Here is a 57,671-nt window from a genome sequence, read left to right on the forward strand (position 1 = left end):
GGGGCACGGGCGCCGGGCTGTCGCGTGCGGAAGGCGGCCCCCGCCGAGGCGACACGGCCTCCTGTGAGCCCGACGCCCCCGGCGGCATCCCGCTTCCGCGCTCCTGCGGCAGATACACCGGCAGTACCGCACCCCGACCGGCAGCGCGCCACCGGACGGACGCCGCGCAGCTGCCCCGGTGACTGCCGCTGCCGCGCCCCCGGCGTCCCTAGCGTGGGAGCACACCAGCCACCCGCTCCTCCCCGACCCTTCGCCTGGAGGCTCCGCGATGCCCTCGACCGCCCCCACCGCGTCCGCCGTCCTGGACGGCGGCCCGGCGCCCCTCCCGGCGCCCCGCGTCCTGGACCGGATCGCCGGGCAGGACGCCGAGCGGATCGCCCTCGTACACGGCGAACGCCGCCTGACCTACGGCCAGTTGGCCCTCGCCGTCGCGTTCCGCGCCGACGAGCTGGCCGCGCAGGGGGCCGGGCCGGGACGCCTGGTGGCCGTCTGCCGGCCGCGCGGCATCGACGCCGTCGTGGGGCTGCTCGCCGCCCTGCGGACGGGAGCCGCCTACCTGCCGCTGGACCCCGCCGCCCCCGCCGCCCGGACCGCCGCCGTCCTCACCGACTGCACGGGAACGGACCTCGCGACCGTCGACGGCGAATGTGTGCTGCCCGGCCCGGGCGTCGACCCGGACGCCGCGTACGTCATCTACACCTCGGGCTCCACCGGCACCCCGAACGGCGTGGTCGTCGGGCAGGACGCGCTCGCCCGTTTCACCGCCGCCGCGACCGCCGTGTACGGCATCACCGCCGACGACGTCGTGCTCCAGTTCGCCCCGCTGCACTTCGACGCGAGCGTGGAGGAGGTGTTCTGCGCCCTGGGCGCGGGCGCCACGCTCGTCCTGCGGGACGAGGAGATGCTCGACGTGCCGGGGCTGCTGGCCGGCTGTGCCGCCCACGGCGTCAGCGTGCTCGACCTGCCCACCGCGTACTGGCACGAGCTGGCGCACGCGCTGGCCGCCGGGGTCGCCGAACTGCCGCCCGCCCTGCGGACCGTGATCATCGGCGGCGAGGCCGCGCTGCCCGAGCGCGTGGCCCAGTGGTGCGCGGCCGTCGACCCGGACCGGGTGCGGCTGCTGAACACCTACGGGCCCACCGAGGCGACCGTCGTCGCCACCGTCGCGGACCTGTCCCGGCACACGGGCGGCCCGGTGCCCATCGGCACGCCCCTGCCCGGCGTTCGCGCCGCCGTGGTGGACGGCGAACTGTGGCTGCTGGGCGGCGGACTGGCCCACGGCTACCTCGGGCGACCGGACCTGACCGAACGCCGCTTCACCCGGCTCGGCACGGAACGCGCCTACCGCACCGGCGACTTGGCGCGCCTACGGGAGGACGGGCAGCTCGGCTTCGTGGGCCGCGCCGACGACGAGGTGAAGATCAACGGCCACCGCGTCGACCCGGCGTCCGTGGAGTCGGTGCTCTCCGGCCACCCGGACGTCCGCGAGGCCGCCGTCGTCGCCGTGGACGCGCCCGGCGGCGGCAAGCAGCTCGCCGCCTACGTCGTCGCCGGCACCGGCCCGGACGCCCTGCGCGAACACACCCGGCGCTCGCTGCCCGCCGCCGCCGTGCCCGCGACGTTCACCACGGTGGACGCGCTGCCCCGCACCTCGTCCGGCAAGATCGACCGCAAGGCGCTCAGAGCCCGTGCCGCGCGGCCGGCGCCGCCCGCCCCGTCCGCCGCGCCCGACCCGGCGTACGACGTGTTCGCGGGGGACCCGCCGACCGCCGAGGACCGGGTGCCGCTGTCCTACGCGCAGCGCCGGCTGTGGTTCCTCGCCGCCCTGGAAGGGCCGTCGACCACCTACCACCTGCCGGTGGTGCTGCGGCTGGACGAGGTGCCCGACACGACGGCACTGGCGGCGGCCCTCGGCGACCTGGTGGAGCGGCACGAGGTGCTGCGGACCGTGTACCCGGCCGTCGACGGGGAGCCGTACCAGCACGTCCTCGACGCGCCCCCGGTCCCGCTGGACGTGCGGACCTGCGCCGCACCGGACGTCGCGACCGCCGTGGCCCGGTTCACCTCCGGCACCTTCGACCTGGCGTGCCAACTGCCGCTGCGCGCCGCCCTGTTCCTGACCGGAACGGAGGAGGACGCCGACCGGCGGGCGACGCTCGTGCTGCTCACCCACCACATCGCCACCGACGGCTGGTCCGTCGGCCCTCTGCTGCACGACCTGGGCACCGCCTACGCGGCCCGCCGCGCGGGTGGGACGCCCGACTGGGAGCCCCTGCCGGTGCAGTACGCGGACTACACCCTGTGGCAGCGCGACCTGCTGGCCGACCCGGCCGCACTGCTGGCGCACTGGCGGGCCGCTCTCGACGGCATGCCCACCGTGCTGGACCTGCCCGCTGACCGCCCCCGCCCGGCCGAGCCCACCGGCGCCGGCGCCACCCTGACCGCCACCCTCGGCCCCGACGTGCTGCGGCGGCTGACCGCCCTGGGGGAGGAGCGGGGGGCGAGTCTGCTGATGGTGCTGCAACCGGCCCTGGCACTGGCCCTGGCCGCGGCCGGGGCGGGGGAGGACATCGCGATCGGCACCCCGGTCGCGGGCCGGGGCGACGAGGCCCTGGACGGTCTCGTGGGCTTCTTCGTCAACACCCTGGTGCTGCGCACCGACGTGTCGGGGCCGCTCTCGTACGCCGAGCTGGTGGACCGGACCCGGGACGCGGACCTGGCCGCCTACGCCCACCAGGACCTCCCGTTCGACCTGCTGGTGGAGCACCTGGCACCCGAGCGCGCCCTGGCCGTGAACCCGTTCTTCCAGGTGATGCTCACCGCCGAGACGGACGACGGCTCCGCCACCGCGGCCGGCGGCCCGCTGGCCGGGCGGTTCGCCGAACCGGGCCTGGAGGCGGCCAAGTTCGACCTCAGCGCCTCCTGCGTGGCCCTGCCCGACGGCGGTCTGAAGGTGTGGTGGCAGTACGCGGCCGACCTGTTCGAACCCGGGACGGCGCAGCTGCTGCTCGACCTGTTCGTCCGGGCCCTGGAACGCGGCGCCGCCGACCCGGCCGCCCCCGCGGCCGGACACCGGCTGCCCACCCCCGCGGAACAGGCCCGGATCACCGCCCTGCGCAACGGACTTGAGCACGCCCGACGGCAGGAGGAGACGGCCCGGTCCCGCACCGCCGCCACCGCCGGGCGGCCGGAGGCCGAGGAGGCACTGCGCGCCCTGTTCGCCGAGGTGATCGGCCGCGGCAAGGTCGGCCCGGACGACAACTTCTTCTCGGTGGGCGGGCATTCGATGCACGGCGTCCGCCTGGTGAACCGCATCCGCGCCACCTGGGGCGTCCAGGCCCGCATCCGGGACCTGTTCCTCGCCCCCACCCCCCGCCGACTCGCGGCACGCCTGGCCGGCCAGGGCCTGCCGTCCGGGCGCCCCGGACCGGTGCCCGTGCCGGACCGTTTGCGGCCCGCGCGGGTGCCGTTGTCGTACGCGCAGCGCCGGCTGTGGTTCGTGGACCAGATGGAGGGCCCGAGCCGCTCCTACACCATCCCCTTCGCCCTGCGCCTGGACCGGACGCTGGACGCGGCCGTGCTCGCCGAGGCGCTGGCCGACGTGACCGCACGGCACGAGGTCCTGCGCACCGTGTACCCGGCCGTGGACGGCGAACCCTTCCAGCGTGTGCTGACCGGCGACGCCGCCCGCCCCGTGCTGGACCTCGTGGACTGCCCGGCCGGCGGCGCGGCGGACGCCGTGGACGCCGCCGCCGGCCACGTCTTCGACCTGGCCGCCGACCTGCCGCTGCGGGCCACCCTGGTCACCGAGGAGGGCGCCGGGCAGATCCTGGTGCTCCAGGTCCACCACATCGCCGCCGACGGCTGGTCCACCGGACCCCTCCTCGCGGACCTCGCCGCCGCCTACGAGGCACGCGAGGCCGGACGGGCACCGGCGTGGCGACCGCTGCCGGTGCAGTACACGGACTACACGCTGTGGGAACGCGCCGCCCTGGACGGCACGGCCGCCGACGAGCACGTGGCCTTCTGGCGGGACACCCTCGCGGGCGCCCCCGAGGCACTGACACCCACCCCGGCGAAGATCCGTCCGGCCGAGGCGTCGATGCGCGGCGCGTACGTGCCCGTCCACCTCGACGCGGACGTGCACGCCCGGCTGGAGCGGCTCGCCCTGGACCACGGGGCCACCCTGTTCATGGTGGTGCAGGCGGCGCTGGCGTCACTGCTCACCCGGCACGGAGCGGGCACCGACCTGCCGCTGGGCACGGTGGTCGCCGGCCGCGACGACGAGGTCCTCGACGACCTGGTCGGGTTCTTCGTCAACACCCTCGTCCTGCGCTGCGACACCTCCGGCAACCCGCGGTTCGCCGAACTGCTCGACCGGGTGCGCGCCACCGACCTGGCCGCCTTCGCGCACCAGGAACTCCCCTTCGACCTCGTCGTGGAACGCCTCAACCCGCGCCGGTCCACCGACCGCCACCCGCTCGTGCAGACGATCGTTCAGGTGGAGCCGGCCGAACCGGCGACGGCCGCGGGCACCGCGCTGTCCGGCACCCCGCTGGGCACCGACTCCGGATTCACCAAGTTCGACCTGACCGTGTCCCTCAAGGAGACCCGGAGCACCGACGGAAGGGCCGCCGGACTCGTCGGCGTACTGGAGTACGCCACGGACCTCTACGACGCCGCTACGGCACGCATGCTCACCGCCCACCTGGAGCGGACCCTGCGGGCGGTCGCCGAGGACCCGGCGCAGCGCATCGCCGACATCGCGCTGCTGACTGCCGAGGAGGAGTTCCGGCTGCTGACCGACTACAACGACACGGCCACCCCCCGCGCCGCCTGCGGCCTGGTGCACGAGCGGTTCGCCGCCCAGGCCCGGCGCACCCCCGACCGGATCGCCCTGCGCCACGGCGACGAACAGGTCACCTACGCCGAACTGGACGCCCGCGCCAACGCCCTGGCGCACACCCTGCTCGCCGCAGGCGTCGGCCGGGACGCGGCGGTCGGCGTCCTGATGGACCGCACACCGCTGCTGCTGGTGGCCGCGCTGGCCGTGCTCAAGTGCGGGGCGGCGTACGTGCCGATGGACCCGCGGCTGCCCACGGCGCGGGTGCGGATGATGACCGAGGACACCGGAGCCACGGTCCTGCTCACCCAACGGGCGCACCTCGCCGCGCCGTCGGTGGCCGCGGAGGCGGCGGCCGGGGTGCGCGTGCTGGCGGTGGACGCCCCCGGCACCGTGGACGCGGCCCGCGCGGACGCACCGGACGCGGCGGTCGGCGAGGACGCGCTGGCGTACATCATGTTCACCTCCGGCTCCACGGGCCGGCCCAAGGGCGTCGGCGTGACCCACCGCAACGTCGTGGAACTCGTCACCGACCGGTGCTGGAACCGGCGGCACCACCGCCGCATGCTGGTGCACTCCGCGATCGGCTTCGACGCCTCCACCTACGAACTGTGGGTGCCGCTGCTCGGCGGCGGGCAGCTGGTGATCTGCCCCGGGGACGGCACCGACCTCGCGGAGATCGACCACACCGTCCGCACGCACGGCGTGACGGCCGCCTACTTCACGATGGGCCTGTTCCACATACTCGCCGACGAGGGCCTGGACACCCTCAAACTGCTCGACGAGGTGTGGACCGGCGGCGACGTCGCCTCCCCGGAGGCACTCCAGCGGGTGCTGACGCACTGCCCGGACACCGTCCTGGTGCACAGCTACGGCCCGACCGAGACCACCTTCGCCTCGCACCACCAGCGCTTCACCGTCACCGAGCGCACCCTGCACGGCGTCCACCTCGGCGTGCCCCTCGACAACACCCGCGTCTACGTCCTGGACGAACGGCTGCGGCCCGTGCCGGTCGGAGTGCCGGGCGAGATGTACATCGCCGGCACCCAGGTGGCGCGCGGCTACGTCGGCCGGCCGGGGCTGACCGCCGAGCGGTTCGTGGCCGACCCGTTCGGCGCGGACGGCGGGCGGATGTACCGCACCGGCGACCTCGTGCAGTGGACGCCCGACGGCGAACTGCGCTTCCTCGGCCGGGCCGACGGCCAGGTCAAGCTGCGCGGCTTCCGCATCGAACCCGGCGAGATCGAGGCGTCCCTCGCCCGGCACCCGGCAGTCGGGCAGGCCGCCGTGGTGGTCCTCGACGACGGTCCGGGCGGCAAACGGCTGGTCGCCTACGCCGTGCCGCGCACCGGCCACGACCTGACCGGCCCGGACCTGCTGCGGTGGGCGGCCGGCGAACTGCCCGAACACATGGTGCCCTCGGCGGCGGTGCTGCTCGACGCGATCCCGCTGACCGTCAACGGCAAACCCGACCGCAAGGCCCTGCCCGCCCCCGAACCGGCCGTCCGCACCAGCGGCCGGGCACCGCGCACCCCGCGCGAGGAGCTGCTGTGCGGCCTCTTCTCCGAAGTGCTCGGCGTCGAGGACGTGGGCATCGACGACAACTTCTTCACCCTGGGCGGCCACTCACTGCTCGGCGTGCGGCTGATCAGCCGGATGCGGGCGGTCCTCGGCCTCGAACTGGGCGTACGGGACCTGTTCCGCACCCCGACGGTGGCGGGGCTGCTGGCCGACGAGCCGAGCGGCTTCGACCCGATGGGCGTCCTGCTTCCCCTCCAGACCAAGGGCGGCCGGCCACCGCTGTTCTGCGTCCACCCGGGCACCGGCGTCGGCTGGACGTACGCCGGCCTCACCCGGCACCTCGGCCCCGACCAGCCGCTCTACGCCGTCCAGGCACGGGCCCTGGGCGAACTCGGCCACTCCCCGCAGTCGGTGGAGGAAATGGCCGAGGACTACCTGCCGCTGATCCGTGAGATCCAGCCGCACGGCCCCTACCGCTTCCTCGGCTGGTCCTTCGGCGGCACCGTCGCCCACGCACTGGCCACACGCCTGGCCGACCTCGGCGAGCGCACCGACCTGCTGGCCATGATGGACGTCCATCTGCTGCCGACCGAGCCGGAACGGCGCCGGATGACCCCGGCGCAGAAACGCGACATGCTCGTCGGCGACGCCTCCGACGAACCCGAGGACGCCCCCTTCGACGTGGCGGCCCTCATCGAACTGGTCCGCCTCAAGGACCCCGTGCTCGGCGCCTTCTCCGACGACGAGATCCGCTCGGTGATCGACGCCTCCATCAATCACGCCGAAATCATGAACCTGTATTCCCCGCGCCCGGTGGAAACCGACCTCGTATTCCTGGGGGCGCTGGAGGAAGGAGAAACGGAGAACACCCTCGTCCACAACTGGATGCCCTATATCGACGGCACTGTCGAAAATCATCTGATCGGGGTTCCCCACACCAGAATGGGAGAACCCGAACCGCTCGCCCTGATCGGCCGAATCCTTTCCGAGAAATTGAGGAGCCTGTCATGACCAACCCCTTCGACGACGCCGAGGGCACCTTCCACGTCGTGGTCAACGCGGAGGGCCAGCACGCCCTGTGGCCCGTCTTCGCGGACGTTCCCGCAGGCTGGGACACCGCCTGGGGGCCGGGTACGCGTGACGGCGCCCTGGAGTACGTGGCGGCGAACTGGACCGACATCCGCCCGCGCAGCCTGGTCGCGCAGTATTCCTGAACCCCGGCATTCCCGAACCCGGCCCGAAGGACTGCGACCTCGGAAAACCCTTCGCGCCGCCGGCCGCGCCCCGTGACATCACGGGGCGCGGCCTTTTTCGCGTCCGGTCGCCGCCCCTTTCATCTGCCGTCGGACTGCCGCCGAAACTTCCCCTCGGGCATCCTCCGGGAACCTAGATTTCTCACCATGCGACGACGGAATGTGCAGACCCTGCTGACCGGGACGGCCTCGGATTCCCACACCTGGAACCTCGTCTATCTCCAGCTGTTCCTGGAGGAGCTGGGACACCAGGTGCGCAACCTGGGGCCCTGCGTCACCGACGAGCAGCTGACCGCCGCCTGCGCGGCCGAGCGGCCCGACCTGGTGGTCATCAGCAGCGTGAACGGGCACGGGTACCGCGACGGACTGAACGCCGTGCGCGCCCTGCGCGCGGCCGGCCCGCACCCGCCCGTCGTCATCGGCGGCAAGCTGGGCGTCGCCGGGCAGGCCGACCCCGAGCGCCGCCGCCGGCTGCTGGACGCCGGGTGCGCGGCCGTCTTCGACGACGGGGACACCGCGGCACTGCGGAGCTGGCTGGACGAGGCGTTCGACCGACGGGCCGCCGCGTGAACACCGCCGCCGGGCTCGCCGCACCGGGCGCGGCCCCACCGCCCGCGCCCGCCGACCGGAGCCCGGCCGCACCGGCCGACGCCACGTCCTTCGGACGGTTCGTCGCCGCCGCGGCCGCCGCCGGCCGGCTCGTCGTCCAGCCCCGCATGGGTTTCAGCGACCCCCGCGCGATGCGCGCCGGACTGGAACGGACCCGCCGCGCCGCCGCCACCACCGTCGGCACCCTCACCATCGACAGCTACACCCGGGTCGGCGACCTCGCCGGGGCGCGGGCCGCGCTCGCCGAGGGCCTCCCGCTCAACGGCTACCCCATCGCCACCCACCCCGCCGACGTCACCCGCGAACTGCTGCACGGCACACCGGCCTTCGGCTTCCCCGTCCAGGTCCGGCACGGCTCCTCCCGGCCCGAGCCGATCATCCGCGCCCTGACCGCCGCCGGACTGGACGCCACCGAGGGCGGCCCCGTCTCCTACTGCCTGCCCTACGGCCGCACGCCGCTCGCCGAGTCCGTGGACAACTGGTCCCGCGCCTGCGAACTGCTGGCCGCCCTGGTGCCCGCGCCCCGCGTCCCGCACCTGGAGAGCTTCGGCGGCTGCATGCTCGGCCAGCTGTGCCCGCCGGGCCTGCTGGTCGCGCTCAGCCTGCTGGAGGGACTGTTCTTCGTCCGGCACGGCATCCGCAGCGTCTCCCTCAGCTACGCCCAGCAGACCGACACCACGCAGGACGCGGAGGCGGTACGGGCGCTGCGCCGGCTGGCCGAGGAGTTCCTGCCCCCCGACGCCGACCGGCACGTGGTGCTCTACACCTACATGGGCGTCTTCCCCCGCACCCGGCACGGCGCCACCGGGCTCCTGGAGGACTCGGCGCGACTCGCGGTCCGCGCCGGGGCACGGCGGCTCATCGTCAAGACGGCCGCCGAGGCCCACCGCATCCCGACCGTCGCGGAGAACGTCCGGGCGCTGGAGACGGCGGCCGCCGCCGCCCTCGCGGAGCGCGGGGACGACCACCGGGGCCGCCCCGCCGCCCCGGACCACCGGGAGCCCGACGGCACCGACAGCCAGGTCTACCGGGAGGCCCGCGCCTTCCTGGAGGCCGTGCTGGAACTCTCCGACGACCCGGGACGAGCGCTGCGGACCGCGTTCGCGCGAGGCGTGCTGGACGTCCCGTACTGCCTGCACCCGGACAACGCGGGCCGCAGCCGCAGCTTCCTCGGCCCCGACGGACGGCTGCACTGGTCCGACGTCGGGCGGATGCCCGTGGCACCGCGCACACCACCCGGCGCCCGCGTCCCCATGACCTCCCACGCACTGCTGCGGGCCCTGGACGCGGTCGCCGACCGCTACGACGGGCCGCCCCGCCCCCTCCCGGACATCGCGCACGTCCGGCCCGCCCCCTCACCCACAGGACAAGGAGACGACATGGACCTCACCACCCCACCCGCACTGGGCGAACACCTGGCATCACCGACCCTGCGGTCCGCGATGCTGGTGCAGCAGGAAGCCCTGTACGCGGCGCGGGAGTTCCTGCGCGGCGAGGGCTTCGTCGAGCTGCTGCCCCCGCTCGTCGGACCGGTGACCGACCCCGGCGGCCGAGGCGCCAAAGCCCTCGACGTCGACTACTACGGTCACCCGTACAAGCTGATGACCAGCGCCATCCTGTACAAGCAGGCCTCCCTGAAGGGCTTCCCGCGCCTGTTCTACGTCGCGCCGAACGTCCGCGTGGAACCGCCGGAGACCGCCGGCACCGGCCGGCACCTCGTCGAGTTCCACCAGATCGACGTCGAGCTGGCGTCGGGCACCCGCGAGGACGTACAGGAGATCGCCGCCGGTCTGCTGACCCACGTCGTGGAGCACGTCTGGGCGGCCCTGCCCGACGTGCTGCGCGATCTGGGCCGCGACGAAATGGACTTCGCGGAGCTGCGGTCCGGCAAGTTCGACGTCCGCACCCATGAGGAGGCGGTGGCCCGGCTGGTGGCGAACGGCCACCCGCAGAGCCACGACGCGGAGATCGACTGGGCCGGCGAGCGACTGCTGTCCCTGGAGGCCGACCGGCCGTTCTTCGTCGACGACTACCCCAAGGGCTCACGCGGCTTCTACGACCGCGAGGACCCCGACCGCCCCGGCGTGCTGCGCAACTTCGACCTGATCGCGCACGGCGGCTACGGCGAACTGGTCAGCGGCAGCGAGCGCGAGTCCGACTACGCGACCCTCGTGACGCGGATGCGCGAGAGCGGCGAGAACCCCGCCAAGTACGCCTGGTACCTGGAACTGGCCCGCGAAGGCATCAGCCCCAGCGCCGGCTTCGGCATGGGGCTGCAACGACTGGTCCGCTTCCTGACCGGCCTCGACGCCCTGTGGCAGGTCAGCGCCTACCCGAAGCTGCCGGGGGTGATCGCGCCGTGAGCGGCCTGCACGCGACCGGGTTCCCCGAGGAGCAGGTACGGGCACGGGCCAGGAACGGCACGGCGACGGTCTTCCCGGCGGCGGACACGTACGGCGGCGAACTGTTCGGAGCCGCGCACCCCGCCCCGCCGGACACCCCCGGCACCCCGGACGACCTGGACGGGCTGCGGATCGTCCCGCCGGTGTTCATGCCGCGCCGCCTGGAGAAACTGATCGACCTCGGCCGCGAACCCTCCCACGACGACGTGGACCTGACCGGACGGACCGGCGGGTTCACCACCCGACTGCCCCTCTACCTCTCGGCGTTCGGCTCCACCCGGGCCGGCAACGGCGACCTGGGTCCGGCCTCCGCCCGGCAGGCGGCCCGGCTCGGGATACCGATGGTGATCGGCGAGAACATGGTGCCGGTGCACGGCTACCGGCGCGGCGCGGACGCCGGCACGACACGCTCGGCCCTGCTGGAGCGGATCGCCGCCTACGCGGACGCCGTACCCGACGGCATCGGCGGAGTCGTGGTCCAGCAGTCCACCGAGGACGCCGACTCCGAGGTGTGGAACCTCCTCTACAGCGACCCCGGCACCCGCTCCCTGCGCGACTCCGGCCGGCTCGGCTTCGAACTCAAGGTCGGCCAGGGCGCCAAGCCCGGCCTCGGCGGCATGACCGTCGTCGACGCCGACGAAGCGCGGCGCCTCGCCGGGCAGTTCGGCGTGCACGACGTGCTGGACGACCCGGAGCGACGGCTGCGGTGCGCCACCCCGGGCACGTTCACCGAGGAGATCGTCCGCCAGCAACTGCGCTTCATGCGGAACAACTTCCCCCTCGCCCGCACCTGGGTGAAGTTCCACCCGGGGCGCGACATCGCGCGGGCCACCGCCGTCGCGTGGGCCGCCGGGGCCGACGCGGTCACCGTGGACGGCGCGGAGGGCGGCACCGGCTGGGCACCCCGCGTCTTCCTCGACCACGTGGGCCTGCCGCTCGGCGAGTGCCTGCGCCGCATCGGCCCGCCCGTCGGCGATCTGCTGGTCACCGGCCGGATCTGGGAGGGCGGCCGGACGATGCGTGCCCTCGCCCTGGGCGCCGCCGCGGTCGGCCTCGGCCGCGCGGCCCTGCTCGCCGTGGACGAGGACCCCGAAGAGGGCCTGATCCGGCTCGTCGACGCGCTCGACCTGGAACTGCGGCTGCTGATCAGCGCGGTGGGGAAGTACCGGCCCGCCGACCTGGACCCGGCCGACCTGTGGGACCCGGCGACGCCACCCGCCCACCACCCCGCCGAACCGTCCGCCACCCACACCGGAGACCTGCGGTGACCGGCCCCGGCCGAACGGCGGACGACCGCGAAAGCCCGGCGGACACGGAACGCGACGCCCTGGCGGGTTGTGACGTGGATGGTCCTGTCCGCGCGGCCCGTGACGCGGAACGCTCCGCCGGCCGTACGGGGCGCGGCGCGGCGCGTGGCGTCCGTGCGGTGCGCGGTCGGCGTCGCGGAGTCCTCCGCGGGGCCCGGAGGCGGAGGCCCATGAGCCGGTCGGGCGCCGGGCGGAGCCTGGTGCGGGCCCGGTTCCGGCTGGCCGGCCCCGACGCGCTGCCGGGTGTCGTCGTCGAGCCGGCTGCCGGCCGCCCCGGTCACGTCGGCGCGGTGGCGACCCGCACCCTCGCCGAAGCGGGGCTCGGTCACCTCGGCGGTCATCTCCGCCTGCGCACGTACGGACGGCCGCCCGGCGCCGCCGCCACGGCACGCGCCGTCCGCCGGGCCGTGCACCGCGCCCTCGCCGCCGCACGCCGTCCCTGAAGCGGCCCCTGTCCCGAACCACACCCCCGATTCCACGCTCACTCCCTCCCACCCCCTCCGCTCCCTCCCACTCCTTCCACTCACTCCCACAGAACGGTTACGTCCATGGACACCACCGAGCGCCCTCCGGTCCCCTGGGGACGGGTCGCCTCCCTGGTCGGCGGCCAAGCCGCCGTCCAATTCGGCAGCTTCGCCCTGCTCATCGCCATGAACTGGACCGCCGTCGAGCTCGGTGGCACAGGGGCGGTCACGCTGCTCACGCTCGCCGCCACCGTGCCGCGTGCGCTGATGCTCATCTTCGGCGGCGCGGTCGCCGACACCCTGGGCCCGCGTTTCGTCCTGCTGCGCACCACCGGCGCCCGCGTGGCGCTACTGGCCGTGGGCGCCGTGATCACCGCCACCGCCCAGTCGCTCTGGCCCCTGGTCGCGATCGCCCTGATCGAGGGGGTGCTGCTGGGCCTGGCCGGACCCGCCTCCGGCGTCCTGCTGCCCATGCTCGCCCGCGGCGACCAGTTGACCCGCGCCAACTCCCTGTACGCCATGGTGCTCCGCGTGGCCCCGATCCTCGGCGCCCCCGCCGGGGCGTTCCTCATCGCGGCGGGGGAGCTGTGGGTCGCGATGGCCGCCGCCGCGGTGACCGGCGCGATCTGGTTCGGCTGCCTGCTGCACGTCACCCACGGCTTCGCCCGCCCGAAGCCGGAACCCGGCGTCTCCCTCGTCCGGCGCTCCGGCGACGGTTTCCGGCTGCTGGCCGGGCACCCGCGGCTGCGCTGGATGTTCATCGCCGCCCTCTCGCTGGACATGGCCTTCAGCTGGCCCGCCGAGGTCGCCCTGCCGCTGCTGGTCTCCGAACGCGGCTGGGGCGTCGGCACGGTCGGCGTGGTGCTGGCCGCCTTCAGCGCCGGCGCCCTCGGCTCCAGCGCGCTCGGCGCGGTCCTGGCGCACCGCATCCCGATGTACGTCCGTCTGGTCGTGACCGGTGCCGGACTGGCCGCGGGCATCCTGGTCATGGCGCTGATGCCGTCGGCGCTCTCGCTCACCGCGGTCGCCGCCGCCGTGGGTCTGCTCTCCGGGCTCAACGGACCGGCGATCGTCACCCTTTACCAGCAGGCCGCGCCCGAGAAGCGGATGGGCGCCGCCATGTCCACGCTGTCACTGGCGGGCATCGGCACCGCCCCGATCTCCATCGCCGTGTTCAGTTCCCTGTCCCTCGTCCTCGGCGTGCAGACCACGTGGCTGCTGTGCGGGACGATCGCCTTCGTCTCCCCCCTGGCCGCCGTCATCGCCCTGCGCCACCCCGCCCGGGTGGAGGAGCCGGCGACGGCCGCCACCGATGTGCCCGTGCCCGTCGCCTGAAGGAGGGTCATGACCACCCTGACCGTTCCCCGACTGCTGCTGCCGCGACGGCTGACCGGTCCGGGGCCGGGCCCCGGGCGCACCCCGGCACCCGCCCCCGGCCCGGAGGTGTGGCTGGTGGACACCACCGCGTACCGGTCGCACGCCCACCGGCAGGCGCCGCACACCCTGGACGCCCAGGAGCTGGCCCGGGCCGCGGAGTTCGTCCGGGCCGCCGACCGTGACTCCTACGTCTGCGCGCACGTCGCCCTGCGCCGGCTGCTCGGCGCGTACCTGGACATCGCCCCGGGCGACGTCACCGTCGAACGGGCACCGTGCCTGCACTGCGACGAGCCCCATGGCAGACCCGTACTGCCGGACGGCGCGCTGCACTTCTCGCTCTCGCACTGCACCGGCCTGAGCCTGCTGGCCTTCGCCACCGCGCCGGTCGGCGTGGACGTGGAGGAACTGGTGACGCCCGCGACCGTCCTGGAGGCCTCCGACGTCCTGCATCCCAGGGAGGCCGCGGAACTGGCGCTCCTCCCCGCGGCGGAGCGGCCCGCCGCCTTCACCCGGGTGTGGACCCGCAAGGAGGCCTACCTGAAGGGCCTCGGCGTGGGTCTGTCCGCCGACCCGGCGGCCGACTACGTCGGCTCCGGACACGACCCGGCTCTCGTGCCCGGATGGCTCCTCACCGACGTCGTCGTCCCCGAGGGCCACTGTGCCGCGGTGGCCCTGCGCACTCCGTGAACGCGTCAGCGACAGGGGGCGGCGGGACCGGCACCCGGTGCGGTAGCGGTGCGGTGTGGTGTGGTGTGGTGCGGTGTGGTGTGGTGCGGTGTGGTGCGGGAGGGGGCCGACGTGGCTGCTGCCGGAGCCTCGCCGGCCGCGTCCCGGCCCGCGTCCCCGAAGCCCTGGCCCCGTCCCGCCGGGACTTGGCCACCGGTCCCGCCTGCCTCGGCCACCGGTTCCTCTGGGCCCGGCCTCCGTCCCGCCTGCCTCGGAGACCGGCCCCTGCCGGGCCCTGGCCGGCGGCACGGCGGGTCGGGGGCCAGGGCGGCCCAGCAGCGGGCGCGCGGCCGGCCGGACCCACGTCGGTGCCGCCGGGCGCGCTCGCCGATCCCACCGTCCGCGAGCGCCCCTCACAGCCGCTCGCCCGCGACCTCGTCCTCGCTGGGCTCCCGTCTCGTCCGGCTGCCGAACCGCGCCCGCAGTGCGCGAAGCCGGTCGAGCCGGGAGATGACGGGGGAGGCGGTCACTCCGTGCAGGGCGACCGAGACGAGCAGGGTGAAGCCCACCACGGCCCACAGCTCGCCGGCCGCGACGTGGAAACTCTCGATGCCGAGCGCGTAGGCGAGATAGAACAGCGAGCCGATGCCGCGGATCCCGAAGAAGGCGATCACGACGCGTTCCCGGGGCCCGGCGGCGGTGCGGAACTGGGCGAGCCAGCCGGTCAGCGGCCGGATCACCAGCAGCAGGAGCAGACCGACGGCCGCGCCCGCCGGGGAGAGCGGGGCCAGACCGCCCTGGGCGACGAACACACCGAGCAGGAAGAGCAGCGTCGCGGTCAGCAGCCGCTCCACCTGCTCCACGAAGTCGTGCAGCACCATGTGGTAGCCGTGAGCCCGTTCCGCGGAGCGGATGCGGCAGGCGGTGATGAACACGGCCAGAAACCCGTAGCCGTGCGCCAGCTCGGTGACCCCGTAGGCGAGGAACGTGGCGCCCAGCGCGACGAAGCCCTCCCGGTGCTCGGAGAGCCGCATCGCACGCCGGCCGGCACGGAAGAACAGCCAGCCGAGCAGCGCGCCGACACCGAGACCCGCGACCACGCCGACCAGGCACTTGTACGCCAGGTCGACCAGCGCCCAGTGTCCGATCCAGCCGCCGGACAGGCCCGCGCCCGCGGCCGACGCCAGCGCGATCGCCGCCGCGACGACGGGAAAGGCGAGGCCGTCGTTGAGCCCGGCCTCGCTGGTCAGGGCGAAGCGCACCTCGTCCTCGTCGTGCTCGGAGTCGGTCGGTGCCCCCACCCGCACCTCCGAGGCCAGCACCGGATCGGTGGGCGCGAGCACGGCCGCCAGCAGCAGTGCCGCGGCCGGCGGCCAGCCCAGTACGGCCCAGGCGAGTACTGCCACCGCCGCGACGGTCAGCGGCATGGTGACGCCGAGCAGCCGCCAGGTGGCGCGCCAGTGACGACGGCCGAACGGACGGTTCAGCGCCAGCCCGGCGCCCATGAGCGAGATGATCACGCACACCTCGGTGAGGTGTTCCACCCACGCCCGGTCGGCCACGGGATCGATGTCAGGCAGCGGTGCCCCCAGCAACTGGACGAGGACTCCGCAGCCGAGGAAGACAAGCGGCAGGGACAGCGGCCTTCCGGCCACGACACGGGGCAGTACGGCCGCGCAGAGCGCGCCGGCACCGAGCAGAGTGAAGACGAAGTCAGCCGAGGTCACCGATGACGTGTGCCCAGGACGGACCGGCGGACGCCCGCGCACGGACACCGGCATCCCCGGTCGAACCCGCGTACCGACACCGGCATCCCCGGTCGAACCCGCGCACCGACACCGGCATCCCCGGTCGAAGACGCGCCACGCCTTCGCGGCCACCCTCGCGGGGACCGTGCCGGCCGACGGGGCGGCCCACCGCGTGCCCGGCCGCGCGCGAGGTGGGGGAGACTGGCCCTGGGGGACTGGCGTCCGACGCTCGCCGGTGCCCATCGGCAGGCTCCGACCCGGGAAGGACCACCACATGATCATCTTCGGTACCAAGGGGTATCTGTACCAGCTGGCGATACTGACGCTGGTGTGCGGCCGGTGCGGCAACCCCGCCGCGCACACCCTCAAAAAGCGCGTCACGAAGTTCACGCTGTTCTTCGTGCCGCTGTTCCCGTTCTCCACCAAGTACCTGACGCAGTGCACCTTCTGCGGTGCCGAGCAGCAGATCACGAAGGAGCAGGCGGAGCAGCTGCAGGTGCAGGCCGAGAGCGGCCAGGGCCGGCAGGCGTACGGGCAGCCGCACCAGCAGCCGTACCAGCACTGAGCACATCCGCTCCACGGCGGCCCGTCGCGGGGCCCTTGATCCGCCTAGCCGGCCCCGCGCGACCGGGCGCCGCGCCGGAGGTCAGGCGCCGGCGTCCTCCCCGTCGTCGGCGCGGTGGGCCCACGGCGCCGCCAGCGAGCCGTCGCTCCACCCCCGCAGCTCCCGCCGACCCACGCACACTATTCCGCACCGCTCGGCGTACTCCGTGGCCGGAACGGTGAAGTCGCTGGTGGTGACGACGACGGCCACGTCCGCCTCATGGACCGTGAAACAGGTGCCGCCGAACCGCTGCAGGTCCTGGGAGCCCACCTTGTTGTCGTCGGTGTAGCGCTTGCACTGGATCACCACCCGCCGGCCGTCCGGTGTCGTCGCCAGTACGTCGGCGCCCAGGTCCCCCGCGCCGCCCACGACCTCCACCCGCGGGCAGCCGTCCCGGGCGCAGAGGGCGGCTATCGCCTGCTCGAACTCCGCGGGGCTCAGGACGTCGTAGTCGGGGACACCGGGCGTGCCGCCCGTCCCGGCCGTGTCGCGCGGGAAGACGACCGTCGTGGCTTCGCCACCGGCGAGGGCTGCCGTTCCGGCTCCGTCACCGGCGAGGACGACCGTGTCGGTGTCGTCGTCCGCGAGAACGCCGGTCTCCGCCTCGCCGTGCGGCGGGTCCGGCTCCGCGGCGCCAAACGGCGCGCCCGTACGTCCCGCACCCACGCCGACCGCCCCGGCGGACACCGCCGCCGCGTCTGCCTCGTCCACTGCCTCCGGGGCCGGGCCCGTACGCTCCGCCTCAAGTGCGTCGAGCGCCGTGGCCGTTGCCACCTCCAGGGCCGCGCCGGTCCGGCGGGCCAGCCTCGCCGCGGAGAACCTGCGGTGTCCCCGCCTGCACGCCACGGCCACGGCCGGTATCACGAGCAGGAGGACGACGGCCCAGGCGGGGCGCCGCTCGACGACGTGCACCGCCGCACGCCCGAGCCAGCCCACCATGCACACCAGCACGGCCACCAGGGCGAAGAACACGGCTGTCGCGCGGAGATCGAAGGGGCGTTCGCGGTAGGTCGTGCGGGTCCGACGCTGGAAAACGGCCAAGGCGATCAGTCCTCTCGGGTCGACCGGAACGAAGATCACTCGCGGCCGTCTGCCCGGGAAATGATCGTTTAGCGCTCCGCTCCGGAAGCCCGGCCGAGACCTGCCCCCCGGCACTCCTTCGCGTGCGGGTGCCGCAGAAGGTGATCGCCGCGGTGATGGCGTTCGGAGCCGGGGTGATGCTGTCGGCGGTGTCCTTCGAACTCCCGGAGTCGGCGGTGATCGGGGTGAGCCTGCTGGCGTCGTTCGCCCCGTCCCACGCCTGATTGGCACCGCGCCGCTCACGACCGGTCACGTGTCCGGGCCGCCGGCGCACTCATGACCTGCGATCGGCTGGAAACCCGGCCGGCATGACCGACAACGAGCAGGACCGCAAGCCCTCGCCCGACGACGCCCGGATCGTGGAACGGCTCGTGCCGATCTGGCTGGAGGAGACACAGCGCCACGACCCCGACGCCGCACACCGGGCCCGCGACGGCTGGCGGGAGGGCTCCCTGCCGCCGGACAGCGCACGGGACCTCGCCCACTGGGTCACCGCCCGGATCACCGACACGGCCTTCAACGAGGACGAGGGACCCGACGTGAACGGCCCCGCCCGCATCACCCCGGCGGACAAGAGCGCCGTGCTCCGTTGGCTGGACGATCACGGGCACACGGTGTGAGCCCCGCCGACCGGCTCCGGGACCGCCGGCCCAGCCCGTGCCGTCGAGCACCCCTGCCGACGGCGACCGTCGGGCCGGCTCCACCTCCGCGCCGCCGACCGCGGACCGACCACCGCGCCCGCCCCGCTCGCCGAGCCACGCACACCCCGACCACCCGGCCTGCGCCGAGTCCTACGAGGTTCGGGTCTCCGACGACGGGACCACTTGGCGAACGGTCGTGTGCGACCCGCGCGGCTACGACCCGTCGCACCGGAGAGGGGAACGGTCCTGGACGCGGACTACCGCCTGCCCTGCCGCCCGACTCGGACCCGACGGACCCGGCGGGCACGTGGTGCCGGCGGGCGGTGTCATGTCGGCGGGGACTCGGCCACGGTGCGAGGGAGCCCGGCCAAGAGGGCGGCGTCTCTGATCAGGGATGACCGCTCGACGGACCCGTGGTCCCGCCGGGCAGGCGCAGCGGCGGCGGGTCCGCCGGTGCCGGCGGCGGCGTGTCGCCCGGGGTGGGTGGCGCATCGTGACGGAGCTCGCCGCGCACACCGGCGAGGGCGAAGGCCACCATGGACAACAGGATGATCAGCGCGATGGGCCCCCAGATCGCCGGGATCGCCCACATCGGCCAGTCGTTCGCCTCCTGCGCCCAGAGCGTCAGGATGGCGGTGGCGCCCATGCCGACGCCGTGCCACCGCACCACGGACGCTGCTGCCTGATGACGGGCGTTTCCCCGCGCGATGAGTGACCACAGGGCACCCACGAGGGCCGCCAGACCGAGGGAGATACAGGCGAGTGCGCCGCCGAGGCGGTCCGCGGGCCACCCGACGGGCCCGGAGGACGTCTGCTGCCGCCGTCCGTCGGCGTCCCGCACCTCGACGACCCGGCCGTGCCAGATGAGACCGACGACCTTGTCGTCCGGCTCCATTTCCGACACGACCGGATCGGTCTGCCGGAACGTCACTTCCCACGGCTTGCCGGAGGGCAGCAACAGCACCGCCTCGGGCGGCGCGCCCTTCTTGCCGTGGTTCGTCGCGGCCTCCCGGACGGTGAATGCCTGTTCCCACAGGCACCCGGACGCCCGCACCGGGACGGAGGCGCACTCCGGCGCGGCACGGTAGTCCCGCTCGCGCTCCAACGCTCCGCCGATCTCTGAGGCACTGGCCGCCCCGACGCCCAGGACCACGAGAGCGACCAGCAGCCATACGACCGCCGGCAGCGTCTTGTGTTCCGCCGATCTCACTGTCACTCGTCACCTTCCGACGTATGTGCCGAGCGATATTCGAACACGAGGACCGAGGTCCACCCAGGCCGCCCACGGGCAGCGTCCGACCGGCGAGACTTGCCGGACCCGGGCAACGAGTGAGGGCTGTCGGTGACCCCGGACGGGGCGAGTCGCCGGGCAGCGGCAATGAACAAGGTGCGAGGGGGAGAGAGAACGGAGGGCATCGGGCATCAGCAGGCGCAGAGCGGTTGTCGCCGGACGAGCGGATCCGGCATCGCGGCGAGTCACAGTGACGGATCGGCCGCCGCGGCCGCCACCACTCGCCGGTTGTCGTCCTCGGCGGCTGTCGGGAACCGGTGGGCGAACAGAGGCTTTTGCCCCGAAATTTGCCCGGTCTGTATCTGGTCCTCACACCGGACCGGTGCTCTACTGAGGGCAGAATCTCCCGCCCCCGGAGGGCGGTATGTGCCCCTCACCTCGTCCCGACCCGGACGCCTGGCGCCGCCGGAGTCCCCGGCCGCCGGGCCCGCGACGTGCCGGACATCCCAAGCACCTCTGGATCACCGCGGTCCTGGTCCTCGTCGGCCTCCTGGTGGCCCTCGGCGGTCTGGGGGCACTCCTGGAAGCAGACCGGACGTCCACACCCACGTCCGAGTCAGCCACGAAGCTCGTCGACACCGCCACGCTGCCACCGGCCGAGACAACGACCAAGACGACCGAGACAACGACCAAGACGGTCGAGACGCGGCGGACGGCCGAGACGACCGAGGCGACCAAGACGGCCGAGACACCGCCCCGGACACCCCAGCAGACGGCATCACCGCCTCCCGAGCCGAGGGACACCCCCACGACCACACCGGCCCCGAAACCCCCGGCCCCGGCCCCGAAGCCCCGGACCACCACCCAGTCGCCGGCGGGCGTGGTCGTGCTCCGGATCATCGACGGTGACACCGTCGAGGTGCGCGGCGACGGCCGGGTCGTTCCCGACGGTGCGGTGGCGAAGGTGCGGCTGCTGCAGATCGACGCGCCGGAACGCGGCGACTGCTTCGCCGACGCCGCCACCGCGCGGACTGCCGCGCTGCTGCCGACGGGCAGCACCGCACGCGCCGAACGCGACGTGGAGCTGAAAGACCGCTACGACCGTTACCTGCTGTACCTCTGGAACGAACAGGACGTCTTCGTGAACGCCTCCCTCGTCGGCAGCGGCCACGCCGAAGCGGTCCTCTTCCCGCCGAACGACAAGTACTGGCCGACGGTCTCGCGCGCCGGGAATGCCGCCGAGCAGGCCGGAGCCGGCCTGTGGACCGCCTGCCCCGGCCCCGCTGACTCGACGGTTCCCTCTCCGGACACGTCCGAGCCCGCCGTCCCGAACGCCCCCACCCCCACCCGCCCCGACCTGCCGCCCGGACCTCCAGCAGGCGTCCCCGACCGGGACTGCTCGGACCTCACGGGCCCCGTGTGGGTCGGTGCCGACGACCCACACCGGCTCGACCGCGACGGCGACGGCATCGGCTGCGAAAGCGGCTGAAGGGGTCGCCGGGGCCGCCCGTGACTCACGGGGGCGACGGAAGGGAAGCCGCCACAGCCGGACCGGCACCCGGCACGCCGGAGGCGAACCGCCCCCCCCCGGTCCCGGACTGCGTGACCTCGACACCCCCTTCCTCACCCACATACATGCGATCATCGACCGCACGCCGAGAGCCCGTGAGGTGGCCGCGGGCCGGCGGTCTCGTGGGAGCGCGGGGTGGGGGAGATGTACGCGAACATGCGCGTGGTCAAGGTCAACGCGACGCTCGCCGTGCTGCTGCTCCTGTTCGCCTCCGTGGCGGCCCTGCGCGCAGTCGTCGGCCCTGACATGACCTGGAAGTACGAGAAGGTGCTCCAGGAGGCGGGCACGCTGCACGACGTGATCGCCACCGCCGGCGACGACGTCTGGGCAGCCGGTGACGGTTTCCTCCTGCACGACGACGGCACCGGCTGGCAACGCCGTCCCGTGCCGGCATCGTTGGGCGACAGCGTGCACCGGGCGCGCTTCGACGCCGCGGACACCGGCGGTTTCCTGATGACGGCCAGCCGCACGAACGGGCACACGCAGGGCATGGCCTACTGGGACGGCACCCGCTGGGCGGCGCTGCCCCAACTCCCCGACGACGGCCGGGTCATGGACGTGAGGGCCTTTGCCTCCGACGACATCTGGGTCCTCGCCGACTGGACCGGCGCGCACCACTGGGACGGCACCCGCTGGACTGCCATGGACCTGCCCGTCACGGTCACCGCGCTCGACGGGGTCTCGTCCGACGACCTGTGGGCGGTCGGCCATCACTACCCGGACGGTCCCGACGAAGGTTTGGGGACGCCCGGCGCTCAGCCCGCCGCCGTGCACTGGAACGGCCGCACCTGGAAGCTCGTGCCGACGCCGGAGTACCGCCACACAACCCCGGCCCCTGAGCAACTGGCCCATCTCACCGAGGTCGTCGCGCTCGCGAAGGACGACATACGCGCCTACGGCAAGCACACCTCCATCTCCGAGGACGACGAACCCGACCCTCCCGAGGAGGACATCCGCCTGCGCTGGAACGGCACAGGCTGGCTGAAGTTGCCCAACTCGAAGGGCGCGTGCTCGGATCGCGGCCGTTGGATCCGCGACGGCGAGCGCGGGGTGGTCCTCGGCGCCGGCCGGTACCTCACCGCGGACGGCAACTGCCAGGGGATCGGACTGTCCGAGCCGCCGGGCACCGGCGCGACCAAGCCGGACTCACGGCAGTCACTCAGGCTGAACGCCATAACGGCCGTCCCCGGCACCGACGACATCCTCGGCGTCGGCGCCGTCGGGGACCTCCCGGTGATCGTCGCTCTGCAGCGCTGAGGGTCGCCGGCAGGGCGGAGGTTCAGCCGATCGTGAGCCCATAAGCGGAAAGAATCTCCACCACCGGCTGGAAATACGTCACCCCGCCCGTCGAACAGCTGCCCTGGCCGCCGACGGCGATACCCAGGGCGGCGGTGCCGTTGAAGCCGGGGCCGCCCATGTCGCCCGGCTCCGCGCACAGGTTGGCCGAGAAGAGGCCGTACACGGTGGAATCCGCGTACCTCACGGTGACGTTGACCGCGGTGACCTGGCCGCAGCGCAGGCCCCCGGAGAGGCTCGGCATGCAGATCCGTTCGCCGACGGCCGGGTTGCGGGCCGAGGTGATGGGGAACACGGACGTGCCGGCCGCGACTTCACTCGGTGCGGACACGGTGGGGTAGTAGCGCAGGAGCCCGTAGTCGTTGCCGGGGAAGCTGCTGCTCGCGGAGGTGCCCACGGGGACGCTGCCCGCCGGGTCGCGGTAGTACCAGGTGCTGCCCGATGCGACGCAGTGGCCCGGCATCAGCCCGTAATACGTCGTGCCCTGATGGGCGTTGAAGCCCACGCGGCAGCGGATGCCGCCGCTGTACAACTGGTCACCGCCCCGCACGGTCACGGACGTTTCCGCGGCGTGTGCCGGGGTGGTGAGCGCAGCCGCGAGGACGGCGAACGCGGCAAGGACGAGAGGCAGGCGTCTGAGCATGTGTCCTCCGTGATGTCGGTGCGCACCATGGTCGTGGCTGCGGCCCCGGCCATGAAGGGCCTGCGCGCCCCCTGTGGCCGGGGCTGGTTGGTTTTCGGACGGCCTGAAGCGTCGGCACGTCGTGCTGATCGATAGCAGTAGCGGACTGGAGACCGCCTCCCCGTCGCTCTGGCCCTGCTCAAGCTTCCGACCAGCGCGTTGACCGCCGTGCTCGGACTGCTGCTGATGTGCGGTAACTCCGTGGGCGGGGCGAACAACACCCTGGCAAACCGGTTCGCGACCCCCAGGTGACGGCTGCCTGACGGCAGTCGCACAACGTGATCCTCATGCGCGTCCCACTCACCGGCGGGCGGGTCCGGGGGAGGGTGATCCTTTCGGCGGTGTTTCAGGGTCGTGAAGCGGACCCGGGAAGCCTTGACCGGCCGTGCCGCGCCTGGTCAAGCTCGTGGACATGACCGCGACGCCCCTCCTCGTGACGCGGCTCCACATCGACTTGGAGCGCCTGGCCTCGGCCGCCTGTCCGTGCCGCTGACGGCCGCGGGCACTCGCCGCGCCCGCGCTTCCGGGCGGCGGCCCCTCCACATACCGGCTGCCCGGCCCCCGCCCGCGCCTCCGCCCGGTGCCCCCGCCCCGACCGCGCCCTCCCGTTCCGCGTCGCACGCGGCCCGCCCTGCGCCTCACGCGACGCCCAGCGCCCAACCGCCGAAACGCGACGTCCAGCGCCCACCCGCCGAAACGCGGCATCCAGCACCCACCCGCCGAAGGGAACCCCCATGACCACCCCCGCCCCGGCCCCGGCCGTCACCTCCGCCGCCACGGCTGCCGGCGGCACCTCCGCCGCCCCGGCGGTCAGCGACATCTCCGCCGCCCCCACCGCCCCCGCCGTCGAGCGCATCGGCGGTCGCATCGGCGCCGTGCTGCGAGGCGTCCGCCTCGGCGGGGACCTGCCCGGACCCACCGTGGACGCGATCCGCGCCGCCGTCCTCGCGCACAAGGTGGTCTTCCTCCGCGACCAGCACCATCTCGACGCCGACAGCCACGAGGCGTTCGCCCGGCTCCTCGGCACACCCGTCGCGCACCCCACCGTGCCCTCCGTCGACGGGCGTTACGCCTTCGCCGTCGACAACGACCACGGAGGCCGCGCCAATCAGTGGCACACCGACGTCACCTTCGTGCCCGCCTACCCGGCGTTCTCCATCCTGCGCGCCGAGGTCGTCCCGCCGTACGGCGGCAACACCCTGTGGGCCAACACGGCCGCCGCCTACGCCGAACTCCCCGAACCCCTGCGAGTGCTGGCAGACAGCCTGCGCGCCGTGCACACCAACGACTACGACTACGCCGCCGCGCGCCCGCACGCCTCCGCCCGCGAACTCCAGCAGCACCGCGAGGTGTTCACGTCCACCCGGTTCCGCACCGAGCACCCGGTGGTGCGCGTGCACCCCGAGACGGGAGAGCGCACCCTGGTCCTCGGCAGCTTCGTGCAGCGGCTCGCCGGCTTCAACGGGCGGGACTCCCGTGCCCTGATCGGCGTCCTGCAGTCGCACGTCGAGCGCCCGGAGAACACCGTCCGCTGGCAGTGGCGCGCCGGTGACGTGGCCATCTGGGACAACCGCGCCACCCAGCACTACGGCGTCGACGACTCCGACGACCACGAGCGCACCCTGCGCCGCGTCACGATCGACGGGGACGTTCCGGTGGGCGTGGACGGCCGCCGGTCGGTGCTGCTGGCACCGGAGTCGGTGCCGGAGCCGGAGCACGGCATCGTGTCCGGAGCCTCCACGAGCCGCCGCCCAGGGCTATGACGCGGGAGTGAACGAGGCGCGGCGGCCGGTGAGTTCACCGGCCGCCGCCGTATTCGACCCGTCGACTGCTGCACGACGGGTTGACGTGTTCCTGGCCAGATGGCTTTATGGGAGCGCTCCCACACTTTCCGATGCTCGATTTCCTGGCGCTCACCCCCATGGAGGCGCAGTGAAAAGGACGACACGCACGACACGTACGACACGCACGTCACCATCCACTCCTGCCACGGCCCGGTCGGCCGTCGTGGCCGCACTGGTCGCCCTGGCCGTCCTGCTGGGGCTCGGCGCCCTGAGCGCGGGCCCGGCCCGTGCCGCTGAGTCAAGCGGTGCGCAGCCGCCCCGTACCCAGGCCACCGGCCTGCACATCAGCGACGGCCGGCTGCTGGAGGCGAACGGCAATGACTTCGTGATGCGCGGCGTCAACCACGCGCACACCTGGTACACGAACCAGACGCAGTCATGGGCCGACATCAAGGCGCTGGGCGCCAACACCGTCCGCGTCGTCCTGTCCGACGGCCACCGCTGGACCGAGAACAGCCCCGCGGACGTGGCGGCCGTCGTCGAGCGGTGCAAGGTCAACCGGCTGATCTGTGTCCTGGAGGTGCACGACACCACCGGATACGGCGAGGAGGCCGCCGCCGGAACGCTTGACCACGCGGCCGACTACTGGATCGGCCTCAAGGACGTACTGGCCGGTCAAGAGGACTACGTCATCATCAACATCGGCAACGAGCCCTGGGGCAACACGAACCCCGAGGGCTGGACCGACCCCACCATCGCGTCCGTCAAGAAGCTCCGCGCGGCGGGCTTCCAGCACACGATCATGGTGGATGCGCCCAACTGGGGCCAGGACTGGCAGGGCGTCATGCGGGCCAACGCCCGGTCGGTGTACGACGCCGACCCCACGGGCAACTTGATCTTCTCGATCCACATGTACAGCGTCTTCGACACGGCCCAGGAGATCAACGACTACCTCAACGCGTTCGTCAATGCCCGACTGCCCATCGTCATCGGCGAGTTCGGCGGCCCCGCGGACCAGTGGGGCGACCCGGACGAGGACACCATGCTGGCCGCCGCCGAGCGACTCGACCTCGGTTATCTGGCCTGGTCCTGGAGCGGCAACACCGACCCGGTCCTCGACCTCGCCATCGGCTTCGACCCCAAGCAGCTCAGCTCCTGGGGGCAGCGCATCTTCCACGGCGCCAACGGCATCGCCGCGACCTCGCGCGAGGCCGAGATCTTCGGGGGCGGCCAGGCCGACATCCAGGCCCCGACCGCTCCCGGCGCCCCCGCCGCCTCGTCCGTGACAGCGGCCTCCGTCACGCTCACGTGGCCGGCCGCCACCGACAACGTCGGCGTCACCGGATACGACGTCGTGCGGATCGCCGCCGGCTCGGAGACCGAGGTCGCCGCCTCCACCACCACCTCGGCCACCGTGTCCGGCCTGAGCGCGGCGACGACGTACACCTTCGCCGTCTACGCCCGCGACGCCGCCGGGAACCGTTCGGCCCGCTCGGCGACCGTCAGCCTCACCACCGACGGGGACGGCGGCGGCACCCCGGGCACATGCTCCGTCGGCTACCGCGTCGTCGGCGAATGGCCAGGCGGCTTCCAGGGCGAGATCACCCTGCGCAACACCGGCACCGCCCCGGTCCGCGACTGGACGCTGGTGTTCGCCTTCCCCGACGGGCAGAAGATCACCAACATGTGGGGCGGAACGCCCGCCCAGTCCGGCGGCACGGTCACCGTCACGCCCGCCTCCTACACGGCCACCGTCCCGGCCTCGGGTTCGGTCACCCTCGGCTTCACGGCGGCCAAGGGCAGCGCGAACACCAGCCCGAAGACCTTCACCCTGAGCGGCAGCGCCTGCGCCGCGTCCTGACCGGTACGTCCACGTGCCGGCCGGCGAGGACGCGCGTCCCCGGCCGGCACGTGAACCGGGCGACAGCCCGAAACCACCGGGTGACCGAGCGCTTTCGGCCAAGGATTGACCATCGCTCAATAGGCGGCCCGGGCCCCCTGTCCCGGGCGCCTGATGATCAACTACCTTGTTTGACAAGCCCGTTACTCAATTCAGGGAGCCCCATGTCCACCGCGCAGCAGGTCCCCGACATCCTCTCGCCCGAGTTCGCTGCGAACCCCTACCCGGCCTATCGCACGATGCGCGAGACCGCACCCCTGATCTGGCACGAGGCCACACAGAGCTACATCATCTCGCGCTACGAGGACGTGGAACGCGTCTTCAAGGACAAGGCGGGCGAGTTCACCACCGACAACTACGACTGGCAGCTCGAACCCGTGCACGGCAAGACGATCGTCCAGCTCAGCGGCCGCGAGCACGCCGTGCGCCGGGCGCTCGTCGCACCCGCCTTCCGGGGCAACGACCTGCAGGAGAAGTTCCTGCCCGTCATCGAGCGCAACTCCCGCGAACTCATCGACGCCTTCCGGCACACCGGCTCCGCCGACCTCGTCGGCGACTACGCGACGCACTTCCCGGTCAGCGTGATCGCCGACATGCTGGGCCTCGACAAGGCCGACCACGCCCGCTTCCACCGCTGGTACACCGCGGTCGTCGCCTTCTTCAGCAACCTCTCGGGCGACCCGGAGGTGGCTGCGGCGGGGGAGCGGACCCGGGTGGAATTCACCGAGTACATGCTGCCGATCATCCGCGAGCGCCGGGACAACCTCGGCGACGACCTGCTGTCCACCCTGTGCGCGGCCGAGGTCGACGGCGTCAAGATGAGCGACGAGGACATCAAGGCGTTCTGCAGCCTGCTGCTCGCCGCCGGCGGCGAGACCACCGACAAGGCCATCGCCAGCATCTTCGCGAACCTGCTCACGCACCGCGAACAGCTCGCGGCCGTCCGCGAGGACCGCGGCCTGATACCCCGGGCCCTGGCCGAGACGCTGCGCTACACGCCGCCGGTCCACATGATCATGCGCCAGTCGGCGACCGAGGTGAAACTCAGCGGCGGCACCATACCCGCCGGCGTCACCGTCACCTGCCTGATCGGCGCCGCCAACCGGGACGAGAACCGCTACCGGAACCCGGACAGCTTCGACATCTTCCGCGACGACCTCACCGCGACGACCGCCTTCTCCGCCGCCGCCGACCACCTCGCGTTCGCCCTCGGCCGGCACTTCTGCGTGGGCGCCCTGCTGGCCAAGGCCGAGGTCGAGACCGGCGTCGGACAACTCCTCGACGCCATGCCCGACGTGCGGCTCGCCGACGGCTTCGAGCCGGTCGAGCAGGGCGTGTTCACGCGCGGACCGCAGTCCCTCCCGGTGCGGTTCACCCCCGTCGCCGCCTGACGCGCCACCTCACGGGCAGGGGCCCCGGCATCGGGGCCCGCCCGCCGCTACCGCGCGACCGGCGTGAACTCCACCGGCAGCGCCGTCAGCCCGCGCATCCAGATCGACGGACGCCAGGTCAGCTCCTCCGGCTCCACCGCCAGCACCAGGTCCGGCAGCCGCTCCAGCAGCGTCTCCACGGCCGTACGCGCGATGACGTCGGCCAGCAGCGGCGCCGGATAGGGGCAGCGGTGCTCGCCGTTGCTGAACGACAGGTGCGCTGAGTTCTCCGCGCCGACGTGCGCCTCCGGCCAGATCTGCGGGTCCGTGTTGGCCGCGGCGAGGCCCAGCACCAGGCAGTCACCGGCCCGGATCTGCCGACCGCCGAGCTGGGTGTCACGCACCGCCCAGCGGCCGATGAAGTTCTGCGTCGGCGTGTCCAGCCACAGCACCTCGTTCAGCGCCTCGCCCACACTCAGCCGGCCGCCCGACACGTTCAGCGCGAACCGCTCGTCGGTCAGCAGCAGCCGCAGCGTGTTGCAGATCCAGTTCGCCGTCGGCTGCTGCGCCGCCGCGATGACCGAGATCAGGTCCTGGACGATCTCCTCGTCGGTCAGCCCCGCCGGGTGCAGCAGCATCCGCGAGGTGACGTCCGGACCCGGCCGCTCCCGCTTCTCCTTCACCAGCTGCGTCAGCCGCGCGCCCACCCGCCCGTACGCGGCCACCGGGTCGTCGCCCTCCGCCGCGTCCAGGGAGATCCGCAGGTCGTCCACGAGCTGCTGGGTGTCCGTGCCGGAGTGCGGCATCCCGCACATCTGCACCGCCGCGCGCATCGGCAGGGCGTGCGCGTACGCGCTCATCAACTCCGCCTGGCCGCTGCCCGAGAAGGCACCGATGAGCTGGTCGGCGATGTGCTGGCAGTCGCGCGCCAGCTCGAACTGGTCGACGCCCTCCAGCGCCTCGGTGATCACCCCGGCCCGCCGCTGGTGCTCCGCGCCCTCGGTGAACAGCACCGACGGCTGGTATCCGACGAACGGCAGCAGCGGCCAGTCCGGCGGGATGTTCGGCCACTGGTTCCAGCGGCGCGAGTCCCGCGCGAACAGCTCGTCGTGACTGGTCACATAGCCGACCTCGGAGTAGCCGAGGACCAGCCAGGCGGGAATGTCGTGGTCGAGCAGCACCGGCGCGACCGCGCCGTGCTCCCGGCGCAGCGTCCGGTACAGCTCCGACGGCGTCTGCTGGTACTCCAGACCGGCCAGGCGCACCGCGCCCGCATGGGCGGGGCAGCCCGGGGGAGCCGCGTCGGCGGAGGGGATTCCGGTGTCGGTCACGGTGTCGTCTCCTGGGCCATGGCCAGTTCGTAGAGGTGGTCCACGAGGGTGATCAGCACGTCCTTCCCGGACTGCCTGACCCGCGCGTCGCAGTCGATCAGCGGCACGTGTTCGGGCAGTGCGAGCGCATGACGGATCTCGTCCAGGGAGTACCTGGTGGTGTCGTTGTCGAAGCGGTTCACGGCGACCACGAACGGCGTCCGGTGGTGCTCCAGCCGGTCTATCGCGTACCAGGAGTCGTCCATGCGGCGCGTGTCGACGAGCACGACCGCGCCCAGCGTGCCGGAGAACAGCCGGTCCCACAGGAACCAGAAGCGTTCCTGCCCCGGCGCGCCGAACAAGTACAGCACCATGCGGGCGTTGAGGCTGATCCGTCCGAAGTCGAACGCCACCGTGGTGGTCGTCTTCCCCGCCACCCCGCTCGTCTCGTCCACGCCCACACCGGCCTGCGTCATCACCTCCTCGGTGTTGAGCGGCCGGATCTCGCTGACCGAGCGGACCAGCGTCGTCTTGCCGACTCCGAAACCGCCCACGACGACGATCTTCAGGCCGGTCTCCGCGGCGTCGTCCAGGGGTGTGCGGTGGGAGGGCAGCTCAGAGGTTGCGGAGCCCATGGAGCACCTCCTTGAGAAGGGCGGTATCGGGGAGCGAGGCGACGGACTGCGCCGCGCGCGGGTGTCGGGCGGTGATGCGGCCCGTGGCGAGCAGGTCGCCGAGCAGGATCCGCACCACCGTGATCGGCAGTTTCAGCTCCGCGGCGATCTCCACCACGGCCGTCGGATGCCGGCACAGCTCAAGGATCCGGGCGTGCTCCGACTGCGTCCCGGGCGTGGGTTCGCACTCACTGACGACGAGGGTGACGAGGTCGAACGCGTCGTCGGCGCGGCTGCGCCCGCCCGTGACCGTGTAGAGCCGGTCGGGATCACCGGTGTCCACGGGCCTGCGCGTCACGAGCCGGCACTCCCCGGCACGGGCTGTCGGGGCGCGGCCCGCAGGTGCTCCCCGATCTGCTCGACCAGCTCGGTCATCTGGTGGCCGACGACGCCGGGGTCGGCGTCCTCCTCGGCGACCACCGCCAGATGCGCGCCCTCACCGGCCTCCACGATGAACAGCAGGCCGCCGTGGAACTCGGTCATGGAATGCCGCACGCCGCCGGTCCCGTCGCCGAACTCGACGGAGGCGCCCTGGGCGAGGGCCTGGATGCCGGAGCAGATCGCCGCCAGTTGGTCAGCCTGGTCGAGCGACAGATGTTCGGTCCAGCACAGCTTCAGACCGTCCCGGGACAGGACCAGGGCGTGCCGCGTGCCGGGGGTGCGCTCCAGAAGGCTCTGCAGAAGCCAGGTGAGGCTGTTGTCGGTGGTCTGCATGGTGGGTGATGGGACGGTGGTGCCCGGCTGAACCGGTCACCGGCCCGTTCCTCCAATCTCACGTGCTCAAGCGGGGGAAGTGGGCGCCAGGGCCCCGGGCGCCGTACGGGAAGGCCTGGGCCTACGGCGCTGCCGGCGGCTCGGGATCGGTGTCGGGCCGGGCAGCCGCACCGGTGGCGCCGCTGCCGGACCGGCGCCCGCGGTGGAAGGCGCCGAAGCGGGAGCCCGCGTCGCGTGCCGGGGCACGTTCCCGGTCCGCCGCGCCGTCCTGCGCGGGCCCGGTGTCGGTGTCCCGGCGCTGCTCGCGCTCGCGCTCGGCCTCGGCCATGGTGCGGCCGGGCGTACGGACGGGCAGGCCGTTCGGCGTGGACCCGCGTGGGCGCCGGTGCGCTCCGCCCTGTTCGGGCAGTTCCACGCGGGCGGCGGGGCGTTCCACGGCCATGGGGCGCGCGGCGGGGTCGGGCACCGCGCGGGGCGCGGGCGGCTCGGCGACGGCGGGTGCCTCGGCCGCGGGCGTGGGAGCCGCGACGGCGGGACGGCGCGGCGTCTGCGCCGGGGCGGGGTCGCGCTGCTGGGCCAGCAACTGCGGCGGGACGAGGACCACGACGCCGGTGCCGCCCCGGGACGACGGCCGGTAGTTGACGCTGATGCCGTACTTGACCGCCAGTCGCCCGACGACCGCCAGACCCAGCCGCGTGCCCTGCAGCGAGGCGAGGTCGGTCATACGGCCGGACACCGCCTGCTCGGCGCGCCGCATCGCCGCGTCGGCCATCTTCAGGCCGCTGTCCTCGATGGTGATGACGATTCCGGCGCTGCGCTCCTCGACGTACACATGGACCTCGTCGATGGGCGGCGAGAAATTGGCAGCGTTGTCCATCAGCTCGGCGAGCAGATGCATCAGGCCTTCCGCGGCGAAGCCCGAGATCGCGGCGCTCGTCGGACAGTGCAGCCGCACCCGCCGGTAGGCGGCGATCCGGCCGACCGCGCCCCGCAGGATGCTCTCCATGACGATCGGCCTGTTCCAGGCGCGGCTGGAACGGCCGCCCATGAGCAGCGCCAGCCGGTCCGTCATCAGGCCCAGCTGCGAGGTGCTGTGGTCCAGCCTCAGCAGATCGCCGAAGACCTCCTCGCCGTGCCGTTCCTGCAGCTCCCTGAGGTCGGCGAGCATGCTGACGGCCTTCGCCTGCACGCGGCTGAGCGCCTTGGCCGAGGCGGCCTGTGCGGCTGCCGCGCGCCGCTCGCTGAGGGCGATTTCACGGACGAACGATTCGGCAGGCACACGCAGCAGCGGGATCTTCGGCCAGTCCAGCTCGGTGAGCACGGTGTCGGCCGACTGCCCGTCGCGGAGCTTGGCCACCCCGGCGGGCAGGGTCTCGTGCGTGAGCCGCTCCAGTTCCGCCGCGGCCTGGTTCAACTCCTCGCGGGCCTGGCGGCGTTCGGCGTCCAGGGCCGCCGCGTGCTGCATGGCCTCCTCGACGACGGAGGCGAAGGTGTGCACGACCTGCCGCAGTTGCGGGTCGGACGGCGGCGTCACGCTCGTCAGGGTGTCACTCGCGCTCGTCCCGTCCCGCAGCCGCTTGACGACGGCGGGCAGGGTGACGTTCACCAGGTGAGCGGTGTCCGCCGACAACTGTGCCGACCGGGCCTTGAACTGGCCGACCTCGGCGAAGTGCCGTGCCCCCGACCGGCGGGCGCGCCGGATCAGCAGGGTGCTGACCACGACGGTGGCGGCCACGCAGAGCCAGCCGCCCAGGGCCGTGGCCGGTGCCCACGGTCCGGCGTCGGCCGGTGCCGCCAGGGCCACCGCGCCGGCGGCCGCGGCAGTCACCAGCAGCACCGCCAGTGGTACGGCCGGAGAGGGCTTGGAAGCCATCGCTGACCGGTGCTGACTGGGCGGTGCTGGCACTGACATTCCGCGGTCCCTCGGTCCTTTGAGAGCAGGAGAATCGGTCGACCGACACACGGTCGCAGGTCAGGAGAACGCCGCGGAAATGACGGCGATCTTCCGGACCGGTACGCGCTCATGCTAGTCATCCTGCTGCGCACCGGGTTTTGACCAGGGGCATCGTCACGCCTGGGCGCGATTTCGTCCCGAAGTCGCCGCCGGGTCAAAGGCTTTGTGATAAAGGATGTCACCAGCATTCAGAGCGCTCCGGAAAGCGCCGATGGCGGCCGTGGCACGCGCCTGTTCGGTCAACCGGCCGGGAATTACCGTTTCTTCGTCGCGCCGAGCCCTCGAAGGAGTGAGTGTTTTCCGGTCAACTGCATGCTTCCGCGAGGAAGCGGTGGTGTATTTTCATGCGATTCCGGGCCGCTTGTGCGGCCCGGAATCGCATCGTGACCGGTCGTCCGCGTCACGGGTTGCGGGGCTCGTCGCCTTCGTCGCCCTCGGTGTCGATCCGCTCCTTGCGGACCTGCCCGCGAACGGTCTCCTCCTCGACGCGCTCGTCGGTCGTCAGGCGCACCCGCTCCACCGGGACCGTCTCGGTCTCCACGACCGGACGTTCCTCGTGCAGCGTGACCTCGTGCTCGGCCTCGGAGATCGGCTCGCCGGACATGGCGGCGTCACGGTTGGCGTCCGTGATCGGCTCGCGTTCGACGCGGACCTCCTCGCGACGCACCGGAACGGTCTGCTCGACCTCCTCGGTGACCACGTACTTCCGCAGCCGGGCGTGGCCCCTCTCGCGGCGTTCGACGCCGGCCTTCATGCGCTCCTCGGAGCGCGTCATGGCGTCGTCGTCCCGCGTGCCGGCGCGCTCGCCCGCCCGGGCACGTTCGCCCATGTCCGTGCCTGTCCCGGCGCCTTCGGTCATGCCGGTGTCGGCCTCGGCGCGCTCGCCGGTGCCGGCGTATCCCGCCGCGCCCGCGGCGCCCGCCGCACCTGCCGTGCCCGTGCCCGATTCTCCGCCGGAGTGGGCCCAGCCGCCCTCGCCGGGCCGGTTGGCCCGCTGCCAGGCCTCGTCCCAGTCGATGCCGTAGTACTCGTAGAGGCGGTGCTCCTCGTCCTCGGACAGGTGGCCACCCCCGTCGACGTCCACGTGCGGGGCGTCCTTGATCTTGTTCTTCGGGTAGGGCACCTCGAGGTGGTCCTGTACGAGGTCTGCCTCCCGGATCGGCACGAACGACTCGCTCGTCCCGAACAGGCCCGTTTTCACCGTCACCCACTCGGGGCGGCCGGTCGCGTCGTCGAGGAAGACGTGCTTCGCCTCGCCGACCTTGTTGCCCTCGGCGTCGTACACCGGGTGATCGAGCACTGCGGGGATCTGTTCTCTGGTGATCATGGATCGTCGCTCCTTCCATGTCCGACACCTCCCGGGTGCACCAGGAGAAACAGGACGAAACTCCCAAAACATATCCCGTTTTGTCCTCTGGCGGACGCGCGTAGAACTCGGGCACCATCTCCCTGCGACACAGCACCACCTGCACAGCCACCCCACAGGAAACCGGTTCACCGCAGGAAGGTTCCGCATGAAGGCTCAGAAGCCTCCGACGGCCCCCGGGGCCTCACCGTCTCCGCAGACCCGGAAGCGCGCGAGGATCCGCTCGGTCCTGACCGCTCTCGCCCTCGTCGTCGCCCCCGGCGTCGTCGTGGTCGGCGGCGCCGGCGACGCGTTCGCCGTCACCAAGATCAGCCACTCCACCGCGACCTCGATGTTCCGGGACGTCGGCATCACCTGGTCGTCCTCGGGCGGGTGCTCCGACCGCAACAACCCGACCTGCACGTCCTTCGAGCAGCTCAACCTCGCCACCGCCCAGGGCGCCCAGACCCTGAAGCGGGCCAGCGGCTGCGCGCTGAACATCACCGGCGGCACCGAGACCGGCCACGCCTCCGGCACGTACTCGCACTGGAACGGCTACAAGCTCGACTTCAGCAAGTACACGTGCCTCGGGAACTACATCAAGAACAACTTCACCTACATCGGCGTGCGCGGCGACGGCGCCCCGCAGTGGCGGTCCGGATCCGGCAACATCTACGCGGACGAGGGCAACCACTGGGACGTCCTGTACTACAACTGCGGCGGCTGCTGACCCCCGCGGAGCGACAACGGCACCCCGGCCGGACCCGACCGAACCGGGCACGGGAAGTCGGGTCCGGCCCCGCGGCCCCTCCGTAGCGTGAGGCGTCGTAAGGGAAGGAGACCGGGGTGCTGGAACGGCTGAACGAGGCCATGGCGCACATCGAGGAGCACCTCGACCAAACCGTCGAGGTCGCCGAACTGGCGCGGATCGCCGTCACGTCGGAGCACCACTTCCGCCGGATGTTCTCGGCGCTGGCCGGCATGCCGCTGTCCGAGTACGTCCGGCGGCGGCGGCTCACCGTCGCCGGCGCGGAGGTGCTCGACGGGCGGCGGACGCTGCTCGACATCGCCGTGCGGTACGGCTACGGCTCGGGGGAGGCCTTCGCGCGCGCCTTCCGTGCCGTGCACGGCGTCGGCCCGGGTGAGGCCAGGCGCGGCGGCGCGACGCTGCACGCGCAGCCCCGGATGTCCTTCCGACTCGTCGTCGAAGGGAGTACCGGCATGCGATACCGGGTCGTGGAGAAGGAAGAGTTCCGTGTGGTGGGCAGAAAGGCGCGGGTGCCGCTGGTCCACGAGGGCATGAACCCGGCGATCGTCGGGTTCGTGCGGAGCATCGGCAAGGACACGCTGCGGCAGCTGGCCGAGCTCTCGGACCAGGAGCCCGCCGGGCTGCTCAGCGCGAGCGTCAACCTGGACGAGAGCCGCGCGGAGGGCACCGAGCTCGACTACTACCAGGGAGTCGTCACCGGGGCCGACGCCCCGGAGGGCATGGACGTCCTGACCGTGCCGGCGGGCTCCTGGGCGGTCTTCGAGAGCTCGGGCCCCCTGCCGGAAGCCGTGCAGTACCTGTGGCGGGACGTGTTCACCCAATGGTTCCCGTCCCACCCTTACCGCAGCCGGCCGGGCCCGGAGATCATGCGCGCCGAGATCTCGCAGGACGGCGGGCACGCGGACGCGGAACTGTGGATCCCCGTGGAGCGCGCCGCCGCCTGACGCGGACAACCGGGTGACCGTCCGGCACGACCTGTCGTCCGGCACGAGTGGGACCGCGCCGGGCGGTCACTCGGCACTCATGAGTCGACTTTCGAAATCGGGACACAAGCAACGCGCGCACGACGAGTCCGAGCCGCGCTACGGGCCGGACGAGCGGGTGGAACGGGCGGCGCCGGACACCCCCACCGATCTGCCGAAGGGCTCCTGGGCGGCCGTGTTCAAGGGGAGCCTGCGGGAGTTCAAGGACGACGAGCTCGCGGACCGCGCGGCCGCCCTCACGTACTACGGAGTGCTGTCGCTGTTCCCGGCGCTGCTGGTGCTCGTGTCGCTGCTCGGCATCGCCGGGAAGTCGGCCACCGACACGGTGCTGGAGAACATCAACAAGCTCGCCCCCGGCGCGGCCCGCGACATCATCACCCGGGCCGTCGAACAGCTCCAGGGCAGCGGCGGCACCGGCTCGATCATGGCGATCGTCGGCCTGGCGCTGGCGATCTGGTCGGCGTCCGGCTACGTCGCCGCGTTCATCCGCACGGCCAACGCGGTGTACGACATCCCGGAGGGCCGCCCGGTGTGGAAGGTCCTGCCGGTGCGGGTCGCGATCACCGTCGTCCTGATGGTCCTCGCGGTCGTCAGCGCGCTGATCGTCGTCTTCACCGGCTCCCTCGCCCGCCAGGTCGGCACGACGCTCGGGATCGGGGACACGGCCCTGACGGTCTGGTCGATCGCCAAGTGGCCCGTCCTGGTGATCCTGGTGATCGTCATGATCGCGATCCTGTACTGGGCGACGCCCAACGCCAAGGTGCGCGGCTTCCGGTGGATCACGCCGGGCAGCCTCCTGGCCCTGGTGATCTGGCTGATCGCCTCCGCCGGCTTCGCGTTCTACGTCGCCAACTTCGCCTCGTACAACAAGACGTACGGCACGATGGCCGGCGTGATCGTCTTCCTGGTCTGGCTGTGGATCAGCAACCTGGCCATCCTGCTGGGCCTGGAGTTCGACGCGGAGACCGCACGGCAGCGGGCGATCGCCGGTGGCCACCCGCCGGAGCGCGAACCGTACACGGAGCCGCGCGACACGCGCGCGTGGGACGAGGACGACCGGCGCCGCATGGACGGGCCGTGAGCGACCCACCCGCTCCCGGGGCGTTCAGTGCCCTCGCGGTGGCGCGCTGCTGCGGCGTACGACGAGGTCGACCGGCACGACGGACGAGGCCGGCGGCGGCTCGTGGCCGGCGTCGATCCGGTGCAGCAGGAGCCGCAGGGAGCGGGTGCCGATCTCGGCGAAGTCGGTGCGCACGGTGGTCAGCGGCGGCAGCAGGTGCGCGGCCTCCGGGATGTCGTCGTAACCGACGACACTGACCTCGTCCGGGACCGGGCGGCCCGCCTCGTGCAGCGCGTGCAGGACGCCGATGGCCATCTGGTCGTTGGCGACGAACACCGCCGTCACGTCCGGGTCCGCGGCCAGGCGGCGGCCCTGCTCGTAGCCGGACTCGGCGCTCCAGTCCCCGGCGAGGGGCTCGGGGACCGGGGCTCCGGCGGCCTCCAGGGCGGCCCGCCAGCTCGCCAGCCGCAGGTCGGCGGGGGTCCAGCCGGCCGGTCCGGCGATGTGCCGGACGGTCCGGTGCCCGAGGGCCAGCAGGTGCTCGGTGGCCTTGCGGGCGCCGGTGCGGGAGTCACCCGTGACCAGGGGGGTGCCGTCGTCGAGCGGGCTCTCCAGGACGACCAGGGGAGCGCCGAGCCCGGTCGCGGCCAGCGCCCGCCCCACCCACGCCTGCGGGGCGATGGCGATCACGCCCTCCGCGCCCTCGGCCGACAGCCGGTCGACCGCCTCCACCACCGTGTCGTGGTCGGCCGTGTCGAGCGCGATCGAGCTGATCAGGTAACCGGCCTCCTGCGCCGCCGTGTTGACCGCGGTGAGGATGGCGGCGGGGCCGTAGCGGGCCGCGTCGAAGGAGAGGACACCGAGCATCCGGGTCCGTCCGCTGGCCAGCGACCGCGCGCTGCGGCTGGGCCGGTAACCGAGCGTCCGCATCGCCTCCAGGACCGCCTCGCGGGTCGTGGCACGGACGGCGGGGTGGTCGTTCAGCACCCGGGAGACGGTCTGCTTGGACACGCCCGCCAGCCGGGCCACGTCGTCCATCACGGGACGCGACCCGGCGAAGTTCCGTCTGCTGCGCCACGGCGGGACGGAACCTTCGGCGGCGCTTCGGGGCATGACGGGTGTTTCCTCGACGTGGTCACGGCGGGCATGGCCCGCCCGGCAGGACCACAGCATAAGGCGCGGGCGAGCGGGGCGGCGGGGCGTCCGGCCCCCGCCGCCCTCCGGGCGCACCCGCGCGGTCAGGCCTTCGCCGGCCCGAGGTCCGGCGTGTCGGTGAGCAGCGCACGGGCCGCGGTGGTGCCGTGCAGCTCCAGCAGGACCAGTTCGTTGCGGCCCGGGCGCAGCACGGGGCCGGGGACGTAGAGGGCGCGCTGCGGGCCGCGGTTCCAGTAGCGGCCGAGGTGGAAGCCGTTGATCCAGGCCTGGCCCTTGGCCCAGCCGGGCAGTGACAGGAAGGCGTCGGCGGGCGTGGCCACCTCGAACGTGCCCCGGTGGAGGGCCGGTTCGGCGGACGCCCGCGCACCGCTCGGCGTGAACGGCACCCCGGCCAGGTCGTCCAGCGGCAGCGGGTGGCAGTCCCAGCCGCGCAGCACGGTGCCGTGGAACGAGACGGGACCGAGCAGACCCTTCGGGTCGCCGATGCGGGGGCCGTAGTTGACGCCGCCCATGTTCTCGACCAGGACCTCCAGCGTGGCGCCGGGGCGCGGAATGCGGACGGGCAGCGTCTCCTCGTGGCGTTCGCGTTCCAGGACGCCGGCGGGGGCGCCGTCGACGAAGACCTGGGCGCGGTCGCCGACACCGCCCGCGAAGTGCAGCAGCCCGGCACCGGAGGCGGGCACGGTCGTGCGGTACAGGGCGTGTCCGGCCGGCTGTCCGAGCTCGCCGATCGTGAGCGGGTCGGCCGCACGCACCGGCTCGGACAGCGCGCCGATGTGCGGCAGCAGCGGCGCGGCCCGGTCCAACTCGACCTCGGTACGCGGCAGTCTGGCGCCGGGCGCGGGGGCCGGCTCGTCGGGGACCTCGGCGTGCCGGGCGATCACCTCACGGAAGGCGTGGTACTTCGGGCCCGGGTCGCCCCATTCGGTGAGCGGGGCGTCGTAGTCGTACGACGTGACGACCGGCGCGTAGGCGTGGTCGTGGTTGGCGCCGTTGGTGAGGCCGAAGTTGGTGCCGCCGTGGAACATGTAGATGTTGACGGACGCCCCGGCGGCAAGCAGCCGGTCGAGGTCGGCGGCGGCGTCGGCCCCGTCCCGCGTGTGGTGCGGCTCGCCCCAGTGGTCGAACCAGCCCACCCAGAACTCGGCGCACATCAGCGGTCCTTCGCCGACGTGGGCACGCAGCCGTTCCAGGGACTGCTCGACCCTGCTGCCGAAGGTTCCGGTGGCGAGGGCGCCCGGCACGCTTCCGGCGGCGAGGTGCTCGGCGTTGGCCTGGTCGCAGGTGAACAGCAGTTCCTCGACCCCGCGGGAGCGCAGCCCGTCGGCGAGGTGCTTCAGATACGCGGTGTCGTCGCCGTACGCCCCGTACTCGTTCTCCACCTGCACGGCGACGACCGGACCGCCCGACGCCGCGAAGTGGGGGAGCAGCGGGGGCAGCAGCAGGTCGAGGTAGCGGTCGACGGCCGCGGTGAAGCGCGGGTCGCTGGTGCGCAGCCGGATGTCGCGGTCCGAGGTGAGCCAGGCGGGCAGCCCGCCCCCGTCCCACTCGGCGCAGATGAACGGCCCCGGGCGCAGCAGCACGCGCAGGCCCTCCTCGCCCGCCAGCCGCAGATAGCGGGGCAGGTCCAGCAGACCGTCGAGGACCAGCGGGCCGTCGGGGTCGGGCTGGTGCAGGTTCCAGGGCACGTACGTCTCGACCGTGTTGAGGCCCATCAGCCGCGCCTTGCGCAGCCGGTCGGCCCACAGGTCCGGGTGGACGCGGAAGTAGTGCATCGCACCGGAGATGATCCGGAACGGCTCGCCGTGCAGCAGGAAGCCGTCGGCCGTCGTGGTGAGGGCGGGCATGCGGGTGATCCCTTTCGTGGGGCGGGCGGATACGGGGCGGGACTCGTGGGCGGGTGGGCATGCGGGCGACGGGCGCGGGGCCCCGGGGGCGGTGTTCAGCGGCGTCCCGTCATGCGGATCAGCCACAGCGCCCCGGCGGGGCAGGTCACGCGAGGGATGTTACCGGTAACATCCCTCGCGTCAACATGCCCGCGCGACCGCTGCGACGGCCTTGCCCGACCGCGGCCGATCTCCCCGCGCGGCGAAGGGATCACGCCCGGCGGCGCGGGGTAGTCACGAAGGGCGCGCCCCGCGCCGGCAGCCGCGCGCTGCACTCCCGTCCCGACAGGCAGGTGGACATGACGGACAGCGACGGCACGACGGACCGGCACGGCGGCGGTTCCGCCGCCCGGCAGCTCCAGGTGGAGACGCACGGCCTCGACGTCATCGGTGACGCCGAGCGCAAGGGCACCCCGCGCACTCTCTTCTGGCCCTGGTTCGGCGCGAACGTCTCCGTACTCGGCCTGAGTTACGGCTCCTTCGCGCTCGGCTTCGGCATCTCCTTCTGGCAGGCCCTCGCCGCCGGCGTGATCGGCATCGTCTTCTCGTTCCTGCTGTGCGGCCTCGTCGCCGTCGCAGGCAAGCGCGGCTCCGCGCCCACGATGGTGCTCAGCCGCGCCGCCTACGGAGTGCGCGGCAACCGCCTGCCGTCGGTGCTCTCCTGGATGCTCACCGTCGGCTGGGAGACGGTGCTGTGCGCCCTCGCCACCATGGCCACCGCGACCGTCTTCGGACGGCTCGGCTGGGGCGGCGGCACCGGCACCAAGGTGGCCGCCCTCGTGCTGGTCAGCGCGCTGACCGTGATCGTCGGGGTGATGGGCTTCGACCTGATCATGCGGTTGCAGACCGTGATCACCGTGGTCACCGGCGTCCTCACCGTCGTGTACGTCGGACTCGTCGCCGACCACATCCACTGGAGCACCGTCGCCGCCCTGCCCGCCGGCTCCACGCAGGAGTTCATCGGCGCGCTGGTGTTCATGATGACGGGCTTCGGCCTGGGCTGGGTCAACGCCGCCGCCGACTACTCCCGGTACCTGCCACGCACCTCCTCCGGCGCGGGCGTGGTCGGCTGGACCGCGTTCGGCGCCTCCCTGGCCCCGCTGCTCCTGCTGGTGTTCGGCCTGCTGCTGGCCGGTTCCTCCGGGGCGCTCGGCGAGGCGGTCGCCGCCGACCCGATCGGCGCGCTGACGACGCTGCTGCCCACCTGGTTCCTGGTGCCGTTCGCGGTGGTCGCCGTGCTCGGCCTGGTCGGCGGCGCGGTCCTCGACATCTACTCCTCCGGGCTCGCGCTGCTGTCCGCCGGCCTGCGCGTGCCCCGCCCGGTCGCCGCGCTCGCCGACGGCCTCCTGATGATCGCGGGCGCGGTCTACATCGTCTTCTTCGCCGACGACTTCCTCGGCCCGTTCACGGGCTTCCTCACCACACTCGGCGTACCCATCGCCGCGTGGTGCGGCGTCGTGCTCGCCGACCTCGCCCTGCGCCGCCGCGACTACGCCGAGGCCGACCTCTACGAACCGCGCGGCCGCTACGGCGACGTCCCCCTCGCCCCGCTGCTGCTCACCGTCGCCGCCACCGCGCTGGGGTGGGGCCTGGTCACCAACGCGTCCGCGAGCTGGCTGACGTGGCAGGGCTATCTGCTCGACCCCTTCGGCCTGGGCGGCACCTCCGGCGACTGGGCCTACGCCAACCTCGGCGTCCTGGCCGCCCTCGCCACCGGCTTCCTGGGCACGCTGCTCCTGGGCCGCGGCCGGGTGCGCCGTCAGGAGACGCCGGAGACCGCCGCGACCGGCGCGGGGGCGACCGTCGTATGAGCGCCACCGCCGGGCGGCTCGCCGTCATCGACATGCAGCACGTCTTCGCCGACCCCGGCAGCCCCTGGGCGGCCCCGCGCTACGGCGAGGCGGCGGCGGGCGTACGGCGGCTGCTGCCGGCCTTCGGGGAGCGCGTCACGTTCACGCGGTTCGTGCCGCCCGAGGAACCCCTCGGCGCGTGGCGGGCCTACTACGACCGGTGGCCGTTCGCCCGCCGCCCGGCGGACGCTCCGCTGTGGCGGCTGACGGACGACTTCGCCGACCGCGCCCGGCACGTCCTGGACGCCCCCACCTTCGGCAAGTGGACCACCGAACTGGCCGGCCGCACCGCCCCCGAGGGCCGCCTCGTCCTCGCCGGCGTCAGCACCGACTGCTGCGTGCTGTCGACCGCGCTCGCCGCCGCCGACGCGGGCACCGAGGTGCTGGTCGTGGCGGACGCCTGCGCGGGCGCCGACGACGAGTCCCACGCCAAGGCGTTGCACGTCATGGATCTGTACCGGCCGCTGATCCGGGTCACCACCGTCGCCGCGCTGCTCGATGCGGGGAGCCGGGCCACGGCGCCTGCGGAACCTGGCGCTCCGTAAATGATTGCCGAGGTCCCGGACGGGTACGCGAGGCACGACCGCGCCCGGAGGCGATCATGCCCGGGCGGGCCGCACCACCGCTGCTACCTGGGGACCTGCCATGGACACACCCGCGAACGAGAACAACACCACGCCCGCCCAGCGGGCTCTGGACGCGCTCGCCCTGAACACCGAGGACACCACGGCGCTGGACACCCTCGCGAGCAGCGACGTGCTCGTGCCCGTGCCGGACGACGCGAGCGACGAGGACGCCGCCGACCCCGGCGCGCTGGCACTGCCCGTGCTGGAGGAGCCGGGCGGCGAGTCGGTGGTGCCGGTGTTCACCTCGGAGCTGGAGATGGCCGGGCTGCTGCCCTTCGTCTCGCGCTACCGCCTGGTGCCGCTCGGCGCGCTCGCCGCGCAGTGGCCCGCCGACGATCTGTCGCTCACCATCGACGGCAGCTCGGCGCACCGGCTCACGCTGACCTCCGAGGGCGTACGCACTCTGCTCGCGCGCCCCTGAACGGGCCGTCCGGCCGCCGTCAGCGCGCCGCGTCGCCCAGCGTGCGCTCCAGAGCCGCACGCTGGAGCGGCAGCACCCGCGCGTGCAGGTCACGCCCCTTGGCGGTCAGCGCGACCCACACGCCACGCCGGTCCTCCACGCAGACGGACCGCTCCACCAGGCCGTCCTTCTCCAGGCGGGCGATGAGGCGCGACAGCGCGCTCTGACTGAGATGGATGCGCCCGGCCAGGTTCTGCACCCGGCACTGGGCGCCGCCCTCCTCGGGCGCGTCCGTCGCGAGGATGTCGAGCACCTCGAAGTCGCTCGCGCCCAGCCCGTGCGGATGGAGCACACGGTCGATCTCGCACATCGTGCGCGCGTGCGCCGACAGGATGCCGCGCCACCGTTCCTCGAGCCGCGCACCGGCCGTTTCCACTGCCATACCCGCACGGTAACACCGTTCCGACGATTCGTTTACCGTGCAACTACCAAGTGTGCGGCGGCCGTGGCCGGATCAGGCCCGATCGTCCTGCACGAGGCCGACCAGGTTGCCGTCCGCGTCGCGCACGGAGGCGATCCTCCGGCCGCCGCCCACCTCGTGGACGTCCTGCAACGGTTCGGCCCCGGCTTCCAGCAGCGCGGCCAGCGTCGACCGGATGTCGGACACGTGCCAGTAGGGGACCGGGCCGGTCATGCCCTTCGCATGCCCGTTGGGGTCCAGCCCCACGTCCTGCCCGGCGTCCTGGTAACCGACGTAGTACGGCTCGTCCGCGTACGGCTCCACCCCGAGCAGGGCACCGAAGAGTGCCTTCGCGCGGTCGAGGTCCTTGACGGGGTAGACGATCGTCCTCAGGCCGTCGGTCATGGCGTGCTCCTGTCGCGATTGCGTGGCCGGCGCCTGCCGACGCCGTGGTCTCACGTTAGGACGGGGCGGCGGTGGACGGCTTCTCCAGAACTGACCGGTTGCCGCGCCCCGGCTCCCCGGCGTCCCCGGCCACGATGCGCCGGGCCGCACCGCCGGCACGTGCTCCCGCCCACCGGTGCCGCACACCCACAGGCACCTCACTTGCACCGGTGCCGCACCTGCACGCGCGCCTCACACAGGCAGACACCTCCCGCCGACAGGCACACACGTGGACAGGCACACACGTGGACAGGCAGGCGCCGACAGGCATCTCGCACCGACGGGCGCCTCACGTCGACGCGCGCTTCACCAGTTCCGTCGGCAGGATGACCGCCGCCGCCTCCTCGCCGGCGATCTGGGCGAGCAGCACGCGGACCATCTCCGTGCTGATGCGGTCCCAGGGCTGGCGGATGGTGGTGAGCGCGGGGCGGGCCGCCAGCGCGGCAGGCGAGTCGTCGAACCCGCCCACCGCGACGTCCTGCGGCACGCGCCGCCCGGCCCGCTCCAGCGCCGTCAGGACGCCCTGCGCCATCAGGTCGGACGCCACGAACACGGCGTCCACGTCCGGGGCCTGGGCCAGCAGTCGCTCCGCGCCCGCCTCACCGCCGGCCCGGCTGTAGTCGCCGGGCACGATCAGCCGCTCGTCGATCTCCATGCCCGCCTCACCGAGCACCTCCTTGTAGCCCGCGAGGCGCTCGACACCGCCCGGGGTGTCCAGCGGGCCGGTGACCACGCCGATCCGGCGCCGGCCGGCCGACAGCAGGTGGCGGACCATGTCACGGGCGCCGTCCCGGTCGTCCGCCGCCACATAGCTCACCTTCGAGCCGAGCCCGATCGGCTTGCCGCACGCGACGAGCGGCACGCCCGCCTCGCGCAACTGCTCCGCGACCGGGTCGCCCGAGTGGCTGGAGACCAGCAGCACCCCGCCGACGTGCCCGGCGGTGATGTAACGCGTGATGCGCCGCCGTTCGTCCTTGGTCCCGGCCAGCATCAGCAGCAGCGGAATGTCGTGCGCGGCCAGCGCCTGGGTGCAACCGCGCAGCAGCACGTTGAAGTTGGGGTCCTCGAAGAACCTCTCCTGCGGTTCCGTCAGAAGGAAGCCCACCGAGTCCGACCGGCCGGTGATCAGCGAGCGGGCGTGCCGGTTGACGACGTAACCCGTTTTGCGGATGGCCGCGTTGACCGCCTCCTGCGCGGCCGGACTGACGTAGTGGCCACCGTTGAGGACACGTGACACAGTGCCGCGCGAGACACCCGCCTCGCGCGCCACGTCGTGGATCGTCGGTGGCTTTCGCCGACCCCCCGTTGCGCTCATGGTCATGACTTTACGGCCCCGGACAGCAGATCCAGGCTCCAGAACCGCTGCACCACCAGGAACAGCGCGACCAGCGGCAGCACCGCGAGGAACGCGCCCGTGATCACCAGGGTGTACAGCGCCGGGGTGTTGGAGCCCTGCTCCAGCAGCGTGTACAGACCCAGCGTGATCGGGAACTTCTCGTCGTCGCTGAGCATGATGAACGGCAGCAGGAAGTTGTTCCACACCGCCACGAACTGGAACAGGAACACCGTCACCAGACCCGGGACCATCATCGGCAGGGCGATCCGCGTGAAGATCCGCCACTCGCCCGCCCCGTCCATCCGCGCGGCCTCCACCACGTCGCCGGGCACGGCCGCCGCGGCGTAGATCCGCGCGAGGTAGACACCGTACGGCGAGAGGATCTGCGGCAGCAGCACGGACAGGTGGGAGTCCGTGAGGTCGGCCTGAGCCAGCAGCAGGTACTGCGGGATCGCGAGGATCACCGGCGGCATCAGCACGCCCGCGAGCAGGACGTTGAACATCGTCTCCCGGCCCCGGAAGCGGTAGGTCGCCAGCGCGTAGCCGCTGAACGCCGACACCGCCGTGGACAGCAGCGCGCCGAGCACCGCGTAGAGCGCGGAGTTGCCCATCCACTGCCAGTACACGCCGTCCCGGTAGGCGCTGAGGTCGGAGAGGTTCTCGGCGAACCCGGTGCCCGGCAGGAAGGTGAACGTGGAGAACAGCTCGCGCCCCGACTTGGTCGACGCGATCACCACCCACGCGACCGGCAGCAGGCAGTACAGCGCGCCGATCAGCAGCGTCACCGTAGGAACCAGCGCGACGCGGCGGCGCGGGGGCGGGCCCTGAGCGGTGCCGGGCGTGGTGCCGGCGGCGGGCCGCGCCTTGCGGACGGCAAGAGAACTCATCGTGCTGCCTCCTGCTTGTTGCGACGGTTCGCGGCCCGCAGGAAGCCGAAGGACAGCACCAGGGTGGCGAGCGCGATGAGTGTGGCCTCGGCCGCCGCCGCGTGGATGTCGCCCTTGCCGAAGGCGTCCTGGTACACCTTCATCAGCGGACTCCACGTCGTGGAGACGGAGTTGGTGAGGGGTTTGAGGGTGGTCGGCTCGTTGAACACCTGGAGCGTCGCGATGATCGAGAAGAAGAAGGTGAGCACCAGCGAGGGCGCCACCATCGGGATCTTGATCCGCAGTGCGATCTGCAGCGGGGTGGCGCCGTCCAGCTTCGCCGCCTCGTACACCTCGGCCGGGATGGCCCGGAGCGCGGTGTAGATGACGATCATGTTGAAGCCGGTGCCGCCCCAGACCGCGATGTTCGCCAGGGCGAGGTACAGCGGACCGCCGTCCAGCAGATCCGGCTGCGGCAGGCCCAGCCTGTCGAGGACGAAGTAGAAGGGGCTGACGTCCGGCAGGTACAGGAAGCCCCACAGCAGCGCCGCCACGACACCGGGGACGGCGTACGGCAGGAAGATCGCGAGCCGGGTGAACGGGGCGAACCGCACCTTGTCGGAGTCGAGCATCAGCGCGAACAGCAGGGCGAGGCCCAGCATCACCGGCACCACCAGGCAGCCGTAGCCGAGCACGCGCAGCGCGCCGTCCAGCAGTTCGCTGTCGGTGAGGGCGGCGGTGTAGTTCTCCACGCCGGCCCAGACCTCCGAACGGGCACCTGACCCGAGGCCGAGCCCGGACACCTTCACCTTGCGGAAACTGAGCCAGACCGCGTAGCCGATCGGCAGTGCGAAGAACAGCAGGAAGAGGATCGTCGCGGGGAGAAGGAAGGCGTACGGGGCCCCTTTGACCCCGTACGTCCCCCGGCGTGCTGCGGATCTCACTGGGCGACCTCGAAGCCCTGCTTCTTCAGGTCGGCGACCGTGTCCTCCCGCATGGTCCTCAGGGCGGCGCCGAAGTCCGACTTGTTCTTGGCGGCGGAGCCGAAGGCGTCCTTGAAGGACGTGTAGGCGACATTCACGTTCGGACCCCAGGCCGAGGGCGCCGTCGTCTTCGCGATCTCGGCGGCCCGGGTGTAGAAGTCCGGCTGGTTGGAGAAGTAGGCCGGCGGGCTGGTGAAGGCGCCGCTGAGCTGCGCCGAGGTGGAGGCCGGGTAGATGCCGCTCTCCTTGGCGAGGGCGTTGAGTGCCGCGTGGTCGGTGTTCAGCCAGGCGGCGAACTTCGCGGCGGCCGCCCTGTTGCCGGAGTCCGTGGTGACCGCGGTGGAGGAGCCGCCCCAACTGCCGGTGCTGTTCTCGCCCTTGGACCACTGGGGGAGCGGGGCCATGGCCCACTTGCCCTTGGTGTCGGGCGCGGCCGTGGTCAGTGTGCCCGGCGCCCACACGGCGCTGACCCAGGCGATCTGCTTGCCCGTGTTGAGCGCCTTGTTCCAGGCCGGGGTGTACATCGGCTGGTTGTCGACCGCGCCCTCCTCGACGAGGCCGCCCCAGAACTCGGCGACCTTCCGCGTCGCCGCGTCGTCGATGCCGACCTTCCACTTGTCGCCCGAGGTCGTCCACCACTGGGCGCCGGCCTGCTGGGCGAGACCCGCGAAGAGGCCGGAGTCGTTCGCGGAGAAGGTGGTGAGGTCTTTGCCGGGGGCCTTCTTCTTCAGCGCGCGTGCGGTCTCGGCGAACTCGTCCCAGGTCGTCGGCACCGTCAGGCCGTACTCCTTGAACAGGTCCTCGCGGTAGTAGAACATCATCGGCCCGATGTCCTGCGGCACCGCGTACACCGCGTCCGTGCCCAGCGTGGTCTGCTGCCAGACGCCGTCGGCGAACTTGCCCTTCACGTCGCCCACTTCACCGGATATGTCCGCCAGCGCGTCGTTGCTGACCAGCGTCGGCAGTGCCTGGTACTCGGCCTGCACCAGGTCCGGGGCCTTGCCCGCCTTGTGCGCGGTGAGGATCTTGGTGACGAGTGTGTCGCCGGACGCCTGCTTCTTCACCGTGACGGTGATCTGCTCCTTCTTGCCCGGTCCCTTGTTCCACAGGTCGACGACCTTGTCCATGCCGGGCGTCCACGTCCAGTACGTGAGCGAGACGGGGCCGGACCGGGCGTCGCTGTCGCTCTCGGCGGAGCCGCAGGCGGCGAGCGTGGTGGCGCCGAGCGCGACGGCGACGGCGGACGTCACGACGCGACGGCGCTTCGTGTACGGCATGGATCTCTCCCCTGACCTGGGTCCCCGCCTGCTGCGAGGACCTCCATGCCGCGGGCCGCGGGGTACCTCCGGTGGTCCCTCGGCGCACCCGCGGTGCTCTGTGAGCGTTCACAGTAGAGAAACATCCCGGACACTTGTCAATGGTTGATGCTGTGCGGTTATGTTGGGCTCGCGCCACCGAGAATGTGTGTGCACGTTCCCAGATGATCGAGTACTCGGGAGATTTTGATGCCGGACACCACCCCCAGGGGCCTCACCGGGCTCGCCTTCGGTGGGGACTACAACCCCGAGCAGTGGCCGGAAAGCGTCTGGCAGGAGGACGTCCGGCTGATGCGCGAGGCCGGCGTCACGATGGTGAGCGTCGGCATCTTCTCCTGGGCCCTGCTGGAACCCGCCCCCGGCGCCTACGACTTCGGCTGGCTCGACCGGGTCCTCGCCCTCCTGCACGACAACGGCATCCGCGTCGACCTCGGCACCCCGACCGCCGCGCCGCCCGCCTGGTTCTACCGCGCCCACCCGGAGGCGCTGCCCGTCACCGCCGAGGGTGTCCGGTACGAGTTCGGCTCACGCGCCGCCATCTGCCACAGCAACGCCGACTACCGCGCCGCCGCCGCGAACATCACCACCCGGCTCGCCGAGCGCTACGGCGACCATCCCGCGCTCGCCATGTGGCACGTCCACAACGAGTACGGCGTGCCCGTCTCCGCCTGCTACTGCGACTCGTGCGCCGCCCACTTCCGCCGCTGGCTCGCCACCACCTACGGCACCGTCGACGCCGTCAACGAGGCCTGGGGCACCGCCTTCTGGGGCCAGCGCTACGCGGACCTGGAGCAGATCAACCCGCCGCGCCTCACCCCGACCGCCGGCAACCCGGCCCAGGCGCTGGACTACAAGCGGTTCGCCGACGCCACCATGCGCGAGAACTTCGTGACGGAACGCGACATCCTGCACCGCCTGTCACCCGGCGTCCCCGTCACCACGAACTTCATGACCGCCCTCAGCCAGTGCGACTCCGTCGACTACTGGGCCTGGGGCCGCGAGGTCGACATCGTCACCAACGACCACTACCTGATCACCGACGGCCGCCGCACCCACGTCAACCTCGCCATGGCCGCCGACCTCACCCGCTCCGTCGCGGGCGGCGCGCCCTGGCTGCTCCTCGAACACTCCACCTCGGGCGTCAACTGGCAGCCCCGCAACCCCGCCAAGGCGCCCGGCCAGATGGCCCGCAACTCCCTCGGCCACGTCGCGCGCGGCTCCGAGGGCGCCCTGTTCTTCCAGTGGCGGCAATCCCGGCGCGGCGCCGAGAAGTTCCACTCGGCGATGGTCCCGCACGGCGGCACCGACACGCGGGTGTGGCGCGAGGTCGTCGAACTCGGCGCCTCCCTGGAGTCGCTGGCGGAGATCCGCGGCACCCGCACCTGCGCCGACGCGGCCGTCCTGTGGGACTGGCACTCCTGGTGGGCGCAGAACCTCGACTGGCGCCCCAGCGAGGACCACGACGCCCGCGAGCGCGCCGACGCGTACTACGAGGCCCTGTACGACCACCACCTCACCGTCGACTTCGCCCACCCCGAAGCCGACTTGTCGGGATATCCGCTTGTCGTCGCCCCGGCGCTCTACCTGATGACCGAGGCGGCCGGGAACAACCTCAAGACCTACGTGGAGAACGGCGGCACCCTCGTCGTGTCCTACTTCTCCGGCATCGTCGACGAGCACGACGCCGTCCACGAGGGCGCCCACCCCGGCCCGCTGCGCGACGTGCTCGGCCTGACCGTCGAGGAGTTCTCGCCGCTCCTCCGGGGCGAGCGGGTGCGCCTGACCGGCCCGGACGGCTCCGGGCTCGACGCCGACGTGTGGACCGAGTTCGTCGTGCCGCGCGGCGCCGAGACCGTGTGGACGTACGCCGACGGCCTGACCGCCGGCCGCCCCGCCGTCACCCGGCACCGCCTCGGCGCGGGCACCGCCTGGTACGTCTCCACCCGGCTCGGCGCGGCCGGCCTGGACGACGTGCTCGGGCGGGCGGGCGAGGACGCCCGGATCGCGCCGCGCGCCGACCTGCCCCGCGACGTCGAAGTGGTCCGCCGCACCGGCGAGTCGGGCACCTGCCTGTTCGTGATCAACCACACCGCCACCGACACCAAGGTGCCGCTGGAGACGTCCGGCACCGAGCTGCTGTCCGGTGAGCGTGCCGCGGGCCGCCTCGCGGTCCCGGCGGGAGCCGTCCGGGTCGTGCGACTCGACGGCTGAGCCGCGACTCCCCTCCGCCCGTGCGAGCACCCGAGCCGCGGGCGGAAGGGCACCTCACCGCCGGGCCGTGTCCTCCGGGATGTTCCGGGAGACGCGGCCCGGGGCGAGGAACACCTCACCCTCTTACGTCGAAGGGACGACGGACGACGATGTTCCATCCCAGACGCACACTCAGGGCCCTGCTGCTGCCGCTCGCGGCCGGGCTCGACCTCACCGCCCTGCCCGCCCAGACGGCCCGGGCGGCGAGCACGCTCACCAACGGCGGCTTCGAGGCCGACGGCGCGGGCGCGGCCACCCCGGCCGGCTGGTCGGAGTACGGCTCGAACTCGGCCTCGTTCGCCGAGTCCGGTGGACGCAGCGGCGGTCACCGCCTGAGCCACTGGTCCTCCGCCGCCTACAAGGTGGAGACCTACCAGTACCTGTCCGGACTCACCAGCGGCAGCTACAAGCTGACCGCGTGGGTGCGCTCCGGCGGCGGCCAGAACGCGGCGTACATAGCCCTGAAGAACTGCGGCGGGGCCGAACAGCGCACGGATCTCCCGGTGTCGGCGAGCGGGTGGATCAGGATCGTCGTGCCGGTCAACGTGACCAACAACCAGTGCACGATCAGCATCAACAGTGACGCGAACGCGGGCAACTGGATCAATGTTGACGACCTGACCTTCTCGGCGGGCACGTCCGGCACGTCGATCAAGGGTGCCGACATCTCCTCCCTGCCCAAGAGCGAGGCCAAGGGCGGCGTGTACCGGACCGGTTCGGGCTCGGCCGGCGACCCGGTCGCGATCCTCAAGTCCGCCGGCATGAACTACGCGCGCCTCAAGGTCTGGGTCGACCCGGCCGACGGCTACAACAACAGGGCCCGTGTCCTCGCCATGGCCAAGCGCGTCAAGGCGCAGGGCATGAAGCTGCTGGTGGACTTCCACTACTCCGACACGTGGGCCGACCCGGGCGCGCAGTCGAAACCGGCCGCCTGGGCGAGCCATTCGTACAGTCAACTCAAGACGGACGTGTACGACCACACGTACGACGTGTTGAGCGCCTTGAAGGCCCAGGGGACCACCGCCGACATGGTCCAGGTCGGCAATGAGATCAATGGCGGCATGCTGTGGAACGAGGGTTCCACCAACAACTGGACGCAGCTCGCCGGACTGCTCAACAGTGGATACAACGCGGTCAAGGCGGTCAACTCGTCCACCGGCGTCGCGCTGCACCTCGCCAAGGGTGGTGACCTGTCCGGCACCCGCTGGTGGTTCGACAGCGCCGTCACGAACGGCGTGAAGTTCGACGCGATCGGCCTGTCCTTCTACGGCTACTGGCACGGCACGCTGTACGACTTCCAGACCACTCTGGACGACGCCGCCGCCCGCTACGGCAAGCCGGTCTTCGTCGCCGAGACGGCCTACCCCTTCCGCCTGGACAGCGAGGACGCGCACGAGAACATCATCGACACCGCCGACGAACTGGTCCCCGGCTACCCGGCGTCCACGACCGGGCAGACCCGGTGGATGAACGACATGGCCAGCATCGTCGAGGCGGTCCCGAACGGCCGGGGACTCGGCGTCTTCTACTGGGAGGCGACCTGGACCGCGGTCAGCGGCAACGGCTGGGACCCGGCGGACCCGTCGTCCGGCAACGGCTGGGAGAACCAGGCGCTGTTCGGCTACGACGACAGGGCGCTGACGTCCATGTCGTGGTTCCGCCACCGCTAGCCCCTGCGCCTGACGCCGGCGCCCGATACCGGCGCCCGGCGCCCGGAGCCCGACGTCAGGCGTCAGGCACTGCGGCCCGGCCGCGGATACGCGGCCGGGCCGCACCGCCCATTTCGCCACCCCGCACCGATGCGGGTACCGACCGGTGCCACGCCGCGAGCGGCCCGGTATCGGACAAGCACATTGGAGTCCGGGACGCGGCGGCTTCGCCTGCGGGACAGTGGGAAGACGCGGTACGAGGAGGCGCCGCGAAGGACGGAGGCGACATGCTGAGGACTCCCGTCGGCGACACCCGGCTGCGCATCCTCGCGTGGCTGCGCGAACCCGACCGCGGAGAACGCGGCGCCACCGCGGAGGCCGTCGCCGCCCGCTTCGGACTGCCCCGCCCGGTGGCCGTCACCCACCTCCGCCTGCTGACGTCCCTCGGCCTGCTGTGCACCGCCAGGTCCACCGGCCGCCTCCACTACCGGCGCGACGAGGTACGGATCGCCCAGGTCGCGCGGATGCTGGAAAAGGGCTGGTAGGGGAGCCGCCCGACCGCGCGGCAGGCCGGCAGCGGACAAGCACCGCACCGCGACCCACGCCGACGAGGGGCGGCGACGCGGCACCGCGATCACGCGAAACCCCGGCCTCGTGCGCAGCCGGGCCCGACCACGTGGTGGCAGTCCTCGCACCGCCGGCTTGCGACCGACCTCGGCATGCAGGGCCGGCCCTCCGCGGATGACCGCGTTCGTCGCCCGGCGTTACCCTGTTGACCGGCCGCGATCATCGTCGCGGCGCGGCGGTGGGGCCCGCCGTACCCGAACCGCGGCACCGGTGCCGCCAACGGTCCCTGCTTGCGACGGCGGGCACGCGCGTGCCCGCGCCCCGGCGAGTAGGAGACGTACGACCATGACAGTCCCCGAAACCCGCGGTCCGGGCCTCCGGCCCGCGGCGCCGCGGCGCACCGCACGGCGCGAGCAGGCGCCCGTCGTGGCGGTGGTGGCGCTCGGCGGGGGAGCGGGAGCCGCAGCCCGCTACGCGGCCTCCCTCACCTGGCCCGTCCCGGCCGGCGGCTTCCCCTGGACGACGATGTGGGTGAACATCGCCGGCTGCGCCCTGATCGGCGTCCTCATGGTGGCCGTCACCGAGCTCCGCGCCACGCACCGGCTCGTGCGGCCGTTCCTCGGCACCGGGGTACTCGGGGGCTTCACCACCTTCTCGACGTACGCCGTCGACATCGAGAAGCTGCTCGACGGGGACCGGGTCGCCACGTCCCTGGCCTACCTCGCCGCGACGCCGGCCGCGGCGCTCCTCGCGGTCTGGGGCGCGGTCACGGCGTCCCGCCGCGTGCTGAAGTGGAGGCGGTCATGACCGGACCGACCGGCCGGGCCCTGCGGCTGACGGTGTTCGTCGGTGAGAACGACACCTGGCACCGCCGGCCCCTGTACACGGAGATCGTGCACCGGGCGCACACGGCGGGCCTCGCGGGCGCCAGCGTCTTCCGCGGCATCGAGGGCTTCGGCGCCTCTTCCCTGATCCACACCGCGCGCCTGCTGTCCCTGAGCGAGGACCTGCCCGTGGCGATCGTGGTCGTGGACACCGAGGAACGAGTGCGGGGCTTCCTGCCGCAGCTCGACGGACTGGTCACGGAAGGCCTCGTCACGATCGACGCCTGCGAGGTCGTCCGGTACACGGGCCGCGCCGGCGGCGGGGACGGCGCGGGGACGAAGGACGGGACCCAGAGGTGAACTGGCTGCTGGTCGTCGCGGGCGCCATGGTCGGCGCCCCGCTCCGCTATCTCACCGACCGGGCCGTGCAGTCCCGGCACGACTCGGTCTTCCCCTGGGGCACGTTCACCGTGAACGTCGTCGGCAGCCTGGTGCTCGGCCTGCTGACCGGCGCGGCGGCAGCGGGCGCGGCGAACTCGCACGTCCAGCTGCTCCTCGGCACCGGTCTGTGCGGCGCCCTGACGACGTACTCGACGTTCTCCTACGAGACCCTCAGGCTCGCGGAGGACGGCGCGCCGGGGTACGCCGCGGCCAACGTCGCCGCGAGCGTCACGGCCGGGCTCGGGGCGGCCTTCGCGGGCGCGGTGCTGGCCCGGGCGCTGTGGTGACGATCAACGGTTGACGGACCAGCGGACCAGTCCATGCACCGGCCGGTTCACCGGCCGACTGGTGCACCGTCCGGCTCACCGACCTGTCCATGCACCGGCCGGTTCGCCAGCCGATTGGTGCACCGTCGGGCTCACGGTCCGCTCACCTTGACAGCGTCCACCCGTCACCCGCAGGATCAGTCCCTGTGAACCTGTCAGACAGCCAGACAGGTGGCCTCGGGCTGCGGCGCGTCAGCGCCATGGAAGCGGTGCTCGGCCACCTCCGCGGCGCCATCGAGCGCGGTGACTACGCCATCGGCGACAAGCTCCCGTCCGAGGCGGAGCTGTGCCGCACCCTGGAGGTCTCCCGGCCCGTGCTGCGCGAGGCGCTGCGCGCCCTGCAGACCATGGGGCTGACGGTCTCCCGGACCGGCAAGGGCACCTTCGTCGTCGCCAACGCCGTCGAGGACCCCACCTTCGGCGACTACGCGGCCAGCGATCTGCTGGAGGTGCGCCGGCACGTCGAGATCCCGGTCGCCGGGTACGCGGCACGCCGCCGCACCCCGGAGAACCTCGACCACCTGAGCCACCTGCTGGACCGGATGGAGCGGGAGACCGACACCACCGCGTGGGTCGCGATGGACACGCTGTTCCACCTGGCCGTGGCGGAGGCCGCGCAGAACCCGGTGTTCCGCCGGGTCATCGAGGAGATCCGGGACGCGCTGGCCCGCCAGTCCGCCTTCCTCAACGAACTCGGCGGCCGGCGCGAGCAGTCCAACCGTGAGCACCGGGCGATCGTCGAAGCGCTGATCGACGGCAGCGAACACGACGCGGAGCAGGCGATGGCCCACCACATCGACCGCGTCGAGACCACCCTCACCGCCATCGTGCGCCGCACACGCGCGGACACCCCGCGGACGCCGGAACCGAGGCGCGAGTGAGAGGTACTTCGATGACAGGCGTGACAGGCGTGACAGGCGTGACTGCGCTGACCGCACGTGACCGCCGTGACGGCCGCGTCGACGGCGACCGACGCTGCGGTGTCGGCTATCTCGGCTGTGCCGGATATCGCGGTGTCGTGGTGATCGAAGTGTCGCGGCGTCGGAGAAACGTTCCGCCCGCGTGTAGCGCCGGCCCGCCGTCGCGGTCCAGCCGCCCGCATCCCCGCCGACACGACGCGTGATCCGCGCCCCGGCCGGCTCCCATGACTCCCCTGCCCGTGTCCCTGGCCCGTGACCCCATGCCCCTTGACCCCTTCGACCCCTAGGCAGTCATGTACAGCAGTTCCCCCGCGGACGCACCCCTGATCCGCGAGCCCCTCCACGCCCCCGTCGCCCACCTGATACGCGGCGGGGTCGTCGAAGGCATCCACTACGGTTCCGTCGTCGTCCTCGACGCCGACGGCCGGGTCCGTCTCCAGCTCGGCGACATCGAGGCCGCCTGCTATCCGCGCTCCGCGCTCAAGCCCGTCCAGGCCGTCGCGATGGTGCGCGCCGGGCTCCCTCTGCGGGGTGAGCTGCTCGCGCTCACCGCCGCCAGCCACTCCGGAGAGGAACGCCACCTCGCCGGCGCCCGCCGCATCCTGGAGGCCGCCGGGCTCACCGAGCAGCACCTGCGCAACGTCCCGGACCTGCCGTTCGACCCGGTCGTCCGCGACGCCTGGGTGCGTGAGGGCCGCACGCCGTCCCGGCTCGCCCAGAACTGCTCGGGCAAACACGCGGCCATGCTCTACACCTGCGAGCTCAACGGCTGGTCCCTGGACGACTACCTGGACCCCGGCCACCCCCTCCAGCAGGCCGTCGCCGAGAGCGTCGAGGACCTCACCGGGCAGCGCGTCGCCCGGGTCACCGTCGACGGCTGCGGCGCGCCCCTGTTCGCCATCTCCCTGCACGGACTCGCCCGCGCCGCCGCCCGTATCGCCACCGCCGCCCCCGGCACCCCGGAGGCCCTGGTGGCGGACGCGATGCGCGAGCACGCGGAGATGGTCTCCGGGTCCGGCCGGGACGTCGCCGCCCTGATGCGGGCCGTGCCCGGACTGCTCACCAAGGACGGCTTCGAGGGTGTCCAGGTCGCCGCCCTGCCGGACGGCCGGGCCGTCGCCGTGAAGATCGCCGACGGCGCGAACCGGGCCCGTGTCCCGGTCACCGCCGCCGCCCTCGCCCGCGCCGGCGTGGACCCCGTCCTGCTCACCGAGTTCGCCGGTGAGCCACTGCTCGGCGGTGGCCGGCCCGTCGGTGCGATCCGCCCCGTACGCGCGCTGGACCCCGTCGCGCCGCAGCCCTCGTACGCCCACGTCTGAGAGAACCCGCACCGCCATGACCGCCGCAGCCACCCGCGCCGAGCACGACCTGCTCGGCGACCGCGAGGTCCCCGCCGACGCGTACTGGGGCATCCACACCCTGCGCGCCACGGAGAACTTCCCGATCACCGGCACCCCGATCTCCGCCCACCCGCACCTGATCGACGCGCTCGCCGCCGTGAAGGAGGCCGCCGCCCTCGCCAACGAGGAACTCGGCCTGCTGGCGCCCGAGAAGGCCGCCGCGATCGTCGCCGCCTGCCGTGAGATCCGCGCGGGCGCCCTGCACGACCAGTTCGTCGTCGACGTCGTCCAGGGCGGCGCCGGAACCTCGACGAACATGAACGCCAACGAGGTCGTCGCCAACCGGGCGCTGGAACTGCTCGGCCACGCCAAGGGGGACTACCGGCACCTGCACCCCAACGAGGACGTCAACCTCGGCCAGTCCACCAACGACGTCTACCCGACCGCCGTCAAGGTCGCGACGGTGTTCGCGGTGCGCGGGCTGCTGAAGGCGATGTCGGTCCTCCAGGACGCCTTCGCCCGCAAGGCCGTCGAGTTCCGCGACGTCCTCAAGATGGGCCGCACCCAGCTCCAGGACGCCGTGCCGATGACGCTCGGGCAGGAGTTCTCGGCGTACGCGGTGATGCTGGAGGAGGACCGCAGCCGGCTCGCGGAGGCCGTTGAGTTGATCCATGAGATCAACCTGGGCGCGACCGCCATCGGCACGGGCCTCAACGCCCCCGCCGGATACGCCGAGTCGGCCCGCCGCCATCTCGCGGCTGTCACCGGCCTGCCGCTGGTCACCGCGGCCAACCTGGTGGAAGCCACCCAGGACTGCGGGGCGTTCGTCCAGATGTCGGGCGTGCTCAAGCGCGTCGCGGTCAAGCTGTCCAAGA

At 72.8% G+C, this 57,671-nt stretch carries 50 protein-coding genes (1 of these 50 running past the window's edge); 32 read left to right on the forward strand and 18 right to left on the reverse strand.

The window, feature by feature from the left end:
* Positions 1-268 precede the first annotated feature (268 nt).
* The 8 genes from QC282_RS23880 to QC282_RS23920 all read left to right on the forward strand — a co-directional run bounded on the left by QC282_RS23880 (position 269) and on the right by QC282_RS23920 (position 14,463).
* A complete protein-coding gene (locus QC282_RS23880; RefSeq protein ID WP_279551601.1) occupies positions 269-7,375 on the forward strand; it encodes a non-ribosomal peptide synthetase in 7,107 nt (2,368 codons plus the stop codon).
* Positions 7,372-7,578 carry an MbtH family protein gene (locus QC282_RS23885; protein WP_279551602.1) on the forward strand — a complete coding sequence of 69 codons (207 nt, stop codon included), beginning with the start codon at positions 7,372-7,374 and terminating at the stop codon, positions 7,576-7,578. Before QC282_RS23880 ends, QC282_RS23885 begins: the two co-directional genes overlap by 4 nt.
* Positions 7,579-7,764: 186 nt before the next feature.
* Positions 7,765-8,187: a cobalamin B12-binding domain-containing protein gene (locus QC282_RS23890; RefSeq protein WP_279551603.1), complete on the forward strand. Its 423-nt coding sequence runs from the start codon at positions 7,765-7,767 to the stop codon at positions 8,185-8,187.
* Entirely contained in the window at positions 8,184-10,589 is a 2,406-nt protein-coding gene (locus QC282_RS32355) for an amino acid--tRNA ligase-related protein (RefSeq protein WP_336621084.1), read from the forward strand. The genes QC282_RS23890 and QC282_RS32355 overlap by 4 nt, the downstream gene beginning before the upstream one ends.
* The gene (locus tag QC282_RS23905) at positions 10,586-11,896 is read left to right on the forward strand and encodes a glutamate synthase-related protein (protein ID WP_279551604.1); all 1,311 of its coding nucleotides are present in this window, start codon (positions 10,586-10,588) and stop codon (positions 11,894-11,896) included. Before QC282_RS32355 ends, QC282_RS23905 begins: the two co-directional genes overlap by 4 nt.
* A 209-nt stretch (positions 11,897-12,105) precedes the next feature.
* Positions 12,106-12,378 carry a hypothetical protein gene (locus tag QC282_RS23910; protein ID WP_279551605.1) on the forward strand — a complete coding sequence of 91 codons (273 nt, stop codon included), beginning with the start codon at positions 12,106-12,108 and terminating at the stop codon, positions 12,376-12,378.
* A gap of 105 nt (positions 12,379-12,483) precedes the next feature.
* Positions 12,484-13,734, forward strand: coding sequence for an MFS transporter (locus tag QC282_RS23915; protein ID WP_279551606.1), 1,251 nt, complete (start codon positions 12,484-12,486; stop codon positions 13,732-13,734).
* Positions 13,735-13,743: 9 nt separating this feature from the next.
* Positions 13,744-14,463, forward strand: coding sequence for a 4'-phosphopantetheinyl transferase superfamily protein (locus tag QC282_RS23920; RefSeq protein ID WP_279551607.1), 720 nt, complete (start codon positions 13,744-13,746; stop codon positions 14,461-14,463).
* Positions 14,464-14,855: 392 nt separating this feature from the next.
* Here the strand turns inward: QC282_RS23920 and QC282_RS23925 are convergent, their stop codons facing one another.
* Positions 14,856-16,169 (reverse strand): cation:proton antiporter, encoded by a 1,314-nt coding sequence (locus QC282_RS23925; protein ID WP_279551608.1) that lies wholly within the window; start codon positions 16,167-16,169, stop codon positions 14,856-14,858.
* Positions 16,170-16,464: 295 nt separating this feature from the next.
* On the opposite strand from QC282_RS23925, the gene QC282_RS23930 reads away from it, so the two are divergent.
* Complete coding sequence (locus tag QC282_RS23930; protein WP_279551609.1) at positions 16,465-16,755, forward strand: zinc-ribbon domain-containing protein; 291 nt, start codon at positions 16,465-16,467, stop codon at positions 16,753-16,755.
* Between the two features lie 81 nt (positions 16,756-16,836).
* Here QC282_RS23930 and QC282_RS23935 read toward each other — a convergent pair whose 3' ends face one another.
* Positions 16,837-17,835, reverse strand: a complete 999-nt coding sequence (locus tag QC282_RS23935; RefSeq protein WP_279551610.1) for a restriction endonuclease — start codon at positions 17,833-17,835, stop codon at positions 16,837-16,839.
* A 122-nt stretch (positions 17,836-17,957) separates the two neighbouring features.
* Here QC282_RS23935 and QC282_RS23940 point away from each other — a divergent pair, with 122 nt between their 5' ends.
* Together QC282_RS23940 and QC282_RS23945 are read left to right on the forward strand one after the other, a co-directional pair.
* Positions 17,958-18,098 (forward strand): hypothetical protein, encoded by a 141-nt coding sequence (locus tag QC282_RS23940; protein WP_279551611.1) that lies wholly within the window; start codon positions 17,958-17,960, stop codon positions 18,096-18,098.
* Positions 18,099-18,182: 84 nt separating this feature from the next.
* Positions 18,183-18,494 carry a hypothetical protein gene (locus QC282_RS23945; RefSeq protein ID WP_279551612.1) on the forward strand — a complete coding sequence of 104 codons (312 nt, stop codon included), beginning with the start codon at positions 18,183-18,185 and terminating at the stop codon, positions 18,492-18,494.
* A gap of 409 nt (positions 18,495-18,903) precedes the next feature.
* Here the strand turns inward: QC282_RS23945 and QC282_RS23950 are convergent, their stop codons facing one another.
* Complete coding sequence (locus QC282_RS23950) at positions 18,904-19,725, reverse strand: hypothetical protein (protein ID WP_279551613.1); 822 nt, start codon at positions 19,723-19,725, stop codon at positions 18,904-18,906.
* Positions 19,726-20,170: 445 nt separating this feature from the next.
* Between QC282_RS23950 and QC282_RS23955 the strand changes: the two genes are divergently transcribed.
* Together QC282_RS23955 and QC282_RS23960 are read left to right on the forward strand one after the other, a co-directional pair.
* Complete coding sequence (locus tag QC282_RS23955) at positions 20,171-21,235, forward strand: thermonuclease family protein (protein WP_279551614.1); 1,065 nt, start codon at positions 20,171-20,173, stop codon at positions 21,233-21,235.
* A gap of 225 nt (positions 21,236-21,460) precedes the next feature.
* Positions 21,461-22,573 carry a hypothetical protein gene (locus tag QC282_RS23960; protein ID WP_279551615.1) on the forward strand — a complete coding sequence of 371 codons (1,113 nt, stop codon included), beginning with the start codon at positions 21,461-21,463 and terminating at the stop codon, positions 22,571-22,573.
* 22 nt (positions 22,574-22,595) lie between these two features.
* Here QC282_RS23960 and QC282_RS23965 read toward each other — a convergent pair whose 3' ends face one another.
* Complete coding sequence (locus QC282_RS23965) at positions 22,596-23,255, reverse strand: S1 family peptidase (protein ID WP_279551616.1); 660 nt, start codon at positions 23,253-23,255, stop codon at positions 22,596-22,598.
* A 451-nt stretch (positions 23,256-23,706) separates the two neighbouring features.
* On the opposite strand from QC282_RS23965, the gene QC282_RS32360 reads away from it, so the two are divergent.
* The 4 genes from QC282_RS32360 (at position 23,707) to QC282_RS23980 (ending at position 28,369) form a co-directional block, all read left to right on the forward strand.
* Positions 23,707-23,787, forward strand: coding sequence for a putative leader peptide (locus tag QC282_RS32360; protein ID WP_336621085.1), 81 nt, complete (start codon positions 23,707-23,709; stop codon positions 23,785-23,787).
* Between the two features lie 325 nt (positions 23,788-24,112).
* Complete coding sequence (locus tag QC282_RS23970) at positions 24,113-25,057, forward strand: TauD/TfdA family dioxygenase (RefSeq protein WP_279551660.1); 945 nt, start codon at positions 24,113-24,115, stop codon at positions 25,055-25,057.
* Positions 25,058-25,301: 244 nt separating this feature from the next.
* A complete protein-coding gene (locus QC282_RS23975; protein WP_279551617.1) occupies positions 25,302-26,939 on the forward strand; it encodes a cellulase family glycosylhydrolase in 1,638 nt (545 codons plus the stop codon).
* Between the two features lie 203 nt (positions 26,940-27,142).
* The gene (locus QC282_RS23980; protein WP_279551618.1) at positions 27,143-28,369 is read left to right on the forward strand and encodes a cytochrome P450; all 1,227 of its coding nucleotides are present in this window, start codon (positions 27,143-27,145) and stop codon (positions 28,367-28,369) included.
* A gap of 47 nt (positions 28,370-28,416) precedes the next feature.
* Here the strand turns inward: QC282_RS23980 and QC282_RS23985 are convergent, their stop codons facing one another.
* The 6 genes from QC282_RS23985 to QC282_RS24010 all read right to left on the reverse strand — a co-directional run bounded on the left by QC282_RS23985 (position 28,417) and on the right by QC282_RS24010 (position 34,327).
* Positions 28,417-29,679, reverse strand: a complete 1,263-nt coding sequence (locus QC282_RS23985; protein WP_279551619.1) for a cytochrome P450 — start codon at positions 29,677-29,679, stop codon at positions 28,417-28,419.
* Positions 29,676-30,293: an ATP/GTP-binding protein gene (locus tag QC282_RS23990; RefSeq protein WP_279551620.1), complete on the reverse strand. Its 618-nt coding sequence runs from the start codon at positions 30,291-30,293 to the stop codon at positions 29,676-29,678. The genes QC282_RS23985 and QC282_RS23990 overlap by 4 nt, the downstream gene beginning before the upstream one ends.
* Positions 30,274-30,630: a DUF742 domain-containing protein gene (locus tag QC282_RS23995; protein WP_279551621.1), complete on the reverse strand. Its 357-nt coding sequence runs from the start codon at positions 30,628-30,630 to the stop codon at positions 30,274-30,276. Before QC282_RS23995 ends, QC282_RS23990 begins: the two co-directional genes overlap by 20 nt.
* A complete protein-coding gene (locus QC282_RS24000) occupies positions 30,627-31,046 on the reverse strand; it encodes a roadblock/LC7 domain-containing protein (RefSeq protein WP_279551622.1) in 420 nt (139 codons plus the stop codon). Before QC282_RS24000 ends, QC282_RS23995 begins: the two co-directional genes overlap by 4 nt.
* 121 nt (positions 31,047-31,167) lie before the next feature.
* Positions 31,168-32,919 (reverse strand): ATP-binding protein, encoded by a 1,752-nt coding sequence (locus QC282_RS24005; protein ID WP_279551623.1) that lies wholly within the window; start codon positions 32,917-32,919, stop codon positions 31,168-31,170.
* Between the two features lie 481 nt (positions 32,920-33,400).
* Entirely contained in the window at positions 33,401-34,327 is a 927-nt protein-coding gene (locus QC282_RS24010) for a PRC and DUF2382 domain-containing protein (RefSeq protein WP_279551624.1), read from the reverse strand.
* Between the two features lie 187 nt (positions 34,328-34,514).
* Between QC282_RS24010 and QC282_RS24015 the strand changes: the two genes are divergently transcribed.
* From QC282_RS24015 to QC282_RS24025, 3 genes are all read left to right on the forward strand, one after another.
* Complete coding sequence (locus QC282_RS24015) at positions 34,515-35,075, forward strand: hypothetical protein (RefSeq protein WP_279551625.1); 561 nt, start codon at positions 34,515-34,517, stop codon at positions 35,073-35,075.
* Positions 35,076-35,191: 116 nt separating this feature from the next.
* Entirely contained in the window at positions 35,192-36,058 is an 867-nt protein-coding gene (locus QC282_RS24020; RefSeq protein ID WP_279551626.1) for an AraC family transcriptional regulator, read from the forward strand.
* 79 nt (positions 36,059-36,137) lie between these two features.
* A complete protein-coding gene (locus QC282_RS24025) occupies positions 36,138-37,178 on the forward strand; it encodes a YihY/virulence factor BrkB family protein (protein ID WP_279551627.1) in 1,041 nt (346 codons plus the stop codon).
* Positions 37,179-37,202: 24 nt separating this feature from the next.
* Here QC282_RS24025 and QC282_RS24030 read toward each other — a convergent pair whose 3' ends face one another.
* Together QC282_RS24030 and QC282_RS24035 are read right to left on the reverse strand one after the other, a co-directional pair.
* Positions 37,203-38,270, reverse strand: a complete 1,068-nt coding sequence (locus QC282_RS24030; RefSeq protein ID WP_279551628.1) for a LacI family DNA-binding transcriptional regulator — start codon at positions 38,268-38,270, stop codon at positions 37,203-37,205.
* A 125-nt stretch (positions 38,271-38,395) separates the two neighbouring features.
* Positions 38,396-40,159 (reverse strand): beta-galactosidase, encoded by a 1,764-nt coding sequence (locus QC282_RS24035; protein WP_279551629.1) that lies wholly within the window; start codon positions 40,157-40,159, stop codon positions 38,396-38,398.
* Between the two features lie 338 nt (positions 40,160-40,497).
* Between QC282_RS24035 and QC282_RS24040 the strand changes: the two genes are divergently transcribed.
* The 3 genes from QC282_RS24040 (at position 40,498) to QC282_RS24050 (ending at position 43,095) form a co-directional block, all read left to right on the forward strand.
* A complete protein-coding gene (locus QC282_RS24040) occupies positions 40,498-42,009 on the forward strand; it encodes a cytosine permease (RefSeq protein ID WP_279551630.1) in 1,512 nt (503 codons plus the stop codon).
* On the forward strand, positions 42,006-42,593 hold the full coding sequence (locus QC282_RS24045; RefSeq protein ID WP_279551631.1) for a cysteine hydrolase: 588 nt from the start codon (positions 42,006-42,008) through the stop codon (positions 42,591-42,593). Before QC282_RS24040 ends, QC282_RS24045 begins: the two co-directional genes overlap by 4 nt.
* A gap of 100 nt (positions 42,594-42,693) precedes the next feature.
* Complete coding sequence (locus QC282_RS24050) at positions 42,694-43,095, forward strand: SseB family protein (RefSeq protein ID WP_279551632.1); 402 nt, start codon at positions 42,694-42,696, stop codon at positions 43,093-43,095.
* Between the two features lie 19 nt (positions 43,096-43,114).
* Here the strand turns inward: QC282_RS24050 and QC282_RS24055 are convergent, their stop codons facing one another.
* The 6 genes from QC282_RS24055 to QC282_RS24080 all read right to left on the reverse strand — a co-directional run bounded on the left by QC282_RS24055 (position 43,115) and on the right by QC282_RS24080 (position 48,440).
* A complete protein-coding gene (locus QC282_RS24055) occupies positions 43,115-43,516 on the reverse strand; it encodes a MarR family transcriptional regulator (RefSeq protein ID WP_279551633.1) in 402 nt (133 codons plus the stop codon).
* A 72-nt stretch (positions 43,517-43,588) separates the two neighbouring features.
* Positions 43,589-43,939 carry a VOC family protein gene (locus QC282_RS24060; protein ID WP_279551634.1) on the reverse strand — a complete coding sequence of 117 codons (351 nt, stop codon included), beginning with the start codon at positions 43,937-43,939 and terminating at the stop codon, positions 43,589-43,591.
* Positions 43,940-44,267: 328 nt separating this feature from the next.
* Positions 44,268-45,299 carry a LacI family DNA-binding transcriptional regulator gene (locus QC282_RS24065; RefSeq protein ID WP_279551635.1) on the reverse strand — a complete coding sequence of 344 codons (1,032 nt, stop codon included), beginning with the start codon at positions 45,297-45,299 and terminating at the stop codon, positions 44,268-44,270.
* Complete coding sequence (locus QC282_RS24070; protein WP_279551636.1) at positions 45,296-46,201, reverse strand: carbohydrate ABC transporter permease; 906 nt, start codon at positions 46,199-46,201, stop codon at positions 45,296-45,298. The genes QC282_RS24065 and QC282_RS24070 overlap by 4 nt, the downstream gene beginning before the upstream one ends.
* The gene (locus QC282_RS24075) at positions 46,198-47,124 is read right to left on the reverse strand and encodes a sugar ABC transporter permease (RefSeq protein ID WP_279551637.1); all 927 of its coding nucleotides are present in this window, start codon (positions 47,122-47,124) and stop codon (positions 46,198-46,200) included. The genes QC282_RS24070 and QC282_RS24075 overlap by 4 nt, the downstream gene beginning before the upstream one ends.
* Positions 47,121-48,440 (reverse strand): ABC transporter substrate-binding protein, encoded by a 1,320-nt coding sequence (locus tag QC282_RS24080; RefSeq protein WP_279551638.1) that lies wholly within the window; start codon positions 48,438-48,440, stop codon positions 47,121-47,123. Before QC282_RS24080 ends, QC282_RS24075 begins: the two co-directional genes overlap by 4 nt.
* A gap of 228 nt (positions 48,441-48,668) precedes the next feature.
* On the opposite strand from QC282_RS24080, the gene QC282_RS24085 reads away from it, so the two are divergent.
* From QC282_RS24085 to aspA, 9 genes are all read left to right on the forward strand, one after another.
* Positions 48,669-50,690 (forward strand): beta-galactosidase, encoded by a 2,022-nt coding sequence (locus tag QC282_RS24085; RefSeq protein WP_279551639.1) that lies wholly within the window; start codon positions 48,669-48,671, stop codon positions 50,688-50,690.
* 149 nt (positions 50,691-50,839) lie between these two features.
* Positions 50,840-52,399, forward strand: a complete 1,560-nt coding sequence (locus QC282_RS24090; RefSeq protein WP_279551640.1) for an arabinogalactan endo-1,4-beta-galactosidase — start codon at positions 50,840-50,842, stop codon at positions 52,397-52,399.
* Positions 52,400-52,665: 266 nt separating this feature from the next.
* On the forward strand, positions 52,666-52,923 hold the full coding sequence (locus QC282_RS24095) for a helix-turn-helix domain-containing protein (protein WP_279551641.1): 258 nt from the start codon (positions 52,666-52,668) through the stop codon (positions 52,921-52,923).
* A 367-nt stretch (positions 52,924-53,290) separates the two neighbouring features.
* On the forward strand, positions 53,291-53,752 hold the full coding sequence (gene crcB / locus QC282_RS24100) for a fluoride efflux transporter CrcB (RefSeq protein ID WP_279551642.1): 462 nt from the start codon (positions 53,291-53,293) through the stop codon (positions 53,750-53,752).
* On the forward strand, positions 53,749-54,129 hold the full coding sequence (locus QC282_RS24105) for a DUF190 domain-containing protein (RefSeq protein WP_279551643.1): 381 nt from the start codon (positions 53,749-53,751) through the stop codon (positions 54,127-54,129). The genes crcB (QC282_RS24100) and QC282_RS24105 overlap by 4 nt, the downstream gene beginning before the upstream one ends.
* Positions 54,126-54,497 (forward strand): fluoride efflux transporter CrcB, encoded by a 372-nt coding sequence (gene crcB / locus QC282_RS24110; protein WP_279551644.1) that lies wholly within the window; start codon positions 54,126-54,128, stop codon positions 54,495-54,497. Before QC282_RS24105 ends, crcB (QC282_RS24110) begins: the two co-directional genes overlap by 4 nt.
* A gap of 239 nt (positions 54,498-54,736) precedes the next feature.
* Positions 54,737-55,417, forward strand: coding sequence for a FadR/GntR family transcriptional regulator (locus tag QC282_RS24115; protein ID WP_279551661.1), 681 nt, complete (start codon positions 54,737-54,739; stop codon positions 55,415-55,417).
* A 332-nt stretch (positions 55,418-55,749) separates the two neighbouring features.
* Entirely contained in the window at positions 55,750-56,775 is a 1,026-nt protein-coding gene (locus tag QC282_RS24120; RefSeq protein ID WP_279551645.1) for an asparaginase, read from the forward strand.
* A 16-nt stretch (positions 56,776-56,791) separates the two neighbouring features.
* A protein-coding gene (gene aspA / locus QC282_RS24125) for an aspartate ammonia-lyase (RefSeq protein ID WP_279551646.1) crosses the window boundary here: on the forward strand, positions 56,792-57,671 show its 5' portion. Its footprint extends 530 nt past the window's final position; 880 of the gene's 1,410 nt are visible here — the first part of the coding sequence; its start codon is at positions 56,792-56,794; the stop codon falls past the right edge of the window.

This window comes from Streptomyces sp. DH24 (assembly GCF_029813775.1).
In the GTDB taxonomy this organism is placed as follows: Bacteria; Actinomycetota; Actinomycetes; order Streptomycetales; family Streptomycetaceae; genus Streptomyces.

What these genes read in the sequence shown, in the direction of transcription:
- QC282_RS23945 (WP_279551612.1), top strand. Translation starts at nt 18,183, where the DNA reads ATGACCGACAACGAGCAGGACCGCAAGCCCTCGCCCGACGACGCCCGG.
- QC282_RS23910 (WP_279551605.1), top strand. Translation starts at nt 12,106, where the DNA reads ATGAGCCGGTCGGGCGCCGGGCGGAGCCTGGTGCGGGCCCGGTTCCGG.
- QC282_RS23930 (WP_279551609.1), top strand. Translation starts at nt 16,465, where the DNA reads ATGATCATCTTCGGTACCAAGGGGTATCTGTACCAGCTGGCGATACTG.
- QC282_RS24060 (WP_279551634.1), bottom strand. Translation starts at nt 43,939, where the DNA reads ATGACCGACGGCCTGAGGACGATCGTCTACCCCGTCAAGGACCTCGAC.
- QC282_RS24085 (WP_279551639.1), top strand. Translation starts at nt 48,669, where the DNA reads ATGCCGGACACCACCCCCAGGGGCCTCACCGGGCTCGCCTTCGGTGGG.
- QC282_RS23980 (WP_279551618.1), top strand. Translation starts at nt 27,143, where the DNA reads ATGTCCACCGCGCAGCAGGTCCCCGACATCCTCTCGCCCGAGTTCGCT.
- QC282_RS23990 (WP_279551620.1), bottom strand. Translation starts at nt 30,293, where the DNA reads ATGGGCTCCGCAACCTCTGAGCTGCCCTCCCACCGCACACCCCTGGAC.
- QC282_RS32360 (WP_336621085.1), top strand. Translation starts at nt 23,707, where the DNA reads ATGACCGCGACGCCCCTCCTCGTGACGCGGCTCCACATCGACTTGGAG.
- QC282_RS23965 (WP_279551616.1), bottom strand. Translation starts at nt 23,255, where the DNA reads ATGCTCAGACGCCTGCCTCTCGTCCTTGCCGCGTTCGCCGTCCTCGCG.
- QC282_RS23960 (WP_279551615.1), top strand. Translation starts at nt 21,461, where the DNA reads ATGTACGCGAACATGCGCGTGGTCAAGGTCAACGCGACGCTCGCCGTG.
- QC282_RS23890 (WP_279551603.1), top strand. Translation starts at nt 7,765, where the DNA reads ATGCGACGACGGAATGTGCAGACCCTGCTGACCGGGACGGCCTCGGAT.
- QC282_RS24010 (WP_279551624.1), bottom strand. Translation starts at nt 34,327, where the DNA reads ATGATCACCAGAGAACAGATCCCCGCAGTGCTCGATCACCCGGTGTAC.
- QC282_RS24045 (WP_279551631.1), top strand. Translation starts at nt 42,006, where the DNA reads ATGAGCGCCACCGCCGGGCGGCTCGCCGTCATCGACATGCAGCACGTC.
- QC282_RS23880 (WP_279551601.1), top strand. Translation starts at nt 269, where the DNA reads ATGCCCTCGACCGCCCCCACCGCGTCCGCCGTCCTGGACGGCGGCCCG.
- QC282_RS23955 (WP_279551614.1), top strand. Translation starts at nt 20,171, where the DNA reads ATGTGCCCCTCACCTCGTCCCGACCCGGACGCCTGGCGCCGCCGGAGT.
- QC282_RS24030 (WP_279551628.1), bottom strand. Translation starts at nt 38,270, where the DNA reads ATGCCCCGAAGCGCCGCCGAAGGTTCCGTCCCGCCGTGGCGCAGCAGA.
- QC282_RS24015 (WP_279551625.1), top strand. Translation starts at nt 34,515, where the DNA reads ATGAAGGCTCAGAAGCCTCCGACGGCCCCCGGGGCCTCACCGTCTCCG.
- QC282_RS24050 (WP_279551632.1), top strand. Translation starts at nt 42,694, where the DNA reads ATGGACACACCCGCGAACGAGAACAACACCACGCCCGCCCAGCGGGCT.
- QC282_RS24115 (WP_279551661.1), top strand. Translation starts at nt 54,737, where the DNA reads ATGGAAGCGGTGCTCGGCCACCTCCGCGGCGCCATCGAGCGCGGTGAC.
- QC282_RS24055 (WP_279551633.1), bottom strand. Translation starts at nt 43,516, where the DNA reads ATGGCAGTGGAAACGGCCGGTGCGCGGCTCGAGGAACGGTGGCGCGGC.
- QC282_RS24000 (WP_279551622.1), bottom strand. Translation starts at nt 31,046, where the DNA reads ATGCAGACCACCGACAACAGCCTCACCTGGCTTCTGCAGAGCCTTCTG.
- QC282_RS23920 (WP_279551607.1), top strand. Translation starts at nt 13,744, where the DNA reads ATGACCACCCTGACCGTTCCCCGACTGCTGCTGCCGCGACGGCTGACC.
- QC282_RS24040 (WP_279551630.1), top strand. Translation starts at nt 40,498, where the DNA reads ATGACGGACAGCGACGGCACGACGGACCGGCACGGCGGCGGTTCCGCC.
- crcB (WP_279551642.1), top strand. Translation starts at nt 53,291, where the DNA reads ATGACAGTCCCCGAAACCCGCGGTCCGGGCCTCCGGCCCGCGGCGCCG.
- QC282_RS24035 (WP_279551629.1), bottom strand. Translation starts at nt 40,159, where the DNA reads ATGCCCGCCCTCACCACGACGGCCGACGGCTTCCTGCTGCACGGCGAG.
- QC282_RS24105 (WP_279551643.1), top strand. Translation starts at nt 53,749, where the DNA reads ATGACCGGACCGACCGGCCGGGCCCTGCGGCTGACGGTGTTCGTCGGT.
- QC282_RS24065 (WP_279551635.1), bottom strand. Translation starts at nt 45,299, where the DNA reads ATGACCATGAGCGCAACGGGGGGTCGGCGAAAGCCACCGACGATCCAC.
- QC282_RS24005 (WP_279551623.1), bottom strand. Translation starts at nt 32,919, where the DNA reads ATGGCTTCCAAGCCCTCTCCGGCCGTACCACTGGCGGTGCTGCTGGTG.
- QC282_RS24070 (WP_279551636.1), bottom strand. Translation starts at nt 46,201, where the DNA reads ATGAGTTCTCTTGCCGTCCGCAAGGCGCGGCCCGCCGCCGGCACCACG.
- QC282_RS24095 (WP_279551641.1), top strand. Translation starts at nt 52,666, where the DNA reads ATGCTGAGGACTCCCGTCGGCGACACCCGGCTGCGCATCCTCGCGTGG.
- QC282_RS24080 (WP_279551638.1), bottom strand. Translation starts at nt 48,440, where the DNA reads ATGCCGTACACGAAGCGCCGTCGCGTCGTGACGTCCGCCGTCGCCGTC.
- QC282_RS23885 (WP_279551602.1), top strand. Translation starts at nt 7,372, where the DNA reads ATGACCAACCCCTTCGACGACGCCGAGGGCACCTTCCACGTCGTGGTC.
- QC282_RS24090 (WP_279551640.1), top strand. Translation starts at nt 50,840, where the DNA reads ATGTTCCATCCCAGACGCACACTCAGGGCCCTGCTGCTGCCGCTCGCG.
- QC282_RS23915 (WP_279551606.1), top strand. Translation starts at nt 12,484, where the DNA reads ATGGACACCACCGAGCGCCCTCCGGTCCCCTGGGGACGGGTCGCCTCC.
- QC282_RS24025 (WP_279551627.1), top strand. Translation starts at nt 36,138, where the DNA reads ATGAGTCGACTTTCGAAATCGGGACACAAGCAACGCGCGCACGACGAG.
- QC282_RS24120 (WP_279551645.1), top strand. Translation starts at nt 55,750, where the DNA reads ATGTACAGCAGTTCCCCCGCGGACGCACCCCTGATCCGCGAGCCCCTC.